Below are 56197 nucleotides of genomic sequence, written 5' to 3'. Positions count from 1 at the left end.
CCGGGATGAGCTGGGCGCGTGCCCGGATGGCCGAGTACGGGAAGCTGGCGCAGGAGCGCGAGGCCAAGGGCACGAACGGGTTGATCCGCGAACTGGTCCAGGACCGGGAAATGGAGCTCGGACGCGCCGCGCGGACCTTCGAGCTGAAGCTCATCGAGCTGCCGCTGTGCGAGCCGCGTGCCTGGTTTGTGGAGCCGGACCGGGTGCTGCTGTGCCAGACACTGCTGGACGACGAAAGCGCCTTCCGCAGTTACCTTCAGCCGATCGTCGAACTCATCGTCTAGCTGCGCCGGGCGGCTCAGGCGGCCGGGCCCCGCGCCACCGTGATCACGACGTAGCCGGTGTCGGTATCGGCGCCGACCCAGCCGCCGTCGTCACGCTGCCAGCTCAGGCCCGCGTGGGCCACCGACTCAAGGTCGAGCCGTTTGGCAGATGCCACCGCCCACTGTGCCACCGCCCAGCCCCGCTCGTCGGCTGCCGCCACCCGGACCTCGCGGCCGGCGACGGCCATGTCCAGGCCGGGATGCACGGCCTCCAATTGCGCCAGGACGGCAGCGGGGTCCCCGGCTGCCTCGGCATCCTTGAGCACACAGTTCAGGGCGGCGGGCGAGTGGCCGGTCAGCGCCGAAGCGAAGGCCTTGGCCTCGGCCTCATGGTCCGCGTAGGCCAGCGGATAGGCGCTGCGCTGGACGGTCTGGGCCGCGTCGGTCACCGGCATGGACTCGTAGCCCGGGACCTCTTCGAGCACCTCGTAGAACTTGTTGGCCGCATACACCGGGTCCTGCACTTGTTCCTCGGTGCCCCAGCCCTGCGACGGCCGCTGCTGGAACAGCCCCCGGGAGTCGGGACCGGCCGTGTCACCGTAATCGATGTTGCGCAGCTTCGACTCCTGGATGGCCGTCGCCAAGGCGATCGACGCGGCACGTGCGGGCAGCCCGCGCCCGACGGCGATCCCGGAGATGAGCGCGGCGTTCGCGGCCTGGTCCGGTGCCAATTCGAAGGTTTCCGAACCGACGACGGCGGTGCACCGCTCCCGGACCAGGGTTTGGGAACGGTCTATGAAGGTGGCGGCGAAGTAGGCGGCACCGCCGACCAGGGCCAGCAGGACGATCAGGCTGAGCAGGCTGCGTGTCCTGCGTGCACGGGCTTGCCGGGACATGGCGGTGCCGTCCGGGACTGCTAGTTGGCGTGCAGGACCGCGTTGAGCTCCACGCTCTGGCCCTTGCGCGGCAGGACTTCCACTGCACCGCTGGTGGAGTTGCGGCGGAAGAGGAGGTTGGGCAGGCCGGAGAGCTCCACGGCCTTGACCTGGCGGTGGTCCCCGGTGGCAACGTCGATCAGGCTGACCCGGGTTCCGGCGGTGACATACAGGCCGGCCTCGACCACGCAGTCGTCGCCGATGCTGATGCCGACGCCCGAGTTGGCGCCCAGCAGCACGCGCTTGCCAATGCTGATCCGTTCCTTCCCCCCGCCGGAGAGCGTCCCCATGATCGAGGCGCCGCCGCCGACGTCGGACCCGTCCGCCACGATGACGCCGGCGGAAATGCGGCCTTCCACCATGGAAGTGCCCAGCGTGCCGGCGTTGAAGTTGACGAAGCCTTCGTGCATCACCGTGGTGCCGGCGGCCAGGTGCGCGCCAAGGCGGACGCGGTCGGCCTCGGCAATCCGCACGCCGGTGGGAACCACGTAGTCCACCATGCGCGGAAACTTGTCCACGCCGAAGACCGTGACCTGGCCGCGGCGGCGCAGCCGGCGGCGGACCGCTTCGAAACCGTCCGCGGCGCACGGGCCGAAGTTGGTCCAGACCACGTTGGCGAGGTGCCCGAAAATGCCGTCCATGTTCAGCGAATTGGGGGTGACGAGGCGGTGGGAGAGCAGATGCAGCCGAAGGTAGGCGTCGGCGGTGTCGGCCGGCGCGGCGTCCAGGTCGATGCTGCGAGTGAGGACCTCAAGACGGGTGCCGCGGTCCGCGTCGGCGCTGTCCGCGGCGTCGGCCTTGAGGCCGTGCTCCGCGTCCCGGGCGGCGCCGGCAGGGCCCAGCGCCGGCGCGGGATACCAGACATCGAGGACGGTGCCGCTGTCGGTGACGGTGGCCAGCCCGGTGCCGTGGGCGGTGCGGGGAGTGGCGGTGGCGGTGGTGCTCGCGGTCATGGATGCAAGTCTACCGAGCGCGCCGGGGCCGGTGACGCCGGGAGGCCGCAGCCGCGTCTGGCTAAGCTGGGGGAGTGACTTCCGCCATCGCCCTGGACTTGACCGCCGACGTCGCCGAGCTGACCGCGGCGCTGATCGACGTTAACAGCGTGTCCGGCAACGAGACCGCCCTGGCCGACGCCGTGGAGGCCGCCCTGCGTGCCCTGCCGCACCTGAAGGTGCTGCGCGACGGCGACGCCATCGTGGCCCGCACGCAGCTGGGGCGGCCGGAGCGGGTTATCCTGGCCGGCCACCTGGACACCGTGCCGTTGCCCGCCGTGCCCGGCTCCCGCGGGACCGTGCCGTCGGTGTGGGACGGAGACGTGCTGTACGGGCGCGGGGCCACCGATATGAAGGGCGGGGTAGCGGTGCAGCTGGCGCTGGCCGCCGAACTGACGGCACCCAGCCGCGACGTCACCTACGTCTTCTACGACCATGAGGAAGTGGATGCTTCGATGAGCGGGCTGGGCCGGCTGGTGCGCAACCACCCGCAGTTGCTGCAGGGCGACTTCGCCATCCTGCTCGAACCGACCGACGGAACCGTGGAAGGCGGCTGCAACGGCACGGCCCGGTTCGAAGCGAGCACGGTCGGCCAGGCGGCGCATTCCGCGCGCGCGTGGCGGGGCGTCAACGCTATCCACGCCGCGGCTGACATCCTGGTCCGGCTCCGGGACCATGAACCCGCCACTGTCACGGTGGACGGACTGGAGTACCGCGAGAGCCTGAACGCGGTGAAGATCAAGGGCGGCACGGCGGGCAATATCATCCCCGACAGCACCACGGTGGAAATCAATTACCGGTTCGCTCCGGACAAGACGCCCGGGGACGCCGAACTGTACGTGCGGAACCTCCTGGAGGGCTTCACGGTGGTCTGCACCGATGCCGCGGCCGGCGCCCGGCCCGGCCTCGACCACCCGGCGGCCGCCGAATTCGTGGCCGCCGTCGGGGCGGAGCCAAAGCCCAAGTACGGCTGGACCGACGTGGCGCGGTTCAGCGAGCTGGGCATTCCGGCCGTCAACTTCGGCCCCGGTGATGCGTTGCTGGCCCACACCGACAACGAACACGTGCCGGCGGAGGCCGTCCGCGAGTGCCGGGCGGCGCTGCGCCGCTGGCTGCTGGCCTGACCGCCCGGCGGCGGCGGGGAGGCCGCGGCCGGGCAGCAGGGCCGCCGCAGACGGGGAAGGGGAGGACGCGCAGGCATCCTCCCCTTCCCCGTCGGCGGTCAGCGGCAGCCGGTCACACCTTGACGGCCATCGGCTGCGTGGTCAGCGGCGCGGTCTCGCCCGCGGTCCGGCTGCTCAGGAACTTGGAGAGCCAGTTGGCTACCCAGGACAAGGCGAAGTTGACGATGATGAAGAGGACGGCCGCAATCGTCAGCGACTGCAGGATCGGACCGGCGGAGCCGTAGATCTGCATCGACCGCAGCAACTCGGAGTACGTGATGATGTAGCCGAGGGCGGAGTCCTTCAAGATCACCACGAATTGGCTGACCAGGGCCGGCAGCATGGCCACCAGCGCCTGCGGCAGTTCGATGCTGCGCAACGACTGGCCACGGCTCATGCCGATCGCCATGCCGGCTTCACGCTGGCCCTTGGGCAGGCCGAACACGCCGGAGCGGACCAGTTCGGCGATCACCGATCCGTTGTACAGCGTCAGGGCTGTCACGACGGCGTAAAACGGGATGTCGGCAGGGGTGCCGATTCTCAGCTGCCCAAACAGGAGCCAGAAGAAGATCATCATCAGCAGCACCGGGACAGCCCGCAAGAGTTCGACGATTACCCCGCAGAGCCACCGCAGGGGGCCGTTCGAGGCGAGCCTGCCCACGCCAAAGAGCAAACCGAAGACCACGGACGTGAGGATCGAGACTGCCGCGGCCTTAAAGGTATTCATCAGGCCCGGCAGGATGGTGAACTGCCAGACCTCGCCGGTCAGGAAGGGCGTCCACAGCTCGGATGCCAGCTGGCCCTTGTCGTTCAATCCGACGATGACGAAGATCGCCGCGCCGAGGAAGAGCAGGATGCCGATGACGTTGGTGACCATGATCCGCGCACGGGCCTTCGGGCCGGGCGCATCGAAGAGGACGTTCTGCTGAATTTTCATCGTGACACCGCCAGTTTCTTGGAAAGCCAAGTGGTCATCAGGCCGATCGGCAGCACGATGATCACGAAGCCGATGGCGAAGGTCGCGAAAATGGCCATGATGACATCCGGCCGGAACTCGATCATGGTTTTCATCAGCCCGGCGGATTCGGCGACCGACGCCGCCGTTGCCACCGTGGTGTTCTTGGTCAGGGCGATCAGGGTGTTGCCCAGTGGCGCCACGGCGCCGCGGAAGGCCTGGGGCAGGATGACCATCCGCGCCGCCGGCAGGAAGCTCAGCCCGATGGCGCGGGCGGCCTCGGCCTGTCCCAGGGGCACGGTGTTGACGCCGCTGCGAATGGATTCGCAGACGAAGGCCGCGTGGTAGATGGACAGCCCGACGATGGCCCAGAGGAAGAAGTTGAAGTCGAAATCGCCGGAGAGGTTCAACTGGAGCTGGAAGACCGCCACCAGGATGCAGAACACCATGATGATGGTCAGCGGCGTGTTGCGGAAGACGTTGACGTACGCCGCGCCGGCCCAGCGGAAGCTGGGTACCGGTGAGATACGCATCAGGGCCAGGACGGTACCCAGCACCAACGAACCCAGGGCGGCCCAAAAAGCGAGCTGGATATTGACCCACAAGGCTCCGACGACGTCGTAGGTCTCCAGCGCCGTCAGGTAGCTCTGGAAATACTCGGACAAACTGTCCATCCCCTTTCGGTGGGAAGAGGCAGATCATGTTGTGGGGCGGGGGAGCCCCGCCCCACAACGGATGTTGCTAGGCGCAGGCTTCGCCCGGCTTCGGCGGGTTCAGGTCCTTGTTGTAGGAGTAGTCCACACCCTCGGTGTTCTTCTTAAGGGCTTCTTCCCAGGCGCCATCCTCGACCATCTTGTTGATGGCTGCGTTGATGTCCGCGCACAGCTCCGAGCCCTTCGGCAGGCCGACGCCGTAGTTCTCCTCGGAGAACGGGTTGCCGACCACCTTGTACTTGCCGGCGTTGTTCGGCTGCGCCGCGAGTCCGGCCAGGATGATGTCGTCGGTGGTCACCGCGTCGATCTGGCCGCCCTGCATGGCGGTCACGCACTCGGCGTAGCTGGGCCGCTCGACCAAGTTCACTTCGGCGGCGTGCTCGTCCTTGATGCGCTGGGCGGAGGTGGAGCCGGTCACCGAGCAGAGGTTCTTGCCGTTAAGGGCATCCGGGCCGGTGATTTCGGTGTCGTCGGTCCGGACCAGCAGGTCCTGGCCGGCCACGAAGTACGGTCCGGCGAAGTCGACGGTCTGCTTGCGCTCATCGGTGATGGAGTACGTCGCGAAGATCATGTCCACCTGGTTGTTGGCGAGCATGTTTTCGCGGTTGGCCGAGGGCGACTCGACGAATTCGATCTGGTCCTCCGAGTAGCCCAGCTCGTTGGCCACGTACTTGGCTACGTCCACGTCGAAGCCGGTGAACTTGCCGCCGGAGGAGAAGCCCAGGCCCGGCTGGTCGTACTTGATGCCGACGCGGATGCCTTCGCCGCCGCCTTCGCCGCCGCCGGCAGTCTCGCCGCCGCCGCCTTCGCCGCCTGTGCCGCCACCGCCGCCGCAGGCGGACAGCACGAGTGCGGCTCCGGCTGCCATGGCAGCCATTCCATAACGGGTCTTTCGCATGTTTTCTCCTTGCGTTGTCGGCCCTCCGTCAGTGGAAGGCCAGGTGTGGGGGTCAGTGTTCGAGGATCTTGCCCAGGAAGTCCTTGGCGCGGGTGCTCTTCGGGTTGGTGAAGAATTCTTCCGGGGTGGCCTGCTCCACGATCTGGCCGTCGGCCATGAAGAGCACCCGGTCTGCTGCCTTGCGGGCAAAGCCCATCTCGTGCGTAACCACGATCATGGTCATGCCTTCCCTGGCCAACTGCACCATGGTGTCGAGCACTTCGTTGATCATTTCCGGATCGAGTGCCGAGGTGGGCTCGTCGAAGAGCATCACCTTCGGCTTCATGGCCAGTGCCCGGGCAATCGCCACGCGCTGCTGCTGGCCGCCGGAGAGCTGGGCCGGCAGCTTTTGCGACTGGTTGGCCACGCCGACGCGCTCGAGCAGGCTCATGGCCAGCTCCTTGGCCTCGGACTGCTTCATCCCCTTGACCTTGATCGGTCCCAGGGTGACGTTCTCCAGGATCGATTTGTGGGCAAAGAGGTTGAAGGACTGGAACACCATGCCGACGTCGGCCCGCAGCTTGGCCAGGGCCTTGCCCTCGGCCGGCATCTTCTCGCCGTCGATCAGGATCTCGCCGTCGTCGATGGTCTCCAGGCGGTTGATCGCCCGGCAGAGGGTGGACTTGCCGGAGCCCGACGGCCCGATCACGACCACCACTTCGCCCTTGGTGACCTCCAGGTTGATGTCCTGCAGCACATGGAGGGATCCGAAGTGCTTGTTGACGTTCTTCAAGGACACCAGCGGCTGACCCGCCGGCGCGGCGGACGTGGCTCGGGTTGCCGCCGCCGGAGCGGCAGGCGGCGTTTTACTGTGCGATGCGTCACTGGTCATGGAATGAATCTAGCGAAAGATTCCCTTCAAGCAATGCATTCGCGACCGAACCGCCGGAATCGTGATTTAAGAGCAACCTGCGCCCAAAACCGCGTGAACGCCGAATTGCTACCGAAACAGGGGAAACCGCCACGGACGGCCGGCGAATCTGTAGCCTTGGGAAATGACAAACCAGCAAGACATCCCGCTCCCGTCGCAACTTCCGGGCGCACCGAAGACCCGTTTCAAGGGGCCGGTGGAGCTGCGTCGCCGCCAGGCGGACATCCCGCAGGCCGACCAGTACCTGCTGGACACCAAGGACCGGGCGGAGTTTACGCACACGGATCCTTGGCGCGTGCTGCGGATCCAGAGCGAATTCGTCGAAGGGTTCGGCACCCTGGCCGACCTCGGCCCTGCGATCAGCGTGTTCGGTTCGGCCCGCACCCGGCAGGGCAGCAAGCACTACGCCATCGCCGAGGAGATCGGTCAGCTGCTGGTCCGGCATAACTTCGCGGTCATCACCGGAGGCGGCCCCGGTTCCATGGAGGCGGCCAACAAGGGGGCCAGCGAGGCCGGCGGCGTGTCGGTCGGACTGGGCATCGAACTGCCGTTCGAGCAGGGGCTCAACAACTGGGTGGACCTGGGCATCAACTTCCGGTATTTCTTCGCCCGCAAGACCATGTTCGTCAAGTACGCGCAGGGGTTCATCGTGCTCCCCGGCGGGCTGGGCACGCTCGACGAGCTGTTCGAAGCCATGGTGCTGGTCCAAACGAAGAAGGTGACGTCCTTCCCGATCGTGTTGGTGGGCACGGCATTCTGGTCGCCGCTGATCGACTGGATCCGCAACACGCTCCTGGCCGAAGCGATGATCGCGGAGGCCGATCTGGACCTGGTCAGCGTGGTGGATACGGCCGAGGAGGCAGTCGAGCAGGTCATCTCCGGGTTGTCCGCCCGCTCCGGATTTTGACCCGGCGGGACGTCCTCTCTGGCACGATGGTGCTGTGAGCGCATTCCTGGTTTTCCTAGCCATCGCCGTTGCAGGTGCGGCCGCTGTCGCCGCGTCGGGGTGGCGGGGCCGGAGGAAGGCGGCCGCCGACGGCGCGGGCGGCGGGGGCGCCGGCACCGGATGGGAGCGAGGGCACGTGGCCGCGCTGCAGGGCCTGAGCGAGCATGAGGCGCGGCTGCCAGCGGTCTTGCTGCCCGAACACCCCCGTGCCGAAGACCTGGACAGTGTCCGGTTTTCCACCGCCCTGCGGGGCTACCGGATGGACCAGGTGGACGAAGTGCTGGACGTGCTGCGGGCCGAGCTGGGAGCCAAGGAGCGCCTGATCCGGCAACTGAGCCACGAACAGCCACAGCACGACGGCGGTGCCCACCCGGCGCGGGAAGGATGACGGGGGTGCAGGACCGCCTCGCGCGCACCCGCGTGCTTCGGGAGGCCGTGCACGCTGAGCTTTCCTTCTGGCGCCGGCGGATCTCCGGTTGGCCGTGGTGGGTCCAGGTCTGCGTGCTCTACGCCCTTTCCCGGGTGTATTCGCTGCTGGTCTTCCTCGCGGTGGCACGCCAGCAGGGGCCGAATCCGTGGACCGGCCCGCACCCCGACTATCTGTCCTTCATCGGAATCTGGGACAGCGCCTGGTACGAGCAGGTCTACCAGGAGGGGTATCCCGCCGATATTCCCCGCGGCCAGGACGGGCGGGTCGACGAAAACCAGTGGGCGTTCTACGCGCTTTTCCCCGGCATCGTCCGCATCCTGGCGGCGGGCACCGGGCTGGGGTGGCAGTTGCTGGCACCGCTGGTTGCGACCCTCGCAGGTTTTGCCGCCGTGCTGCTCATCTACAAACTTTTCCGTCGCTACGCCCCCCACGGCACCGCGCTGTGGGCCGTGCTCTTCGTGGCGGTCTTTCCGGTCTCGCCGATCCTCCAGGTGCCGTACGCCGAATCGCTGAATCTGGCGCTGCTGGCGGGAGCGCTGCTGCTGCTGGTGCGGCGGAAGTACCTGCTGGCGATTCCCGTCGTCGTGCTGATGTGCCTCTCCCGGCCGGTCGGCGTGCCGTTCGCGGCGCTCGCCGGCCTTCACCTGCTGTGGCGGATCAAGCAGCGCCGCATCGATCCGCTGCAGACGCCGGAATTCCTCCGCGCGGCAGCGCTGGCGCTGGTCAGCTGTGCCGCAGCCCTCGCCTGGCCGGTGCTGGCCTGGTCGGTCACGGGCGAGATGACGGCGTACACCGATACCGAGACCGCCTGGCGGGGCGAGGCCCTGATCCTGTTCAAGCCGTGGTTCGACATGGGCGTGAACCTTTTCGGGCTGTTGGGCGGAATGATCGCCCCGCTGCTGCTGGTGGCCGCGGCGGCCTGGGTCCTCTGCTCCCGGCCGGCCCGGGAGATGGGGGCCGACCTGAGGCTGTGGTGCGCCTGCTACCTGAGCTACCTGCTTGCCTTTCTTCATCCGCAGACCAGCACCTTCCGGTTGTTGCTTCCGCTCTTCCCGCTGGCCTTGGCGGCGGCCCTGGTATCACGCAGCCGGGCCTACCGTGCATGCCTGGCAGTGATGTTCCTGGCCGGGCAGATTGTCTGGGTCACCTGGCTCTGGTCCTGGGTCGAACTGCCCGGCGGCGGGGACTATCCGCCCTAGCGGCGGCCGGCGCCGGTGCGCCCCGTGTCGCGCAAATTAGCACCCGGTTGTGATGTACGCGATAATGGGTAGTGGTTGGACATGGCGGCCGGGCAACTGAAGGGCCGCCGATGTGAGGTTGGCGGGCAGGGCGATCACCGATCGGGCTGCCCCATGGCGGAAGGGAATTCCCAGATGGCTGCGATGAAACCGCGTACCGGTGACGGTCCGATGGAAGTGACCAAGGAGGGGCGAAGCCTCATCCTGCGGGTGCCCATCGACGGCGGCGGGCGTCTGGTGCTGGAACTGAATGCCGAAGAAGCCGGCAACCTCAAGGACTGCCTGCTCGGCGTCACCAGCGACGTGGCAGGCTAGGAACCGTTTGCTGTGAACCACGTTCCCTCCACCGCAGAGGAACAAACCGCCCGTCATCTGGAGCAGGCCCTGGTTGAACCGCAGATGGCGCGCGTCCAGGCCCTTCCGGCCCTCGGCCGCGGACAGTCCCCGGCCGAAGGCGCCGGGGATGTCACGGTGCTGGCGGTCCCCATCGCCGAAGGCGAGGCCAACGTTGAGCGGGCCACACCGCAGCCGCGCCAGGGTGCCGCCGAGGCGGCAGCCGACTTTGGCGCCGACGTGGCGGCCCTGGCGGAGGTCCACGGGATCTCCGGCAAGGCCGGTGAAGTGCTGGCGGTGCCGGCGCCGCCCGGCTCCGTCCGGCTGCCTGAGCGCCTCGTCTTGATTGGGCTGGGCAGTGGCAGCGCGGCGGAGCTGCGCAAGGCCGGAGCCGCCCTGGCCAAGGCGACGATGGGCACCGACCGAGTGCGCAGCAGCGCCGTCGAGGGCCTGCCGGAAGGGCTGCAACAGGCTTTCATCGAGGGGTTCCTGCTGGGCGGCTACCGGCCGCCGCGCGCCGGGACGTCCGCCGCGCCCAAGCCGATGGCCGCGGTGCTGGAACTGACCGGGATTGCGGCGGAGACGGCCGCAACGGCCGCCGCCGGCGCCCGGGCCACGTGGCTGGCACGGGACCTGGCGAACATGCCCTCCAACGTGAAGAACCCGGAGTGGATGGCTGGCCAGGCCGCGCGCCTCGCCGCGGCCCGCGGCCTGGGCATCCGCACGTGGGACGAGCATCAGCTGGCTGCCGGAGGGTTCGGCGGCCTGCTGGCGGTGGGATCGGCCTCGCCGACTCCGCCCCGGCTGGTCCAGCTGGACTACACGCCCGCACAGGCCGGCGAGAACACCAGGCACATCGTCATCGTCGGCAAGGGCATCACCTTCGACACCGGCGGGCTGTCGCTCAAGCCGCGGGAACCGATGGTGCCGATGAAGACCGACATGGCGGGCGCCGGCGTCGTGCTGGCGGTGCTGGCCGCTGCGGCGGAGCTGCGCGTCCCGCACCGTGTCACCGGCCTGCTCGCCCTGGCCGAGAACGCGATCGGCGCCGACGCCTACCGTCCCGGCGACGTGGTGACCGTCCATGACGGCACCACGGTGGAGATCGGCAACACGGATGCGGAGGGGCGCATGGTGCTGGCCGACGGCCTCTCCTACGCCGCCGCCCGGCTGCAGCCCGACGTCTTGGTGGATATCGCCACCCTCACCGGTGCGGCGTCGCTGGGGCTGGGCAGGCAGCATGCGGCGCTGTACGGCACCCGGCCGTCGCTGGTGCGCGCCTTCGAAGCCGCGGGGGAGGCAACCGGGGAGCGGGTCTGGCACATGCCCCTGGACGAGGTGGCGGCCGAATACGGCTTCGCGTTGGAATCGGGCATCGCCGACATCTTACACATCGCATCCCAGCGGTCGAAGGTGGGCGGGGGATCGATCACCGCAGCGCTGTTCCTGCGCGAATTCACCGGCACCCTTCCCTGGATCCATCTGGACATCGCCGGCCCCGCCCGGGCAGACTCCGACCGGGCGGAGGTCACGAAGGGCGCCACGGGGTACGGCGCCCGGCTGCTGCTGTCCTTTCTGCGCTCCTACCGCGGCTAGCACCGGGCCGGGCGGCGGCCCGACCCGGTGCGGGCAGGGCACGGGTGGTCAGCGTTTGACGGCCAGCAGCAGTCCCTCGCCGGTCGGCAGGATGGTGGACAGCAGCCGGTCGTTTTCCCGGATGGCCTTGCCGACCTTGCGCAGCGTGGTGGTGGATTCTTCGCGGATGGCCGGATCCGAGACCCGGTCGTGGTCCAGGGCGTCGTTGACAATCAGCATGCCGCCGCGCTTGAGCAGCCGGACCGCTTGCTCCACGTACAGCGGATACGAGGGCTTGTCCGCGTCGACGAAGACTAGGTCGTAGGCGTTGTCGGTCAGCCGGGGCAGCACGTCGGCCGCGCGGCCGGAGATGGTGCGGGTGCGGTTGCCCGGAATACCGGCATCGACGAAGGACTGGCGTGCCGCACGCAGATGGTCGACATCCGCATCGATGGTGGTCAGCACCGCGGCCGGCGGCAGTCCGCGCAGGAGGCAGACCCCGGAGACACCGGCGCCGGAACCGATTTCCACCACCGTCTGCGCCTTGGTACCCGCGGCGAGGACCGTCAGGGCGGCGCCGACCCCCGTGCCGACAGCGGCAACGCCCAGTTCATGGGAACGCTCACGGGCGCGAAGCAAGACGTCATCCTCGGCGGGGAGCCCCTCCGTGTAGGACCAACTCGTCTGCTTGTCGGCACTCATGAAATATCGCTTTCTCTTCAGCTTTTGCGGGGAAACGGCGCAGGGCCGCAGTGCCAAGCCTACTGCCACAGGTGGCGGGATCAGGCGCGTGCCCCGGCGTCGGGACACGCTGCCGCCGGCCGGGGCAGACGGGGAACAGAGCTTAGCGGTATTTGTGCAGCCGGTTTACAGAATTCTCCCAGTTTTTTGCGCCAAGATGGGTACCCGGGACGCCGAAAGCCAGACCGGCAGCACGCAGCCGCATTCCCGGACCCCCAGGAGGTGGGCGGCATGCGGGCGGTCCGACGAAGGGGCACGATGATGACGAAGCTACAGGACGCCGCGTCGGCCGCCGCGGCCGGCAACGATCAGTGGGTCGCTCCGACGTGGGAAGAAGTGGTGAGCAACCACTCCGCAAAGGTCTACCGCTTGGCCTTCAGGCTTACGGGCAACCGGTACGACGCCGAAGACCTCACCCAGGAGGTCTTTGTCCGTGTTTTCCGGTCGCTGGACAACTTCAAGCCCGGCACGCTGGACGGCTGGCTCCACCGGATCACCACCAACCTCTTCCTGGACCAGGCCCGGCGCAAGAGCCGGATTCGGTTCGATGGACTGAGCGACGAAGCCGAAGCCCGGCTGCCCGGCAAGGATCCCGGCCCCGAGCGCAGCTTCGAATTCAACAACCTGGATATCGATGTCCAGGCCGCCCTGGAAGAGCTGCCGCCGGACTTCCGCGCCGCAGTGGTGCTCTGCGATTTGGAGGGGCTGTCCTATGACGAGGTCTCCGCGGCCCTTGGCGTCAAGCTGGGCACCGTCCGCTCACGGATCCACCGTGGCCGGACGATGCTGCGGGAAAAGCTGGCGCACCGGGATCCTGCCGAGCGCCCGCGCCTGAAACTGCCGCGAATCGCCGGAGCCCACTGATCGCTGCCATGCTCCACCCGGGAAGAGAGCTGGCGGAGTACCTGGACGGCGAACTCTCCGATGATCGCCGCCCGGCCCTCGAACGCCATCTTCAACGCTGCCGGCGGTGCCGCAAGAGTGTCGACGAATTCCGCCGGATCCAGGACCGCCTGCGCTCGCTGGACGTGCCGCCCCCTGACGACAACCTGACCGCGCGGTTGCTGCGCTGCAGCCAGCCCGGGGCTGCCGGACCGGCCGGGCCCCCGCTCGGCGTCGAACCCTCCGGTGCCGCGGAAAACCGGCACGATGGCATACGCGCGGACGCGCGCACCCCCGCGCCGGGCGGTGCCGCCGCCGGCCATCCGCGCGCCCCCGGCGTGCCGCCCGCCCCCGGCGCCCTGCCGCCCGCCGCCGGCGCCCTCCCGCCCGCCTCCGGTGCCGCGGCGGAGGCGTTGCCTGCGCGAAGGCCGGTCAGGCGCGTGCTGGCCGTTGCCGGCGGGGTCCTGGCCGGCTGCGCCGTGCTGACGTTATCCGCGGCCTTCGTGCTGGGCGGCGAGACCGGGCAGGCGGACGCCGGCCGGGGCCTTGCCACCGGGACGGCCTGGGTGCCGGTGGCCGCCGATGCAGGCACCGCCCGTCCGATCGCACTGGACGGCGCGGCACTCGAGGAGCTGCGGCGCAGTGGCTGGACCTGCCCGCTGCTGCCCGGGCTCGGCTACCGCTTGCAGAGCGCGGAACAGACGGTCGTGGACGGGCAGCCTGCCGTCAGGCTCGAGCTCAGCGACGGCGGCCACCGGGTGGTGGTCACCGAGCAACGGCGCGGAGACGGCAGCGCCGGCGGAACGGCCTGGGTGGCGGACCCCGCGCCGCCGGTGAATGCGACCACTGGCCATCCGGTGACCATGGACGGATTCCGGGAAGTGGCCGGGCTGAACCGCGCAGTGTGGGTGCGCGGCGGCGAGGACTGGACCGTGGTGCTCCATTCCGACGAGGTGACGTACACGTTGTGGTCCGACCTTCCGCTGGCCGAGATGCCGGAGACGGTCAGCCACGTGGTGCTGTCGGAGAACTCCCGGCTGAAGCTGCCGATGCCGTCCCCGGCCGACGATCCGCTCAGCCGGATCGTCCGCGGACTGGGCATGATGGTCAAACCGCCGGCCGCCGGCTGATGCACCCCCGGCGAGGCCCGGACGGCCCGGGCCGGATGAGGGGCCGCCGCGGGGCTCCGGCAGCAGCGGCCGAGTGGCTGACCGGCCCGGCGAACGGGTAACCTTCAATCGTGTTTGGAATCAACGGCTCAGAACTGATCATCCTGGCAATTCTTGCCGTGGTGATCCTCGGACCTGAGCGGTTGCCCGAATACGCCGCGCAGCTGGCCAGGTTCGTCAAACAGCTGAAGACCATGGCCGCAGGTGCCAAGGAACAGCTGCGCGAAGAAGTCGGCGACGACATCGTCGACATGGACTGGCAAAAGCTTGATCCGCGGCAATACGACCCTCGGCGGATCATCAAAGAAGCCTTGTTGGACGACGACGAGGCGCCGCGTCCTGCGCCGGCGGCGCCGGCTGTCGCGGCAGCAGCCGCAACCGCGGCCGGAACGGCCGTGTCAACCGGTTCGCGGGCGCCGGCGCGTGCGGCGGCCAAGTCCCGCACGCAGCTGGCCCCGGGTGAGCCAGCGCCGTTCGACACCGAGGCGACCTGACCTCCGGAGCGCATTACCCACCGGCGCGCCCTGGCGCGCAGCGCGGTTCCCGCCGCGGCCCCTAGCGGGGGGTGACGCCCAGCGTGCGCCCGGCCAGGCCGCGCGGGCGCGCCGCCAATTCCGCCGCAATCCGCCGCAGCTCGGCCGCGGCGCTGCCGGCGCCGGAGGCGTCCGCCCCGTCCAGGACGATCGGGCGGCCGGCGTCGCCGCCGGCGCGCAGCCGTGGCTCCAGCGGGATGCTTCCCAGCAGCGGTACCGGCTTCTCCAGCACGGCGGAGAGCCGCTCGGCGACGGCGGTTCCGCCGCCGGAGCCGAAGACTTCCATCCTGGATCCGTCCGGCAGCGCCAGCCAGGACATGTTCTCGATGACTCCCGCCACCTGCTGCCCGGTCTGCGCGGCGATGGCGCCGGCGCGTTCCGCCACCTCGGCCGCGGCGGCCTGCGGGGTGGTCACCACCAGGATCTGCGAGGACGGCAGCAGCTGCGCCACCGAGATCGCCACGTCCCCGGTGCCCGGAGGCAGGTCCAGGAACAGCGCATCCAGGTCGCCGAAATAGACATCGGTGAGGAACTGCTCCAGGGCCCGGTGCAGCATGGGCCCCCGCCAGGCCACCGGCTGGTTGCCTGAGACGAACATGCCGATCGAGATGACCTTCACGCCGTAGGCCACCGGCGGCAGGATCATCTCGTCCACTCGGGTGGGGGCCTGCGTGATGCCCAGCAGCCCGGGAACCGAGAAACCGTAGACATCGGCGTCGATGATGCCCACGCGCAAACCCTGGGCGGCCATGGCGCACGCGAGGTTGACGGTGACGCTCGACTTGCCCACCCCGCCCTTGCCGCTCGCCACGGCATAGATACGGGTGAGCGAGGACGGATCGGCGAACGGATTGCCGCGGCCGGCGCCGCGCAGCTGCTCCTTGAGCGCGTCGCGCTGCTGCGGCGTCATTACGTCCAGCTGCACCGCCACCCCGGAGACGCCCGGGACGTCGGCGAGGGCGTGCTCGACATCGGCGGTGATGGTGCCCCGCAGCGGGCAGCCCGAGATGGTGAGCAGCACGCCGACGGTGACCCGTCCGGAGTCGTCAATCCGGACGTCCTTGAGCATGCCCAGCTCCGCGAGGGGCCGGCGAAGCTCGGGGTCGATCACGGTTCCCAGTGCGCGCCGTACGGCGGCGGGGTCCGGGTGTTGCGACGGGTGTGGATCAGTCATGCATCAGTTCTCCTGGCCGCCGTGTTGGGCCGGCGGCAGCTTGGGCAGCGAGGTGGTGGCATCGGAGGGCCGGCGCCTGCCGCGGCGGCGTTCGTCCGCGGACTCGTCGTCTAGCAGTTCTTCCAGCACCGAGCGCAGCTCGCTCCGGACGAAGTCACGCGTGGCCACTTCGCGGATGGCGATCCGCAGCGCGGCCAATTCGCGGGTCAGGTACTCGGTGTCCGCCAGATTGCGTTCGGCCCGCTGGCGGTCCTGCTGCAGCGAGACCTTGTCCCGGTCATCCTGGCGGTTCTGCGCCAACAGCAGCAACGGAGCGGCGTAGGAGGCCTGCAGCGAGAGCATCAGGGTCAACGCGGTGAAGCCCAGCGCGGCGCTGTCGAAACGCAGGTGTTCGGGTCCGAACGTGTTCCAGGCCAGCCAGAGCAGACAGAAAACCGACATCCACATCAGGAACTGCGGGGTGCCCATGAAACGGGCGAAGGACTCCGTGGCCTTGCCGAAATAATCCGGGTTCGGCCGCAACCGGACCAGCAGGCGCGTGCGGGTCTCGCGCGGGGTGTCCAGCCCCGCGACCTTGATTTTCCGATCTGCCTTCTCAGCCAAAGCGTCCACCTCCGCTTACGGGGGAGTCGTCCTGCGCCCGCCAGTCGTCGGGCAGCAGATGGTCCAGCACGTCGTCAACGGTCACGGCGCCGACCAGCCGGCCGGCGCTGTTGACCACTGCCAGGGCATTCAGGTTGTAGGTGGCCAGGGTGCGGGCCACGTCGCTGACATCGGCCTGGTCCAGCACCGGCTCCAGGTCTGTATCCACGATGTTGCCCAGCGCCTCCGGCGGCGGGTAGCGCAGCAGCTGCTGGATGTGGACCACGCCCAGGTATTTCCCGGTGGGGGTCTCCAGCGGCGGCCGGCAGACGAAGATGGCCGACGCCAAGGCCGGCGTGAGCTCTTCGCGGCGCACATGCGCCAGGGCCTCGGCGACCGTGGCTTCCGGGGGCAGGATCACCGGCACCGGGGTCATCATGGACCCGGCGGTGTTTTCCTCGTACTCCAGCAGGCGGCGGACGTCCTTCGCTTCTTCCGGCTCCATCAGCTGCAGCAGTTCTTCCTTCTGCTCCTCGGGCAGCTCGGCCAGCAGGTCGGCGGCGTCGTCGGGATCCATTTCCTCCAGCACGACGGCGGCGCGTTCGGCATCCAGCGACGTGAGGATCTGCACCTGGTCGTCGTCCGGCAGCTCCTGGAGCACATCCGCCAGGCGGTCGTCCTGCAGCTCGCTCGCGACTTCCAGCCGGCGCTTCTGCGTCATCTCATGCAGCGCCTCGGCGAAGTCGGCGGGCTTGAGGTCCTCGTGGCTGGCCACGAAGGTAGTGGCCGACTGCGGTTCGTGCCGGGCACCCTGGTAGGCCTCGTGCCAGTCCACGATCAGTGTTTCGTTGCGGCGCAGGCTGCGCAGCGGCGAGGTCGAATGGCCGCGCCGGACGAAGAGCTGGGACACATACCAGTCGCCGTCACGGGACTGTTCCATGCCGATGTCCAGGATGGTGGCATCGCCGCTGCCGTCCGCGAGCGTGACGCGGCGGTCGAACATCTCGGCGACCACCAAGGTCTCGGCGCCGCGCTGCTCGAACCGGCGCAGGTTGACCAGCCCGGTGCAGATGACCTGCCCGGCGGTGATCGAGGTGATCCGGGTCATCGGGACGAACACGCGTTTCTTGCCGGGAACCTCGACCACCAGGCCGACCACCAGGGGCGGCTTGGCGGGGCCGTAATCGAGGACGACGACGTCGCGCAGCCGGCCCAGGCGGTCTCCGAGCGGGTCGAAGACGTCCAGGCCGAGCAGCCGGGCTACGAAGACGCGGTTGGTTTTTGTGCTCACCCCTTTAGGCTACGTGCTGGCCCCCGGAATCCGGGATTCAGCGGGCCGGCCGTGCCCCGGGCCGGGCCGCTCTACGGGCCTGAGGCGGACGGCGGGCGAGGGGTCCCGCGTTCACCTGAAGCGATACCCAAACCACCGGTTGCGTATATCAGCGACAATGGGGGTATGTCGATGCTTGGCCGTACAGATTCCCGAGACCTTAGCCGTACGCTTCCGCAGGGCGAGCTGATCGGTAACTACCGCTCGTATCTGGATGCCCAGAAGGTGGTGGACTACCTCGCGGACGAGGAATTTCCCGTCCAGCACGTGACCATCGTCGGCAACGACCTGAAAATGGTCGAGCGGGTCACCGGCAAGCTCAGCTACCCCCGGGTTGCCCTCTCCGGTGCGGCCACCGGCGCGTGGTTCGGCCTGTTCGTCGGCTTGCTGCTGATGCTCTTCGGCGGCGGCGAAACCTTCGTGCTGCTGATCTCGTCGATGGCCATGGGCGCGGCCTTCTGGATGCTGTTCGGCATCATTTCCTACGCGCTGCAGCGCGGCAAGCGGGACTTCACCTCCACGAACCAGGTGATCGCCACCAGCTATGACGTCGTGGTCTCCACCGAGGTGGCACACGAGGCCCGGCGGTTGGCCGCGCAGCTGCCGATGGCCGGAACCGCGGTTCCCGGCCGGCCGGGAAACCACGGGCAGGCGCCCGTCGGGCCGCAGCCTCCTGCGGGCCAGCAGCCGCAGGCCCCGGAGCGGCCGGCCCAGTGGGGCGAGGACCCGTACCGCCAGGGCGGCAGCGTCCCGGGACAGCAGCCCCAGCCCGGCCCGGCGCGGCCCGACGCGGCCCAGCCCGGGGTGACGGGCCAGCCCGTGCGCGGACGCTTCCCGGACCTGCCCGACGGCCGCCCGCAGTACGGAATCCGCGTTACTCCCGAGCCCGCCCAGCCCCAGCAGTCCGGCGAGCCCCAGCCCGGCGCCGGCGCGCAAACCGGGGCCAGCCCGCAGACCGGCGAGCCCCAGACTGGCGCCAGCCCGCTGACCGGTGGTTCCGAGCCCGACGGCGGCACGCCCGCCGGCGAGAGCCAGCCGGGCCCCGGCCCTCGGGTCGGCGAGGGGAACCCGGGCTCCTTCAACGACGACGACCGCCCCGGCACGTAGCAGCCAGCAGTGCCCGCACGATAAACGGGCGCACCAGGCAAGGCCCGACCATGTACGGGCGCACCAGGCAAGGCCCGGCCGTGAACGGGCGCACATAACCGGAAGGGATCCGCCGTCGTAGACGGCGGATCCCTTCCTGTGTGGCGTTGCTCCGGCGGCGGACGCCGGGGGCGCTATTCCCCTGAGGTGCCGTAGATGCCGGCCATCCAGGACTCCACGTCCTCGGGCTTGCGCGGCAGGGCCGCCGACAGGTTCACGGGGCCGTCCGCGGTCATCAGGATGTCGTCCTCGATCCGCACCCCGATGCCGCGGTATTCGGCGGGGACAGCCAGGTCTTCGTCCTTGAAATAGAGGCCGGGCTCGATCGTGAACACCATGCCCGGGGTGAGCACGCCGTCCAGGTACAACTCGCGCTTCGCCTGCGCACAGTCATGGACGTCCAGGCCCAGGTGGTGGCTGGTGCCGTGCGGCATCCAGCGCCGGTGGTGCTGGCCCTCGGGGGAGAGCGCCTCGGCCAGGGGAACCGGCAACAGGCCCCACTCGTCCAGCCGCTCGGCGAGCACGGTCACGGCGGCGGTGTGGACGTCACGGAACTTCACGCCCGGCTGGGCGGCGGCGAAACCGGCGTCGGCGGCATCGAGTACCGCCTGGTAAATCCTGCGCTGGACCTCGGTGAACGTACCGTTAACCGGCAGGGTGCGGGTCACGTCCGCCGTGTACAGGGAGTCGGCTTCCACCCCCGCGTCCAGCAGCAGCAGGTCTCCGGCCTTCACCTGCCCGTTGTTGCGGATCCAGTGCAGGATGGTCGCGTTGTTGCCGCTGGCGGCGATGGTGTCGTAGCCCAGGTCGTTGCCTTCTTCGCGTGCCCGGGCAAAAAACGCGCCCTCCACCACACGTTCGCCCCGCTCGTGCGTCAGCGCGCGAGGCAGCACCTTGACCACCTCATGGAAGCCGTTCACCGTGGCCTCCACGGCCTTCTTCATCTCCTGGACTTCCCACTCGTCCTTGAGCAGGCGCAGTTCGGACAGCGCTTCGGAGAGCTTGCCGTCGAGCCGGTCTGATTCCTCCAGATCCACGCCGGTGTTGATCCGGGAGGTGTCCACGAGGGCGTCCACGTTCAAGTCGACCTCGCGCAGCAGCCGGATGCGCATGCCGCCCACGTGGACGACGCCGGCGTCCTTGGTGATGGCGACTTCGAGTTCGCCCAGGTCGGCGGTGGGCAGGCCCAGCCGGCGGCTCAGCTCCTCCAGCGTGGGCCGGGGACCGATCCAGAACTCGCCGTACCGGGCGTTGGCGTAGAACTCGGCGGAATCCCGGCCGGACATGGGGCGGAAGTACAGCGTGGCCCGGTGGTGGCCGCCGTCGTCGCCCGCTCCCGCCTCGGTCGGTTCCATGATCAGCACGGCGTCCGGCTCATGGTCCAGGCCCAAGCCCGTGAGGTGGGCGAAGCCCGAATGCGGACGGAAGCGGTAGTCGGTGTCGTTGGAGCGGACCTTCAGCGGGCCGGCCGGAATGACCAGACGCTCGCCGTGGAAATGCTCGGAAAGAGCCCGACGGCGGCGCGCGGCGTAGGGTGCGACGGCATCCTGCTCCGGTGTGGACGAGCCGGCCGGAGCCCAGTGGCTGCCCATGAACTCCTTGAAGGCATCCGATTCGGGGCGCTGGGAACGGTTGTTGACGCGGTCTTCCAGCGGCTGCTCCCCGGCAGGCTGCTGTGAGGCGTCCTCATTCTGGTAAGTACTCACCGTTCCATCGTCTCACCGGCCCAAGGCGCTGCCAACATCGGCGCCCGGCAGGGGGCTCCTGGCGTAAATTGGTTCTGTGAAGATCGACCTGCACGCGCATTCCACCGTTTCCGACGGCACCGAACCGCCCGCCGAGGTGGTGCGTGCCGCCGCAGCCGCCGGTCTTGACGTCGTGGCGCTGACCGACCATGACTCCACTGCCGGCTGGGAAGCGGCACGAACCGCCGCCGTCGAGGCAGGCCTGGGGTTTGTGCCCGGCATGGAGGTCACCTGCCGGACAGTGGAGGGCATCAGCGTGCATGTGCTCTCCTATCTGCACGATCCTGCCCACCCTGGCCTGCTGGCCGAAATCAAAAAGGCCCGCGACGCGCGGATGACCCGGGCCGAACGGATGGTGGAACTGCTCGCCGAGGACTTCCCCATCTCGTGGGCGGAGGTCACGGCCCGGGCCGGGCACGGGGCGACCATCGGCCGCCCGCACATCGCCGATGCCTTGGTGGCGGCGGGGATCGTGTCTGACCGCAGCGAGGCCTTCGCCCGCATCCTGACCGCCCACTCGCGCTACTACGTGTCGCACTACGCGCCCGACCCGGCCACCGCCGTCGCCCTGGTGCGCGAGGCGGGGGGAGTGCCGGTCTTTGCCCATCCTGTGGCCAGCAGCCGGGGCCGGGTGGTCGGCCATGCCGTCGTCCGCGAGATGCTCGACGCGGGGCTGGCCGGCGTGGAGATCGATCACCGGGACAACCCGGAAGAGGGCAGGGAACAGCTGCGCCGGCTGGCCGCCAAGCACGATCTGATCGTCACCGGTTCCAGCGATTACCACGGCGCGGGCAAGCCGAACCGGCTGGGCGAAAACACCACCGACCCGGCCATGCTGGACCGCATCCTCGCCGCCGGGACGGGCGCTGCGGCGCACCTTCCCGGCCGCATCGCCCGGTGATTGGTCACGCCTTTGTGAATGCCGCCTGACCCGGGTTCAGGTAACGGGCTGTGCGGCTGCCGCCTCGCCGGCGCCGACCGTGGCCTCGGTGGCCTCGGCGGCCTCAACCACTACCGCATGGCGGCCCAGCCGTTTGCGCATGACGTCGATGGCCTGCGGGTTCTGGTCCACGCAGACGAACCGCCGGTCCATGCCCGCGGCCACGGCGCCGAGGGTCCCGGAGCCGGCAAAGAAGTCGAGCACCCAGTCGCCCGGCCGGCTGCTCGCGGCGACCATCCGGCGCAGCAGCCCCTCGGGCTTCTGGGTGGGGTAGCCCGTCTTCTCCCGGCCGGTGGGGGAGACGATGGTGTGCCACCAGACGTCAGTCGGGAGCTTGCCGCGTGCGGCCTTCTCCGCGGTCACCAGGCCCGGAGCCATGTACGGCTCGCGGTCCACTTCCGCGTTGTCGAAGTGGTACGCCTTCGGGTTCTTGACGTAGACCAGGATGTTGTCGTGCTTGGCAGGCCAGCGGTTGCGCGCACGGGCGCCGTAATCGTAGGCCCAGATGATCTCGTTCAGGAAGCTCTCGCGGCCGAAGAGCATGTCCAGCAGCACCTTGGCATAGTGCACCTCGCGGTAGTCGAGGTGCAGGTACAGCGTGCCGTCGTCGGCCAGCAGCCGCCACGCCTCGGAGAGACGGGGCTCCAGGAAGGACCAGTAGTCGTCGAACGCGTCGTCGTAGCTGGCGAGCGTGCCCTTGACCGTCTGGTACGACTTGCCCTTGAACCCGATGCGGTCGCCTTCACCATCGGCGCTGCGCACCATGGAGGTCTGCTGCCGGACCTGGGCCCGGCCGGTGTTGAACGGCGGGTCCAGGTAGATCATGGTGAAAGCGCCGTCGGGCAGCGTGGGCAGGAAATCGGCGTTGTCCGCCCGGACCACCAGCGAGCTGCCGTCGGGCGTCCACCGGATACCGGCCACTATTCCCCGCTGGCGCCGTCGGTGACCTGCTGGGCGGTCCCGTTGACGACCTCGCCGTTGCGGCGGCGGGTGCGTGAACGCTTCCGGCGCGGCTTGTCGGCCGAGGCGACGGCCGTGTTCTCGGCGGCCGCCTCCTCGGTGCCGCGGCGCTGCCGCGGGTTGCCCGAGTCGGACCGGCCCTGCGGGCCGCCCTGGCGTGCGCCGCTGCGGCGGGCGCCGCCCCGGCCGCCGTCCTGCCGCTGGCCGCCGGAGCGCGCCGGGTGCTTTCCGGTCTCGCCCAGGTCTTCGAGCTTTTCGGCGTCGATGCCGGCGAGCTTGCGCTGGCTGCGCGGAAGCCTGCCCTTGGTGCCTTCGGGAATGTTCAGGTCGGTGAACAGGTGCGGGGAGGAGGAGTAGGTCTCCTGCGGTTCCGGTACATCCAGGCCGAGGGCCTTGTTAATCAGGCCCCAGCGCGGGACGTCGTCCCAGTCCACGAAGGTGACGGCGGTGCCCTTGTTGCCGGCGCGGCCGGTCCGGCCCACCCGGTGCAGGTAGGCCTTCTCGTCTTCGGGGCACTGGAAGTTGATGACGTGGGTGACGTCTTCGACGTCGATGCCGCGGGCAGCGACGTCGGTCGCGACCAGCACATCCACCTTGTTGTTGCGGAACGCGCGCAGCGCCTGTTCGCGGGCACCCTGGCCGAGGTCGCCGTGGATGGCGCCGGCGGCGAACCCGCGGTCGATCAGCTCCTCGGACAGCTTGGCGGCCGTGCGCTTGGTCTTGGTGAAGATGATGGTCCGGCCGCGGCCCTCGGCCTGCAGGATGCGGGCCACCACCTCGTCCTTGTCCAGGTTGTGTGCGCGGTAGACAACCTGGCGGATGTCCTTCTTGGTGATGCCTTCGTCGTCCGGGTCGGCGGCGCGGATGTGCGTCGGCTGCGTCATGTACCGCCGGGCCATGGCGATGACCGGTCCGGGCATGGTGGCGGAGAAGAGCATGGTCTGGCGCACGGTCGGGGTCGCGGCCAGCAGCGTCTCGACGTCCGGCAGGAAGCCCAGGTCCAGCATCTCGTCGGCTTCGTCAAGGACCACGATGCGGACGTTCTTCAGGCTCAGGTGCTTCTGCCGGTGCAGGTCGATCAGCCGGCCGGGGGTGCCGACCACGACCTCGACGCCCTTCTGCAGCAGCTCGATCTGGGGCTCGTAGGCGCGTCCGCCGTAGATGACGGCGACGCGGGCGTTGCGTTGCTTGGAGGCGGTCATCAGGTCGTTGCCCACCTGCACGGCCAGTTCGCGCGTGGGCACAACGATCAGGGCCTGCGGCGCACCGGGCACCGGAAGCTTGTCGAAGCCGTCGTCGTCAGGTCCCACCACCCGCTGCAGCGCGGGGATGCCGAAGCCCAGGGTCTTGCCCGTACCGGTCTTGGCCTGGCCGATGATGTCGTGGCCGCCGAGGGCCACCGGCAGTGTCATGGCCTGGATCGGGAAGGGGTGGGTGATGCCGGCATCGAAAAGCGACCGCACGATGTCCGCGCGGACGTTGAAGTCGGCGAAGGTCTGCTTGGGCAGTTCGTGGGGGCGCTCGTCGGAGGCCAGCACGGCCTCGACGACCAGTTCCTCGGCGCTGTTGTCAGCGTGGATGAGCTGTTCGCCAGCCACCTGGATATTTTCAGTGTTCAATTACATACCGTTCATTCAGGCGCCGACGCCGGCGGTGCTCAACGGTCCCGCAGGTGCTGCGGGAGCGGAACAAGGCGGAAGCGTGGCGCAACCAGTGGAAGCCGATCGCGGGCTAACAACTGCTTTCCCGGCCTGCCAACGAGGCAGCCAAGGAGGTTAAAGATCGCGTAGGGACGGATCTGTTGATGGATTCACTTCACTCAATCAACGACCGGGCATCCAGTACTACACGGTTAAGTCTACCGGTCGTTGGCAAACCGGGCCCTGCGGCGCACCGTGCGGGGCATTAACCGTCGGCGAGTTCGAAGTGCAGGCGCCGTTCCTCGATGTCCGCCACGGTCAAGCGAACGCGCACCGTGGCCCCCGCCGCCAGGATTCCCGAGCACCGTGCGGTGACCGGCGGGTCGCTGAGCTGGACCACGCCGTACGGCTCCTGGCCGCCGTTGCCTTTGCCCCTGCCGGCCACCAGGACCTTCCCGTTGCCGTTGCCGTTGCCGTTCCCGTTGCGGCCGCCGGCGGCGTTACCGTTGCCGTTTCCGTTGCCCGGGTACCGGGTGCCGGTGATGACGACGGCGTCGAACTCTTCCCCGACGCGGTGGCTCAGCAGCGCCGTTTCAACGGCGTCCAGGGCAGCGCGGTCCACCCGTCCCGCCAGCTGGTCGGAGGCCGCCATCAGCTTGGGCAATTCCTCCAGCGCGTCCTGGGCCCACTGCGGGACGGGTTCGCCGGCGCACAGGGCATGGCAGATCACCAGCACGAAACGGTCCACCAGCCGCCGCAGGGGAGCCGTGGCGTGCGCATAGGGGGCGGCAATGGCGGCCTGCTGCCGTTCGGGCGGGAGCTCGCCGACGAACGGCGTGTAGCCGGCACCGCGGAAGAGGGCGGTGGCCCCGTGCATCAGGGCCAGCTGCTTGGGATCGGTGGTGTCCAGGCTGCGCAGATAGTCGCCGTAGGCCATCTCGTGCGGCCACGGGAACCCCAGCGCCTCGGTCTGCCGGCGGTACTGGGCCTCGGCGTCCGCGTCCGGTCCCGGCATGGTGCGCAGGATCCCGATCCTGCCCTCCAGCATGATCTTGGCCGCGGCCATCCCGGTCATCAGCGATATCTGGGCGTTCCAATCCTCCACCGGCAACGGCGGCCTGGTGACAATGAAGTAGTGCCGGCCGTCATGGGCGATCTCCTGGTCGGGGACATTCAGGCTCGCCCCGCCGCGCTCGCGTTCGAGCTCCACCCGCTTGCTGCCCACTTCCTTCAGCAGCAGCAGGGTGGGCGCCGCGTCGCCCGAATCGATGTCCTGCTGCACCTGCTCGTAGTTCAGCTTGGCCCGGCTGCGCACCCTGGCGCGTTCCAGCGTTGCCGCGGTGACGCGCGCAGCGGCGTCGAGCTCGAATCGCCACACGTAGGCCGACCGCAGCTGGTCCGCCAGCAGCGACCCGGCCTGTTCCCCGATGACGTCGGGATGCAGCGGGATCCGTCCGTCCGGGGCATAGATCGTCTGGCCCCGCCGCCGGGTTTCGGCATCCAGTTCACCGCCGGCCTCCACGAAGGAGGGGACGTCGGCGATCGCGTACCAGACCGTGTAACCGCCGTCGGTGGACTCGATGTACAGGGCCTGGTCCAAGTCGGTGGACGCGGGCGGATCGATGGTCACGAATTCCAGTGCGGTCAGATCGGTCTCCGGCAGCCGATGGGCGGCCACAGCGGCCCGGGCCTCCGCGAGTGCGCCCGCGTCAAACTCCTGCGGCAGGTCGAACTCTGTCCGCAGGTCCTTCAGCACCCGTGCCAGCAGATGCTGGGACTCGTTGACCTTCGGGTCCAGATGCGGGTACGGCACACGGTTAGCCTAACGGCAGCCGCGTCGAAATGGGACGCTACCCTTGGATTTATGAGCACCGTGAGCACCGTTCCCGCAGCGCCCGGCGAGGATTCCGGCCGCCGCCGGCAATTCCTGATCGATCTGTACGGCGTGATGGCCTACGGCGAGCTGTCCGCCTTCGAGCGGTTTTCCTCCGACGCACGCTTTTCGCCCACCCTGCATGACCGGGCCGCCGTCGGCCGGCTCGCGGTGACCGAGTTTGAACATTTCGAGGCCGTGGCCGCGCAGCTGGAGCAGCTCGGCGTGGACGTGGAAACGGCCATGGCCCCGTTCCAGCCCTCCATCGATGCCTTCCACGACCGGACGCGCCCGGCCGACTGGTACGAGTCCCTGATGAAGGCCTACGTCACCGACGGCGTGCTGGGCGACTTCTACCTGCACATCGCCGGGGCCCTCGACAGCGAGACGCAGAAGCTGGTCGCCCGGATCAAGGAAAACACCGAGCAGATCTCCATGATCGCGGCCCGGCTGCAGCAGGTGCTGGCCGACGATCCGCGGCTGGCCTCGCGGCTGGCGCTGTGGGGGCGCAGGCTGGTGGGGGAGGCCTTGACCCAGGCCCAGCGGATCGGGATTGAGCGCGCCGTGCTCAGCGAGCTGATGCGGGGGCAGGATCCCGACCGGCAGGCGCAGGCCACCGGAGAGTTGTTTGCCCGGCTGACCCAGAACCATTCGCGCCGCATGAATGACCTGGGCCTGACGGCGTGAGCGCGGGCCTTCAACGCGGTTGGGTTCGCCGGTAGGCTGGCGGCACAGGCGGCCGCAAGCCGCGGCAGCCGCAGACCGCCGCGCAACCGGGAGGCATCGTGGGACGTGCGAAAGACGTACTCGGCAGTGAGGAAATCGACCGGCAGCTGCGCGGGTTGCCGCAGTGGCGCTACGCGGACGGAGCGCTGGTCAGCGCGTTCAAGCTGGACAATGGGCGCGAGGCCCTGAACTTCATTGCCGCCGTGGGCAACCTGGCCGAGGAGCAGCGGCATCACCCGGACCTGGACTGGCGGTACAACAAGGTCTTCCTGCGCTTCACGTCGCATGACGCCGATTCCGAAGTCACGACCCGCGACGTGTCCGCGGCGGCAGCGGTGAGCGTGCTGGCCCGGAAGCTCGGCGCGGACGCGGACCCGGACGGCTATCCCGGCTAGCTATCTGCCCCGGCTGGCTTCGTTCAGCCCAGCAGGGCGGTCAGCCGTTCGGTATCCCGCTGCGCGCGGCGGCGTCCGATCCACCACGCACCGGCCCACACGGCCGGAACGGAGACGGCCATCGGCAGCAGCCAGGACAGGAAGTGCACGCCCGGTTCGGAGCCCAGTCCGGCGGTCATGAGGACGAGCCAGAGCAGCACCGCCGCCGCCACCGCGATCCCGGGCAGCAGCAGCACCCCGTAGGCGTGGCGCCGCCGGTCCACCGCCCAGGCAGTGAAGCCGACGGCGGCGGCGACGAGCACCAGCAGGACCAGTGCGACCATGGCTGGTTACAGGGCGCCGAATCCGACGGGGCGCGGCCCCTCGGCGCCGATCTCGACGTAGGCCAGGACATTGGACGGGATGATGACCAGGCGTCCCTTGGCGTCGGTCAGGCGCAGTTCGGCGCCGCCGTTCATGGCGCGGCTCGCGATCTCGGCCACCTCGTCCGGCGACTGCGACGAATCGAGCACGATTTCACGGCCGACGTTCTGCATGCCGATCTTCACTTCCACGCTGATGCCTCCTGGTAATGCTGTAAGCCGGGTGGGTTCCCTACTGGCGAATCTATCCTAGGGTTCCTTCGGGAAGCGTGAAATTCCGCGCCAAGCTAAACGGTAGATCAGTTCGCTCGCGGCGTCCTGATCCAGTTCCCCTCCCGAGCGCAGCCAGTGCCGGGCACTGATCTGCGCCATGCCGGCCAGGGCCCGGCCCAGCAGCGTGGCCTCGACTGCCGACAGCTTGGTGTCCTCGGCGATGACTCCGGCGATGGCGCTGGCCAGCCGCGCATTGAAGTCCTCCAAGCGGCCGCTCACGTCGGGGTCGTTGTTCAGGTCGGATTCGAAGACCAGCCGGTGCGCCTGGCTGTCCTGGGCGATGAACTGGTAGTAGGCCCGGATGGTGGCGTGCACTCGGAGTTTGTTGTCCGTCGTCGAGTTCAGCGCGGCCATCAGCATCGCGTTCAGCGATTCCAGATGGTGATCCAGCAGGGCCAGGTAGAGCTCCCGCTTGCCGGGGAAGTGCTGGTAGAGCACCGGCTTGCTCACGTTCGCTGCGTCGGCGATCTCGTCCATCGCCGCCGCATGGTAGCCGTTGACCACGAAGACCTCGTGTGCCGCCTGCAGCAGCTGGCGCCGTCGTTCCTCCCGCGGCAGTCGGGTGGGCTTGGCGGCTGAGCGGGGTTCTGTCGTCACGGTATTATACGGCCTCTTCCGGCGCTGCGGTCAGGAAAACTTACAGCGCCACGGTGCAGTAAGTGTCAGTCCCGACCAGTCTACGCACCAGCAACCGGCTGGGGCGTAGATTGGAAGAATGAGCACCTTGGAGACCCGGCAGCTGCCGCCGCTGGTGGAACCGGCAGAGTCCCTCAGCAAGGCCGAGACCGAGCGGTATTCGCGGCACCTGATCATCCCCGAAGTCGGCATGGCCGGCCAGCTGAGGCTGAAGAACGCCAAGGTGCTGGTGATCGGCGCCGGCGGCCTCGGATCGCCGGCCATGCTGTACTTGGCCGCCGCGGGGGTGGGCCGGATCGGGATCGTGGACGACGACGAGGTGGAAGCGAGCAACCTGCAGCGCCAGGTCATCCATGGCGTGGCGGACCTGGGGCGCAGCAAGGCGGCCTCGGCACGGGACAGCATCCTGGCGCTGAACCCCGGCGTGGACGTGGTGTTGCACGAGGTCCGGCTGGACACCGGCAACGTCCTGGAGATTTTCGCCGGCTACGACGTCATCCTGGACGGCACGGACAACTTCGTTACCCGGTATCTGGTCAACGACGCCGCCGCGCTGCTGGGCAAGCCCTACGTGTGGGGATCCATACTGAGGTTCGACGGGCAGGTGAGTGTCTTCTGGGACGCCCACGGGCCGAACTATCGCGATCTCTATCCGGAGGCGCCGCCGCCCGGCTCGGTGCCGTCCTGCGCCGAGGGCGGCGTTCTCGGCGTCCTGTGCGCACAGATCGGCTCCGTGATGGTCAATGAGGCGATCAAGCTGATCACCGGCATCGGGCAGACGCTGTTGGGCCGCGTCCTGGTCTTCAATGCCCTCCAGATGAGCTGGCGGGAGCTGAAGGTGCGCAAGGATCCCGACGCCGAGCCGATCACCGGGCTGGCCGACTACGAGGCGTTCTGCGGGGTGGCGCCGGCGCGCCGGGTCGATGCCGACCACGCGGTGGACGCCCGCACCCTGTCCCGGATGCTGGCCGACCGCGATGCCGGCAGGGGCAGCTTCGAGCTGATCGACGTCCGCGAACCGGGCGAATACGAAGTGGTGAACATTCCGGGCGCCGTCCTGGTTCCGAAGGGACGCATCCTCTCCGGCGAGGCCCTCGAGGACCTGCCTCGGGACACGGACCTGGTTTTCCACTGCAAGTCGGGCGCGCGCTCGGCCGAAGTCCTGCAGAGCCTGTTAACGCGCGGCTACACCCGGGTATCCCATCTCGACGGCGGAATCCTGGCGTGGGTCAGGGACGTGGAGCCCTCGAAACCGGTGTACTGAAGCTCACGCCCGACGCCGGTCGGTCGGCTGCAAGCGCCGCGGCCGCCTCAGGCCGTGGCGGCCTCTTCGCCGTGCCCGGCGACCGGGCAGGACGCCGCATCCGCGGCCCGCGGCAGGGCGGGTTCTTCGACGGTGATGCCGTACAGCGCTTCCAGGGCGGCAATGTAACGCTCCTGCTCGCCGTTGGCGGCCAGCTCCCGCGCCCGCACGGTGGGGAGGTGCAGCAACTGCTTGACCATGCGGCGCATGGCGAACTCGACTTCCTGGGCCGGGCCGGTGCAGCCGTGCTGCGAGCGCACTTTCTCGAGCTCGTTCTCCAGTACCTGCATGGTGTGCTTGCGGAGCGCCACGATGGCGGAGTCCACGCTGCGCGCCTGCCGGCTGGCCTCGAAGCTGCGCGCCGCGTTGGCAACGATTTCGGCCGCCTGCTGCACGGATTCGGCCTGTTCCTCGGGCGCGGCCATCCGCACGGACTCCAGCGTGATCAGCTCCACGCCCTTGAGCGCCCCCACGGCGGGATCAAAGTCGTGGCTCAGCGCGAGGTCGATGATCGTCAGCGGCTTGTCGACGCCGGTGCGCACCCCGGCCACGCGCTCGGCACTGACCTGGTTGTCGCTGCCGCTGCAGCCGATGACGACGTCGGCGGAAGCCATCGCGTCGTCCAGCGCCGCGTGGGTCAACGGGACGCCGCCGCGGGTTTCGGTAAAAGCCGCGGCGCGGCCGGAAGCCGAGTAGACGCTGATCCGCGTGCAGCCGCGTTCGCGCAGCAGCGCCATGGTGGCCCCGGCATACGCGCCGGTGCCGAAGAGTACAACCTGCTTGCCCGACCAGTCCTTCTCGACGGCCAGATCCGTGGCGAGGTCGAGCGCGACCGACACGATCGAAAGCCCGCGGCCGCCGAGGGCCGTCTGCGTCCCGACGTCCTTGGCCGTCCGGGAAGCGGTCTGGAAGAGCCGGACCAGCCCCCCGCTCGCGGTGCCCTTTTCCTGCGCCTCGATCAGGGCCCGACGCACCTGTCCGGCCACCTCGCGTTCGCCGACCACGGCCGAATCCAGGCCGGCCCCGACCGCGAACAGGTGCCGCGCAACATCCTCGCCGGTGTTCACGTCGAAGGAGCGGGCGACCAGCGCGTCGTCCAGCCCCGAGCAGCGGCTGATCTGTTCGATGAGCGCGGCGCGGGCGGCCTCCAGGTCGGAATCGCTCTCGGTCTCGCAGTAAACTTCCACCCGGTTGCAGGTAGCCAGGACCACGGCGCCGGTGACCGGGGACCCGTCTGCGAGCACGTCGGTATCGATCCGGGAGGTGCCGGCACTCAGGCGGGCCACCGTTTCCAGATCGACCTTGGAATGGGTTGCAACAAGTGAAAGTAAGACCACAGCGCCTCTATCTTAGCGGGAAGCCAGCGTCGGCTCCTCCAAGCTTGGCCCATTAACCCGGCGTTAACCTGGTTTCGGGCGCCGCCGGCGCCGGTGATATTGGCCACTCGGGCCGGTGGCCGCCGCCATCCCGCGCTCCTCGGCGACGCCCGCGGTTGGCCAGAAGCATGGCCGCTGGACGAGAATCTATGTCATGACACTCAATGCTTCCCATCCCCTGGTGGATGGGCGTACCGCCGACTCGGACCTGATCACCGCCTACCGCGGAGGGAAGCCGGGCCGCCGTCCTGTCTGGTTCATGCGGCAGGCCGGGCGCTCATTGCCCGAATACAAGGAAGCGCGGCAGGGCATCGCGATGCTGGATGCCTGCCTGAAACCGGAACTGGCAGCGGAGATCACCCTGCAGCCGGTGCGCCGCCACGATGTGGATGCCGGCATCTTCTTCTCCGACATCGTTATCCCGTTGAAGCTGGCCGGGGTCGACGTGGACATCGTCCCCGGTGTCGGCCCGGTCCTGGGCGCACCCGTCCGCACCGCCGCCGACGTCGCCGCCCTGCCGGAACTCACCGACGATTCGCTGGAGCCCATCCGCGAGGCGGTCCGGCTGACGGTGGCCGAGCTCGGCGCCAAGCCGCTGATCGGCTTCGCCGGCGCCCCGTTCACGCTCGCCGCGTACATGGTGGAGGGCCGGCCGTCCCGCGACCACCTGGGGCCGCGCACCATGATGCATGCCGACCCGGAGACCTGGGATGCCTTGGCCGGCTGGGCCGCGGACGCTTCGGGCAGGTTTTTGCGGGCGCAGCTGGAAGCGGGCGCGAGTGCCGGACAGCTGTTCGATTCCTGGGCGGGTTCGCTGTCCCTGGCTGACTACCGCCGGCGCGTGGCGCCGGCGTCGTCGCGGGCGCTGGACCACGTCCGCCACCTGGGCGCGCCGCTGGTCCACTTCGGCACCGGCACGTCCGAACTGCTCGTGGCCATGCGCGACGTCGGGGCCGATGTGATCGGCGTCGACTACCGGCTGCCGCTGGACGAGGCGAACCGCCGGCTGGGCGGACGCACGCCGCTGCAGGGCAACATCGATCCGGCGCTGTTGTCGGCGCCGTGGGAGGTGCTGGAGGCCCATGTCCGCGAGGTGCTGGCCGCCGGCAGCAGCGCCCCGGGCCACGTAGTCAACCTGGGCCACGGCGTGCCGCCGGAGACGGACCCGGAGGTCCTGACCCGGGTGGTCGAGCTGATTCATTCCGTGGCCCCGTAGCCATGCAGCACCCGCATCCGCAGCCCGCCCGCCGTCCCGAACGGCAGGGCGGGCGCAAGCCCAGGCCGGGCACCGCCGTCGTCGTTGGCGGCGGGATCGGCGGCCTGGTCGCTGCGCGCGAGCTGGCGCTGGCCGGCGTCGAGGTGACGGTCCTGGAGCGCGGTCCCCGGTTCGGCGGCTGCGTCGTCCGGCACGAGGTGGGCGGGCTGATGCTCGACGCCGGCGCCGAATCGTTCGCGACCCGCTCCAGCGTGGTCCCGGACTTGATCGGCGAACTGGGCCTGGGCAACGACATTGTCCAGCCGAACCCGGCCGGCGCCTGGATCCAGCTGCCGGACGGTGCGCAACGGCTGCCGAAGACGGGCGTGCTCGGCATCCCGGCAGACCCTTCCGACCCGGACGTGGTGCGTGCCATCGGCCGCCGGGCGGCGTTGCGCGCCTCGGGCGACAAGGTCATGCCGCTGGGTTCGCTGCTGCGCCGCGAGCAACTCAGCCTGGGCCAGCTGGTGCGCGCCCGGATGGGTGATGCCGTGCTGCAGAAACTGGTCGCACCGGTGGCAGGCGGGGTGTACTCGGCGGATCCGGATGTGCTGGACGTGGACTCGGTGATGCCGGGGCTGCGCGCCTCGGTGGCCGCCCACGGGTCCCTGGCGGCCGCGGTGGGCGCCATCCGGAAGGCCGCCCCGGCCGGTTCCAACGTGGCCGGGATCGCCGGCGGCATGGGGCGGCTGACCGAGGCCCTGCTGGCCGATCTGAAAGCCCGTCACGTGGCAATGCACACCGGGGCGGAAGCCACCGCCGTCACCCGGCACGGCGGCGGGTGGCAGGTCGAGTCGGCGGCCGGGACGTTCCCCGCGGACGCCGTGATGCTGGCGGCCGATGGCGCTGCCGCCGTCCGGCTGCTCTCCGGCGCCGTCCCCGGGCTGGCCGGGCTGGAACCCGAAACCGGACCCGCCGTCTCGCTGGTGACCCTGGTGGTGGACCTGCCCGACCTCGACGCGATGCCGCGGGGCACCGGCATGCTGGTGGCCCCGTCGGTCCGCGGCGTCAGGGCCAAGGCACTCACCCATGCCACCGCCAAATGGCCATGGCTGGCGGACGAAGCCGGCCCGGGAAGCCACGTGCTGCGGCTGTCCTACGGGCGCGCGGTGGGGCAGCAGGGCGCCGAGGACTTCACCGGCTGGGCCGACGACAGGCTCTACCGCCAGGCGCTGGCCGATGCCAGCTTCCTGCTGGGGGTGGCTGTGGGCGACGACGACGTGGTGGGCTCGAAGGTGGTGCGCTGGATCAACGCGCTTCCCTCCGCCACCGTGGGGCACCGCGAGCGGGTGGCGGCGGTGCGCCGCGAACTGGTTGCGCACCCCGGGCTGGGCAGCACCGGGGCCTGGCTCGCGGGCACCGGGCTGGTGGCCGTGGTGGGGGACGCGCGGCGCCGTGCACGGGATCTCGCCGCACGGCTGCAGCCGGCGGCCCCCTGATCTTCTACAATATGTAGAAGTGGTTTTCGATTAATTACGATGCAGAAGGCAGACTGGTAAGCATGAGCGAATCGGCAAGGTCAGAGTCAGCAATCCCCGCCGCCGGCGGCACCGACGAGGAACTGTTCTACACCCTCTGGACGGTCTTCAAGCGCACCGGCGCACCGGTGGATCCGTCCGCCGCCGCGGCGTTCGATGAGACGGTTGCCGAACTCGCCGGCCGCAACGTCACCTTCCGCGGAGCGTACGACGTGTCCGCCATGCGCGAGGACGCCGACGTGATGATCTGGCTGCACGGACCGCAGCCGGACGAACTCCAGGCGGCGGTCCGCGACATCCGCCGGACCGGGCTGTTCGCCCCGACCGAAATGGTCTGGTCCGCAATGGGCGTCCACCGCGACGCCGAATTCAGCAAGAACCATGCCCCGGCCTTCTCCCTGGGCAAGGACCCGGAGGCCTGGCTCTGCGTCTACCCCTTCGTGCGCTCCTATGAGTGGTACCTGCTGCCGGCCGAGGAGCGCGGCAAGATGCTGCGCGACCACGGACTGCTCGGCCGCGACTTCCCGCAGGTGCTCTCCAACACGGTCGCCTCGTTCGCGCTGGGGGACTGGGAATGGATCCTGGCCCTGGAAGCCCCCGAACTGATCGATCTGGTGGACCTGATGCGCCACCTACGCTACACCGACGCCCGCAACCACGTGCGCGAAGAGATCCCGTTCTACACCGGCAAGCGCATCAGCACTGCCGAAATCGCCGAGGTGCTGCGGTGAACCAGTCCGCCGAACCGTCCTTCGACCCGCGTGCCGGCGTCGCCGCCGACGGAACCATGCAGCCGAAGAAGTACGACGCCCTGCTGCTGGCCTCCTTCGGCGGCCCCGAGGGCCAGGACGATGTCATCCCCTTCCTCCGCAACGTCACCAGCGGCCGCGGGATCCCCGATGAACGGCTGGAAGAAGTCGCCACGCACTACCGCGCCAACGGCGGCGTCAGCCCCATCAACGAGCAAAACCGGGCACTGAAGGCGGCGCTCGAGGCCGAGCTGGCCCGCCGCGGGATCGAACTGCCGGTGCTCTGGGGAAACCGCAACTGGGATCCCTACATCTCCGACGTTTTCAAGGAAGCGTACGACGCCGGCCACCGCCGCGTGCTGGCCGTGACCACCAGCGCCTACTCCGGCTACTCAAGCTGCCGCCAGTACCGCGAGGACTTCGGCATGGCCCTGGTCGAGACCGGGCTCGCCGGCAAGCTGGAAGTGGACAAGGTGCGCCAGTACTTCGACCACCCGGGCTTCGTGGAACCGTTCGCCGAAGGCGTGGCCGAGGGCCTGGACCGGGTACGCGCCGAGCTGGCCGCGCAGGGCGCCGCGGACGCGCCGGTCCACGTGATGTTCGCGACCCACTCCATCCCCCTCGGGGACGCCGAAAACGCCGGCCCCCGCGGGGTGGACTACGAGGGCGGCAGCGCCTACGTGGCGCAGCACCTGGCCACCGCCCGGGCCGTCCTGGACCGGGTGCCGGGAGCAGCCGGCGTCGACTGGTCCCTCGTCTACCAGTCCCGCTCCGGCGCGCCGCATGTGCCGTGGCTGGAGCCGGACATCAACGACGCGCTCGAAGAGCTGCCCGCCCAGGGGGTGAAGGGCGTGGTCATCGTGCCGCTGGGCTTTGTCAGCGACCACATGGAGGTGATGTGGGACCTGGACACGGAGGCACTGGAGACCTGCCGCGGCCTCGGGCTGGCCGCCGCCCGCGTGCCCACCCCGGGCGTGCACCGCAAGTTCGTCGAGGGCCTCGTGGACCTGGTCTGTGAGCGCACGGCGGAACAGCACCGCGCCGACCGTCCTGCGCTGACCGACCTGGGACCCTGGATGGACGTGTGCATGCCCGGCTGCTGCGCCAACCGCCGCGGCGAGAAGCCGACGGTGGCCGGCATGGATGCGACCGTGGGGGTGCCGCAGCCATGACCGTTAAAGTCCGCATCGGCACCCGCGGCAGCGCCCTGGCGGTCACCCAGACCACCACCGTGGCCGAGGCGCTGGCCGCCGGCGGGGCCCTGGAATATGAACTGGTCCGGATCAAGACCGAGGGCGACGTGCTGCGGGGGCCGCTGGCCCAGATCGGCGGAACCGGAGTCTTCACCGCCGCGCTGCGCGAGGCGCTGCTCGACGACCGCTGCGACGTGGCCGTGCATTCGCTCAAGGACCTGCCCACCGGCGTGGCCGACGGGCTGCAGATTGCCGCCATTCCCGCCCGCGTGGACGTCCGCGACGCCCTCTGTGCCCGGGACGGGCTGACCCTGGCCGGGCTGCCGGCCGGCGCCAAGGTCGGCACGGGCTCCCCGCGCCGGGCAGCCCAGCTGCGTGCCGCCCGCCCCGACCTGGACGTGGTGGATATCCGCGGCAACGTGGACACCCGGCTGGGACGGGTCAAGGGGCTCACGGGCGAAGAAAGGCACGAGGGAAAGCACGCAGATCTCGACGCCGTGGTGCTCGCCGCGGCCGGGCTGGCACGGCTGGGGCGCACCGAGCACGTCACGGAGCTGCTGGATCCGTCGGTCATGCTGCCGGCCCCCGGCCAGGGCGCGCTGGCGGTCGAATGCCGGGTTGCCGACGCAGCTTCCGGAACGGCGCTGGCCGGCGCGCTGGCCGACTACGACGACGCGGACACCCGCCTGGCGGTGACGGCCGAACGGTCGCTTCTGGCGCGGCTGGAAGCCGGCTGCAGCGCCCCGGTCGGGGCGCTGGCATCGGTCGACGCCGGCTCCCTGGTGCTGCGGGCGGTGGTCTGCAGCCCCGACGGCAGCCGGCTGCTGCACGGCGAGCGGACGGTGCAGGCAGCCGGTTCCGAAGATGCCGTGGCCCTGGGCTCCCGACTGGCTGAAGAGCTGCTCGGGCAGGGCGCCGGCGACCTGATGAGCCTGGCCGGGCGCTGACGATGGCGTTGCTGTGGCAGCGCGGCGCGCCGGACAACCAGCTACAGGGGCTGCGGGTGGTGCTGCCGCGCAGCCCTGACCGGGCGGCCGGCATGGCCGCCGAACTGGTCCGCCGCGGCGCGTCCGCCAGCGTCCTGCCGCTGATCGACTTCGAACGGACGGACAAGCCGGACGAACTGGACCAGGCACTGACCCTGCTGGCGCAGAACAAGGCCGTCTGGCTGGTCATCACCAGCATCACGACGGTGCGGGCGCTGAAGGCGTGCGCACTGGAGCGTGGCACCAGTCTCGCGGCGCTGGCAGGGGACACGAAGATTGCGGCCGTCGGAAGCCCCAGCGCCAGGGCGCTGGAGGCCGAGGGCCTCACCGTCGACCTGGTGCCGCCCGGCAGCATGGACGCCGTCGGCTTGGTGGATGCCTGGCCGCTGCCGCCGGAAACCGTCGGCGGCCCGGCGGAGCGGATGCTGGTCCTGCTGCCGCAGGCCGACATCGCCGCGCCCACGGTGTTCGAAGGCCTGATGGCGAAGGGCTGGCAGGTGCTGCCCGTGACCGCCTACCGCACGGTGGACTACCCCGCCCGTCCCGAGCTCCGCCTGACCGCGGAATTGGAGATCGCCGCCCGTGAGCCCGCCGACGACCTGGAACTCATCACGGCCGCGGATTTCCGCAGCCGCGCCGGCGACGGCGCCATCGACGCCGTCGTCCTGACCTCGCCCAGCGTCACCAGGCGGCTGGCGGGACTCCTTGACCCGTGGCCGGCCGGACTGCGGCTGATCGCGATCGGCACCAGTTCCGCGCGGCAGGCCGCCGAACTGGGCCTGGAGATCGCCGCCACCGCTGCCGAACCGACGCCGCCCGGCATCGCCGACGCCCTGGCACGGTCGCTTGAAAACCATCCCACCGAACCAGAAGGAACGCCATGAGCTTCCCCTCCCACCGGCCCCGCCGGCTGCGGGCCACCGAGGCGATCCGCCGGATGACGGCGGAGGTCCGGACCCACCCGAACCAGCTGATCCTGCCCGCCTTCATCCGCGAAGGCCTCAGCGAACCGGTGCCGCTGCAGTCCATGCCGGGCGTGGTCCAGCACACCACCGATACGCTCAAACGCGCGGCCGCCGAGGCCGTGGAGCTGGGCCTCGGCGGCATCATGCTCTTCGGCGTTCCCCTGGTGCGCGACGCCACGGGCAGCGCCGGGGTGGATCCCGACGGCGTGCTGAACCGCGCCATCGCCGACGTGAAAGCGGAGGTCGGGAACGACCTGGTGGTGATGGGCGACGTCTGCCTGGACGAATTCACCGACCACGGCCACTGCGGCGTGCTGGCCCCAGACGGCACCGTCGACAACGACGCCACGCTGTCGATCTACGCGGAAATGGCCGTCGCCCAGGCGGCGGCCGGCGCGGACGTGCTCGGTCCCTCCGGCATGATGGACGGGCAGGTCGCGGTGATCCGGCAGGCACTCGACGAGGCCGGCCACCAGGACGTCTCCATCCTGGCGTACGCCGCAAAGTATGCCTCGGCCTTCTACGGGCCGTTCCGCGAGGCAGTCGACTCACAGCTGACCGGGGACCGGCGGACCTACCAGATGGACGCCTCCAACCGGCGCGAAGCCCTCCGGGAAGTGGAACTGGACCTGGCAGAAGGCGCGGACATGGTCATGGTCAAACCCGCGATGAGCTACCTGGACATCCTCTCCGACGTGGCGGAGATGTCTCCGGTGCCGGTGGCCGCGTACCAGATCTCCGGCGAGTACGCGATGATCGAGGCAGCCGCCGCCAATGGCTGGATCGACCGGAAGGCGGCCATCCTGGAATCTGTCCTGGGCATCCGCCGCGCCGGCGCCGACATGGTGCTGACCTACTGGGCCCCGGAAATCGCCCGCTGGCTGAAGTAACCGTTCGCCGCCGGCCGGTTGCCGCGCCCCACCACCCTGTCCGCAGCGGATTCCGCTGTCCCGAAAGGACCCAAGACCATGATTGAAGCCATCCGCTCCGAGGAACTCTTCGAACGCGCCCGCCAGCTGATGCCCGGCGGGGTGAATTCACCGGTCCGGGCCTTCGGCTCCGTCGGCGGGACGCCCCGCATGATGGTCGGCGCCAAGGGTGCCTACCTCACCGACGCCGACGGGCGCGAGTACGTAGACCTCGTGTGTTCCTGGGGCCCGGCCCTGCTGGGCCACGCCCATCCGGCCGTCCTCGAGGCCGTGCACACGGCCGTGGACCGGGGCCTGTCCTTCGGCGCCTCCACGCCCGCCGAATCGGAACTGGCGGCCCTGGTCGTCGGCCGGGTCTCCGCCGTCGAGCGCCTGCGCATGGTCTCCACCGGCACCGAGGCGACGATGACCGCCGTGCGCCTGGCCCGCGGCTACACCGGCCGCAACCTGGTCGTGAAGTTCGCCGGCTGCTACCACGGGCACCTGGACGGGCTGCTGGCCGCCGCGGGCTCGGGCGTGGCCACCCTGGCGCTGCCGGGTTCGGCGGGCGTCACCGAGGCGACAGCCGCGGAGACCCTGGTGCTGCCGTACAACGACATCGCCGCCGTCGAGGAAGTGTTCGCCGCCCGCGGCAGCCAGATCGCCGCCGTCATCACCGAAGCGGCACCCGCGAACATGGGCGTGGTCACCCCCGCCGACGGCTTCAACGCGGCCCTGTCCCGCATCACCCGGGAGCACGGAGCACTGCTCATCCTGGACGAGGTGCTGACCGGCTTCCGCACCGGCTACGCCGGCTACTGGGGCCTGACCGGGGGAGCCGACGGGGCAGCCGATCCGTTCGTGCCCGACCTGTTGACCTTCGGCAAGGTCATCGGCGGCGGCATGCCGGTGGCGGCCCTGGGCGGCCGGGCCGACGTGATGGATTACCTGGCGCCGTCCGGTCCCGTCTACCAGGCCGGCACGCTCTCCGGCAACCCGATCGCCATGGCGGCCGGCGTCGCGACGCTGACCGCCGCGACGCCGGCTGTCTACGCGGCAATCGACGCCCGCTCGATCGAACTGCAGGCCGCGCTGACCGCCGCCCTGTCGAAGGCCGGCGTGGACCACAGCATCCAGACCGCGGGGAACCTGTTCAGCGTGGCCTTCGGCACCTCGGCCAACGGCGTCCACAATTACGCCGACGCCCAGGGCCAGGAAGCCTTCCGCTACGCCCCCTTCTTCCATGCCATGCTCGACGCCGGCGTCTACCTGCCGCCGTCGGTGTTCGAAGCGTGGTTCCTCTCGGCAGCGCACGACGACGCCGCGATGGAGAAAATCTTCGCCGCGTTGCCGGCGGCCGCGCGGGCTGCCGCGGCCGCCACGCCGCCGGCCTGACCGCAACTCCGGCGCGGGGACGGGGCTCGTCGTCCGGCTGCGGCCCGGTCCCGGGGACGGAGGCATGGCAGACTGATGCTGACGGCGGTACACGGGACCGCCGCGCGAACCCAGGAGAGTGCAGATGGGCCTGTTCTCCAGGCGCAGGCAAACACCGGAAGACTACGACGCCGAGACGCTCCGCCCGGAGGCCGCGGACGACGCCGAGACGCTCCGCCCGGAGGCCGGGCCGCCGCCGGTGCGGCCCGGGACGGAGCCCGCTCCCGTACCGGTGCAGTCACGGTTGGATCCGGCCCCGGCGCCCATGCCGCCGCGCGCGATCTGGTCCGACGGACTGGGACGGACGGCCACCCGCTCCGCGCAACTGCTGCTGACGCTGCTGCTGGCCGTCGTGGTGATCTACGGGCTGCTGCAGCTACGGCTCCTCGTCATTCCCGTCCTGATCGCCCTGATCCTGGCGGCGGCCGTGGGCCCGGTGGTGCGGCTGCTGCGCAGCTGGGGTTGGTCCGCGGCGCTGGCTACGGCCACTGCGTTCCTCGGGATCCTCGTGGTGCTCGGCGGCGTGATCACCGGGATTGTCTTCGCGGTCCGCAGCGAAGCGGACGAACTGGTCAGCTCCGCCCGCGAGGGCTGGATGCAGCTGCAGGAGTTCCTGGCCAACTTCCCGCTGCCGGTCAGCCAGCAGCAGATCGACGAGGCGCTCGCCGGGGTGGTCGACTTCCTGACCAGCGCCACGGTGGGACGCAGCGCGCTGAGCGGATTGTCGACGGCTGCCGAAGTCGTCACAGGAGCCGTCCTGATGGCTGTGATCCTCTTCTTTTTCCTCAAGGACGGACCGCGCATCTGGCGTTTCCTGCTCAGCTGGTTCCCGGCGGCCAAGCGGCCGCAGCTCGAACTGGCCGGGTCGCGGGCCATGGATGTGCTGGGCAGCTACGTGCGGGGCACCGCCACCGTCGCGGCCGTCGACGCCTTCTTCATCGGACTCGCCCTGTTCATCCTGCAGGTACCGCTGGCGCTGCCGCTCTCGGTGCTGATTTTCATCGGCGGCTTCATTCCGATCGTCGGAGCCACCATCGCCGGCGTGCTGGCGACCCTGGTGGCGCTGGTGGCCAACGGGCCGGTAGCCGCGCTGGTAGTGGTCGCCGTCGTGATCATCGTGCAGCAGCTGGAAGGCAACTTCCTGCAGCCGGTGGTGATGGGCCGCTCGGTGGACCTGCACTCGCTGGTGATCCTGTTGGCCCTGACCGCGGGAACCATCCTGGGCGGCATTATCGGCGCCGTCCTGGCCGTTCCGGTCACGGCCGTCGGCTGGGTGGTGATCCAGGTGATGTCGGGAAGGACCTCCGCCGAGGAACCCGCGCCGGACCGGCGAGGCCGCTGACGAGCGGGCCCGACGGCCCGAAACCGGCGGGCCGGACACAGAAGGTCCCCGGAAGCCGAAGCTTCCGGGGACCTTCCCGGCGTCAGCCGTTGCCGCTCACGCGAGCGGTTCCGGGACTGACTAGAAAGCGGGGAAGACGTCGCCGTTGGGCCACGTTTCCTCGATGAACTTCTTCACGTCCGGCGAGTGGAGCAGCTCTTCGAGCTTGGCCACGGCGGGATTTTCGTCACCGGCGTTCCAGGCCAGGAAGTTGGCATACGGGTTGTTCTCGGAGGACTCGACGACCACTGCATCGTCGGTGTTCAGCCCCGCATCCAGGATGAAGTTGCCATTGATGATGGCCAGGTCGATCTTCGGATCCTCGATCAGCTGGACCAGGATTTCAGGCTGATTCTCCTCGAATTTCAGGCCCTTGGGGTTCTGCTCCGCGGTCAGCGTCAGCGCCGCCGAATCGTCCTCGATCCCGGTCAGCAGGCCGGCCGTTTCGAGCATCTTGAGTGCCCGCGGCTGGTTGCCCGGATCGTTGGTGATCGCAACGGTTGCGCCCTCGCCAAGGTCCTCGACGCTCTGGTGCTTCGACGAGAACCCGGCGTACGGCTCAATGTGGATGCCTTCGCCATGTTCGAGGTCGTAGCCCTTGTCGGCCACCTGCTGCTCAAAGAAGGCCAGATGCTGGAAGTAGTTGGCATCCAGCGAGCCGTCGCTCAGGGCGATGTTGGGGGTCTGGTAATCGGTGAATTCCTTGATCTCCAGATCGATCCCGGCCTCCTGGGCCAGGTTCTCATCCACGAACTCCAGGATCCGGCCCTGCGGCACGGGAGTGGCACCGACGGTAACGGTGACGGGATTGGCCGGATCCAGCGTGGTCTCGGCGCTGGGGGTGGATTCGGAGCCACCGCAAGCCGTCAGCGCCAAGGCCGCAGCCAGGCCGGTACCAATGAGCGTTAGTGCTTTACGCATCTGCGTGCGTTCCTTTCGAATGACCGGGCCGGCCGAAGTCGGCTCGTCCCGGATGTGGTGCAGCTAGCGGCTACTGGCTGCATTCTTCCGCTGCCGGTGAGGCGGGCGGGAAGCGTGGGGGAGCGGGACGGCGCTGTCCCGACACGTCGCGGACGCCGCGTTTCAGACGGCGGTTACCGGCTCATGGCGCCGGCGCTTCGAGCCTGCGGTGGAAGCGCTGCGGTGGTCCACCCGCCGGGCCACCGCGTCGCCGATCCACTGGATCAGCTGGACAAGGACCACCATGATCACGATGGTCACCACCATGACGGTCGTGTCGAACCGCTGGAAGCCGTAGTTGTAGGCGAGCTGGCCGAGGCCGCCGCCGCCGGTGAGGCCCGCCATGGCGGAGTAGCCCACGAGCGTGACCAACGTCGTCGTCAAGGCAGCGACCAGCCCGGGCAAAGCCTCGGGAACGAGGACCTTGGCCACGACCTGCAGGCGGGTGGAACCCATGACGAGGGCCGCGTCGATTTTGCCGGAGCTCACATCCCGCAGCGCGGTTTCCACCAGGCGGGCGAAGAACGGCACCGTGCCGATGGTCAGCGAGACGCAGGCGGCCAGGGCGCCGATCGAGGTGCCGGTGATGACCCGGGCCAGCGGGATCAGCGAGATCATCAAAATGGCGAACGGAATGGACCGGGTGATGTTCACGATGATGTCCGACACGATCCGGTTCGTCACCGGCATCGGCCGCAGCCCGGCGGGCGCACTGGTGTAGAGGAAGATGCCCAGCGGCAGGCCGATCAGCAGGGTAAAGGCCCCCGAGACCCCGACCATCAGCAACGTTTCGCCGATCGCTTCCGGCAGGGCATTGGTGATGCCCGGGTTGGTCGTCAGTTCGTCGATGAAGTTCATGCCGCTTCCTCCTGCAGGACGCGGACGGCCACGCCCTGGCCGACCAGGTGCTCGGTGAGGGCAGCCGTGTCCGCCCCGGCCGGCAGTTCGATGCGCAAGTGGCCGAACTGCGTGCCGGCCAGCGACTCCACGCTGCCGGCCAGGACGTTCAGGTCCAGGCCGAAGGCCCGGGCAGCCCCGGTCAGCACAGGCTCCGACGCGCGTTCGCCGGAATAGAGGATTTCCAGCATCGTGCCCCCGCCGGTCGCCTCGGCCGAGGGCAGCGGCAGCAGCGTGCTCGAGAGGCGGCCGCCCAGGTCGGCGGCGACCTCGCGCAACGGGCCGTGTTCGACGATCCGGCCGGCCTCCAGCAGCGACACCGAATCACAGATGCGCTTGATGACCTGCATTTCGTGCGTAATCACCAGCACGGTCAGTTGGAGCCGCTCGGTCAGGTCACGGATCAGGGTCAGGATTTCGTCGGTGGTCTTCGGGTCCAGGGCCGACGTGGGCTCGTCGCAGAGCAGCACGTCCGGGTCCGAAGCCAAGGCGCGGGCGATGCCGACCCGCTGCCGCTGGCCGCCGGAGAGCTGGGACGGGTAGGCGTCCTCAAACCCCTCCAGGCCGACGAGCTTGATCAGTTCCGAAACCTTGGCGCGGATGGACGCCTTGGGCGTCTTGACGATCTCCAAGGGATGCGACACGTTCTGGGCGGCGGTGCGGGAGTCCATCAGGTTGGCGTGCTGGAAGATCATCCCGATGCGGCGCCGGGCCGACCTGAGGTCGGCGTCGCGGGCGGCACTGAGCTCGGCCCCGTTGATCGATACCGATCCGGACGTCGGGGTGTCCAGGAGGGTCAGGCAGCGCACCAAGGTGGACTTGCCGGCACCCGAATGGCCGACGATGCCGTGGACGGTGCCCTTGGGGACGGACAGGCTGACCCCGTCCAGGGCTACCACTTCGCGGCCGCCTTGGCGGTAGACCTTGCGCAGGTCGGTAACGGTGATCATGGAACCTCGGGAAATCGATGTCTGGAGCGTCGACAGCCGCCATAGCATGTGCCGCCATCAAGGTTTAATTATGACAGCCGTGACAACGCGCCAGAATTCGACGGGACGTTGCGTCATACGGCGACGCGAAGTTGACAGTGCCGCGAGAAGCCAGGGGGCGGGCGGGTGTGCGCGCCGGTGGGGGCAGGGTCAGACGGCGGCGGGCATCAGGCGCACCGGCCAGACCCCGTCCACGACGGCTTCCGGATCCTTGCGCCGCAGCCAGGCCTCGAAATTTGCCGCCTGCTGTGCGCACCAGTCGATCTGCAGGGCATGCAGCTCGGCCGCGCCGATGCACAATCCTGCGTAGCGGCGGGCGAGGGCGTCCGCGACGCCGATGGTGGCCAGGGCGTCGGCCGCCGACGTGTGCGCGGCGTCGAGCCGGACGCCGTAAAGTTCGCACAGCGCCCCCAAGGTGCGCTTCCCCCGCCGGTAGCGGTCCACCTGCTTGTCCAGGACATACGGGTCGATCACCGGAGACGCCGCCGGGGCCGGCAGGCCGTACCGCGAGCATTCGCGTGCCAGCACGGTGAAATCGTAGGCGGCGTTGAAGGCCATGACCGGAATGCCCGCGTCGAAGTAGCCGGTCAGTGCCTCGGCGATACCGGCGGTGGCAATTGCCGCGGGCAGGCCCTCGCTGCGGGCCCGTTCGGTGCTGATCCCGTGGATGGCGGCGGCTTCCTCAGGGATCTCCACTCCGGGGTCCACCAGCCACTCCCGCTCCTGCAGCGGCTGTCCCGCTGCGTCGACCAGGACGATGGACGCCGTCACGATCCGCGCGGTGTGGGGATCACGGCCCGTGGTCTCGAGATCGAAGGCCGCGCGGGGACCGGTATGCCAGCTGTTCATGTCCGCAACGCTATCCGGCGGATCGGACAATCCCGGGGAGGCGCCGCGGGGTGTGTGGCAGCCGCTCCCGCCGCCCGCCGGTGCAGGCCGCACGGGGCCGCTAAATTACACTGGTGTAATGCGCGAGGCGATAGTAGAGGCGGTCCTCGACCTTGCCGCAATCATTCCGCCGGGCCGGGTGCTGTCGTACGGCGATGTCGCCGAACTGCTCGACGCCGGGGGCGCCCGGCTGGTCGGCAGGATCCTGTCCCTGCACGGCGCGGCGGTTCCGTGGTGGCGCATCATTCGTGCCAACGGTTCCCTGCCCGATGAGCTGATGGAACAGGCTGTGGCGCACTACCGCCGGGAAGGCACACCCCTGGCGGAGCCGGCGGCGTGGCCGCCCAGGGTGCGCATGGCGGAAGCCCGTTGGGTGCCCGGGCCTGAAGAATACGCAGCGATCGAGGAGCTCCGGCGCAAAGTGTCCGAACCGATTGATGGGATGGGGCCATGATCGAGACCAAGCCGTCGGCCGGGCTGCAGCTGGTCCGGCCCGAAACCAGGTCAGCCGGTGCCCCGCTTCCGAGTCCGGACCAGGCGCAGGTCATCGACCTGCCCGCCGGCTGCGGTCCGGTGCTGGTCCTCGGCGGCCCGGGTACGGGAAAGTCGACCGCTTTGGTGGAACACGCGGTGCGCCGGGTGGAGGAAACCGGACTTGACCCGGCGAACCTGCTGTTCCTGGCTCCGAACCGGCTGGCGGCCGCGCGCCTGCGCGACACGCTGACCGGGCGCCTCAACCGCAGCCTGGGCACCTCCCCGACCAGGACCTGGTCGGCCTACGCCTTCGACCTGATCCGACGGGCACGGGTGGAAGGACTGCTGCCGCTGGTGGAGCGCGCGCCGCGGCTGCTGTCCGGGGCCGAGCAGGACCAGATCATTGCCGAACTGCTGGCCGGCCATCGTGCCGGCTACGGCCCGGGGGCCGGCTGGCCGGAAGACCTGCAGCAGGCTCTGGCGACCCGCGGCTTCCGGCAGGAGGTCCGCCAGCTCTTCGACCGGCTGACCGAGTACGGCAGCACCGCAGGGCAGCTGGAGCAGTTGGGCGCAGAGTATGGCCGGGCGGACTGGATGGCGGCGGCCCGGCTGTATCGCGAGTACCGTGACGTGATCGACCTCCGGATGCCCGAAGCCTTCGACCCTGCCGGCATCATCACCTCGGCACGCCAGCTGCTGCTGGAGCATCCCGGCTTGCTGGAGCGGGAACGCAGCCGCCTCCGGCTGATCCTGGCGGACGACCTCCAGGAAGCCAATCCCGCGGTCTTCGAACTCCTGGCCTTGCTTGCGGAGGGACAGGATGCCGTGTTCGCCGCCTCGCCGGACACCGTCGTCCAGGGGTTCCGCGGCGCCCGTCCGGATGTCCTCGGCAAGTTGCCCGGGCTGGTCGGCACACCGGACAGGCCGCTGCACACGCTGGTCCTGACCACTTCGCACCGGATGGCGCCCGGAGTCGCAACCGCCTGGCAGTCAGCTGCCGCCCGGATCTCGCAGGTCGCCGGGGCGCACCGCGCCCGCGACCTCGTCCATCCCGGTGCGGAAGCAGAAACTGGGAGCGGAACCGTGCCCGCCCACGGCGGCGCGGACCGGAACGACGCGCCCGCCGCCAGTTCGCACGTGGTCGCGTCGCCGGTCCACGAGCACCGCTATGTGGCGCAGCGGATCCTGGAAGCCAGGCTGTTCGAGGGCTACCGGCTCAGCGAGATGGCCGTGATCGTCCGCACCGGCGGCCAGCTCTCGGCCCTCGCCCGCTACCTCACCGGCCAGGACATCGCGGTCAAGGTCCCGGTTGCCGAAAGCGCGGTGCGCGACGAGGCCGCGGTCCGGCCGCTGCTGGACGCGTTGGCCGTGGCCCTGGAACCGGAACTACTCACCCCCGACGCTGCCGTCGCCCTCCTGACCTCCAGGATCGGCGGCGCGACGGCGATCGACCTGCGCCGCCTGCGCCAGGCACTGCGGCGCGAAGAGCTGCTCGGCGGCGGGGGCCGGTCCAGCGATTCCCTGCTCGTGGAAGCGATCGGCGACCCCGTGTTCCTCGGCACGCTCGGAAGGGAAGCCGGATCCGCCAGGAGGATCGCGCGGATGCTCAAGGCCGGTCGGGACGCGGCGGCCGAGCCCGGGGCCAACGCCGAGACGGTGCTGTGGGCACTATGGTCCGCCACCGGGCTCTCCGATCGCTGGGCGGCACAGGCACTGCAAGGCGGACCGGTCGGCGTGCGGGCCGACCGGGACCTCGACGCCATGATGGCGCTGTTCCAGACCGCCGAGCGGTATGTGGACCAACTCCCCGGCTCCAGTCCCCGGCAGTTCCTGGAATACCTGTTGAACCAGGAACTGCCGATGGACAACCTCGCGCCGCGCGCCCAGATGCGCGAAGCTGTGGAACTGCTCACGCCCGCCTCGGCGGCGGGCCGGGGCTGGCCGCTGGTCATCGTGGCCGGCGTCCAGGAAGGGGTGTGGCCGAACACCAGGCTGCGTGGCGAACTGCTGGGCAGCACGGAGTTCGTCGAGGTTTTGGAGCGCGGCGTCGAGGACGCCCGGAGGATCGACGCGGTGAGCAGGCTGCGGGAAATCCGGTACGACGAATTGCGGAGTTTTTCCACGGCGATCTCGCGTGCCGAACGCCGGCTGATCTGCACGGCGGTGCAGTCCGAAGACGCCCAGCCGTCGCAGTTCCTCGATCTGGTTGAGCCCTGGCTGGACCCGGAAACCCCCCGGCCGGCGACGGAAGTCCTCCGCCCGCGAACCGTGCGTGCCTTGGCAGCGGAACTCCGGCAGGCCGCCCAGCAGGCCTCGACCCGTCCGGAAGAGGCGGCGGATGCTGCCGCCGTGCTCGCCATGCTGGCGGCCAGCCCGGTGCCGGTGCCCGGCGCGCACCCGCGCGACTGGTGGGGATTGCTGCCGCTGAGCAGCACGGCACCGGTCGTTCCGGAGGGGGAACCCGTCCCGGTTTCCCCCTCGAAGGTGGAGGCCGTCCAGAAATCCCCGCTCGACTGGTTCATCCAAGCGGCAGGGGGCGAAGCGGCCACCGACTTCGCCCGCAGCCTGGGCACCCTGGTCCACGGAATTGCGCAGGACTTCCCCGCGGGCACGGGAACGGAATACGTGGCCGAACTGGTCCGACGCTGGCCGCAGTTGGGGATGAAGGAGAACTGGGAGGGGCGGCTTGACTTCAACCGTGCCGAAGGAATGGTCCGGAGACTGGCCCAGTACGTGATCCAGATGCGTGCGGAGGGCCGGAGCCTGGTCGGCGTGGAACAGGACTTCTCGGTTGACCTGCCGGGTCCGGAACGCGTGGCCAGGCTGCGGGGACAGGTGGACCGGTTGGAACTGGACGCCGACGGGCGGCTGCACATCGTGGACCTGAAAACGGGACGCGCTGCCCCGACCAAGGCAGAACTGGAGCGGCACCCGCAGCTGGGCAGCTACCAGGCGGCGGTCCAGGCCGGAGGATTCCCCGAACATGCGTCAGCCCCGGGCGGCGCTTCCCTGGTCCAACTGGGACAGGACCTGAAATCGGTCAAAGTCCAGCAGCAGGAGAGCCTGGCCGACGGCGAAGACTGGGCCACAGCGATGATCCACGAGGCCGCGGCGCTCATGGCCGCTTCCGAATTCGAGGCCCGGCACGATCCGCAGCGGTCCGGCAACGGCGGTCACGGCTGCCGTGCACCGGAAATTTGTCCCCTGTGCGCAGAAGGAAGGCAGGTCACCGAATGAGCATAGGAGCGGTCACCACAACCTACAGCCCGGAAGAACTTGCCGGACTGCTGGGCCAGCACCTGCCGACAGCCGAACAGTCGGCCATCATCAGCTCCCCGCTGCAGCCGATGCTGGTCATCGCCGGCGCCGGCTCCGGCAAGACGGCGACGATGGCCGACCGCGTGGTCTGGCTCGTGGCCAATGGGTTCGTTCGCCCCGATGAAATCCTCGGCGTCACTTTCACGCGCAAGGCCGCAGGCGAGCTGGCCGCCCGGATCCGCGCCCAGCTGGCCAAGCTGGACCGCAAGGGCCTGCTGCCGCAGGAGGCCGACGATGCCGCCGGCCTGGTCGAACCGAAGGTCTCGACCTACCACTCCTACGCCAACGGTTTGGTCAGCGACTACGGGCTGCGCCTGGGAATTGAACGCGACGTGGTGCTGCTGGGCACCGCGCAGTCCTGGCAGCTGGCCAGCCACTGCGTGGAGGCATACGACGGCCCCATCGAGCACCTGGTGGCCAGCAAATCGACCCTGGTCAACGCCGTGATGCAGTTCGCCGGGGAATGCTCGGAGCATCTGGTCACCCCGGACCAGGCTGCCGGCTACCTCGCGGAGGAGGTGGAGCGGATCGCCGCCCTTCCCTACATCGACGGCAGCACCAAGCCGGCCAAGCAGGAGGTGCGGAAATTGCTCGACCGGCTGCGGACCCGGATCACCGTGGCCAACCTGGCCGCCGGCTACAACCGGGCCAAGCGGGAACGCGGGGTGCTGGATTTCGGCGACCTGGTCTCCCTCGCGGCCCGCATCGCCCGCGAGGTGCCGCAGGCCCGCCAGCTGGAACGCAGCCGCTACAAAGTCGTGTTGCTGGACGAATTCCAGGACACCTCCCACGCCCAAATGGTGCTGTTCTCCGAACTGTTCGGGGACGGGCATGCCGTCACCGCAGTGGGCGACCCGAACCAGTCGATCTACGGCTTCCGCGGTGCCTCCGCCGGCCAGCTCTTCGCTTTCCAGGAGCACTTTCCCCTGGTGGGCGACGACGGCCGGCGGGCCCCAACTCCGGCCGGTTTCCTCACGGTGGCCTGGCGCAACAGCATCAACATCCTGCGGATGGCCAACCGGATCTCGGCGCCGCTGAACCGGGAAGACCCGAACCGTCCGCGCCCCGGCCGGATCAGCGTTCCGCCGCTGCGCCCACGGCCGGGAGCCACGGAAGGAACGGTGGCACTGGGACGCTACGCGACCGAGGCGGAGGAGACCCTCGCCCTCGCCGACGCGATCGAGCGGGCGCGGAAGACGGTTTTCGCCCGCGACCCTGAAACCGGCCGTGCCGAACCCGTCAGCACCGCCGTGCTGTGCCGGCGGCGGGCACAGATCCCGGGCATCGCCAAGGTACTCGAAGAGCGGGGCATTCCCTACGAAATCATCGGGCTGGCCGGGCTGCTGGCGCAGCCGGAGATCGTGGACCTCGTGGCGACCCTGCGCGTCCTGGCTGATCCGGGACGGTCCGACGCGCTGATGCGGCTGTTGGCAGGGGCACGCTGGCGGATCGGACCGGCGGACCTGATGGCCCTGGCCGATTGGTCCCGGTTCCTGGAGAGCCGGCGCCGCGCGGCGGCGGCAGGCGAGGCCGCCGAGCTGGACCGGGATGAGGCCGCGGGCGAGGCCGTCGTCGAACAGGACCTGGCCGAGGCCGCGTCCCTGATCGAGGCGCTGGACCGGCTTCCCAAGCCGGGCTGGACCTCGCGCCACGGGCGGTCGCTGACGCCCGTCGCGCTTGAGCGTTTGGGGCGCTTGGCGGAAGAGGTCCGCTACCTGCGCAGCTTCGTCGGCGACGACCTGACGCTGTTGCTGGGCGAAGTGGAACGCACCATGCTGCTGGACATCGAGGTTGCCTCCAAGCCCGGCCAGAGCATCCACCAGGCGCGGCGCAACCTTGATGCTTTCCACGATGCAGCGGCAGCGTTCATGCAGACATCGCAGCGCGTGGATCTGCTGGCCTTTTTGGCGTGGCTGGAAGCGGCCGCCGCCGAAGAGGGAGGCCTGGACATGGCGCAGGTGGACGTGCGGCACGATGCCGTGCAGCTGCTGACGGTCCACGCTTCCAAGGGGCTGGAATGGGACGCAGTCTTCGTCCCCGGACTCAACGACGGCGCCTTCCCTTCCTCCTCGGACAACCGGTGGAGCAGCGGCCACGCTGCCCTGCCCTGGCCGTTGCGCGGCGACCGGTCCGACCTTCCACAGTGGGATACCGACCAGCCGGACCAGTTGTCCTGGCTGAACGCGGAAGCGGACTACAAATCGGGCGTCCAAGCACACGGCGAAGACGAAGAGCGCCGGCTGGCCTACGTCGCCTACACCCGGGCCAAGCACCTGCTGGTCTGCAGCTCCGCCGGCTGGACCGGCAGCAAGGTCAAGCCCACGGCCGTGTCGGCCTTCCTGGCCGAACTGCACGAAATGTCACAGGACGAACCCACGGCAGTGCAGGTGCGGCATTGGGTAGCGGACGAGGAACTCGGGCCGGAGAATCCGTTTCGGGCCGAAGTGGAAACAGCCATGTGGCCCTTCGATCCGTTGGAAGGACCGCGGGTCTACCGCAGCGGCATCCCGCAGCGGCAACGTCCGGGCCGCCGGGCGGCCATGGAACAGGCCGCGCAGGCAGTGCTCGAGTCGCTGGCACAGGACCGGCAGCCGGCCGCCGACTCGGCGTGGGCCCATGAGGCCAGGCTGCTTCTGGAACGCCACAACGCCGCCCCCACCGCCGGCGAAGTGGAGCTGCCGGCGCACATCTCCGCGTCGCTGCTGGTGGACTTGGCCGACGACCCGGACGAAGTCACGCGGCGCCTGCGGCGTCCGGTGCCCCGGAAGCCCGGCATGGCCGCCAGAAAGGGCACCACCTTCCACAGCTGGATCGAGGAATACTTCGGCACCACGGGGATGTTCGATCTCGAGGCCTACCCGGACGCGGCCGACGCCCACGTCGACGAGGCCTATGATCTGGCCGGCCTGGTCGAGACTTTCAAAGCGTCCGAATGGGCCGACCGGGTCCCGGCAGCCATCGAAGTGCTCGTCGAGACCCGCGTCGGCGGCGTCGTGGTGCGCGGGCGCATCGATGCCGTGTTCCGCGACGCGGACGGCAGCTGGGACCTGATCGACTGGAAGACCGGAACCGCGCCGACGGGCACGCAACTGTCGGTGAAGTCGGTGCAGCTGGCCGTCTATCGGCTGGCGTGGGCACGCCTGCACGGAATCGACGTGGACCGCGTCAAGGCCGCCTTTTACTACGTCGGGCAGGACAAACTCGTGCGCCCGCACGGCCTGGCCGGCGAAGCGGAGCTGGAAGCGGCGGTGTTGCGGGCCTACGCGTAGTAGAGCCCCGCGCAGCAGCGATCGGCGCCCCGCGCAGCAGGGGTTAGCGCCGTTGGTTGATGACCGGAAGCGCCGTGGTGTCCGCGGACGCAGGCTCGGCTTCCTTGACCGGCCGGGCCTCCTTGCCGGCGGCCGCTGCGCCGTCGGCGCTGCCGTTCTCCGGCGGCGCAGGCTCCGCGGCGTCCTGATCCGCAGCGTCCTGTTCCGGCGCGGGCGGTGCCGGAGAAGCTGGATCGACGGCAGGACCCTCAACCGGGAGCAGCGTGACCTTGGAACTCCCGGAGCGGCCGGCGAGCTGGACGCGTGCGGGCCCGTCGTTCCGGTGCGCCTGCTCGGCCGAACCGTTCCCGCCCGCCGAAGCCGCCCTGCCGGCGCCGTCCTGATCGCCGTCCGCCGGTTCGTCCCCCGTCGGCCGATCGGCAGGAGCCGGCTCCGCGGCACGGTTCCGGCCCTCGGAACCGGCGGCCGGTTCCCGGGCCGGAGCCGCCGGAACAGCGGCGACCGTGGGCGGAACGGCAGGCGGCGGGGGAGCGGTGACGCTGATGGGCTGGCCGCCGTGTTCGGCCACATCGGCCTCGAGCTCGTTCAGCATGTCGACCGCCTCGTCAACCATGGTCTGGTCGCCCGCGGCCAGTCCGCGGACCAGCCATTGGGCCAGCGCGAATTCGGCGGACAGCGCTGCCCGGCGCATCAGGTGGGGATCGACCGGGTCCTTGCGGTACTTGCGGTAGGACTCCAGCACCACGTCGGCGAACGACTGTTCGTGTACGGCCACCAGCCACGCGAAGTCATCGGCGGGGTCGCCAATGCGCAGGTCGGTCCAGCCGGTCACGGAGCTGACGCTGCCGTCTTGGACCAGGAGGTTGTCTTCGTGCAGGTCGCCGTGCACCACGCACGGATTGAACTTCCAGAGGGCGACGTCCTCCAGAGCGTGCTCCCACCGGCGCAGCAGGGCCGGCGGGATCTTGCCGGTGGTGGCAGCCTGGTCGAGTTCGTTGAGCTTGCGCTGGCGGAACTGGTCGGCGGTGTAGCTGGGCAAATCCGCGGCGTCGACCATGCGCTGGGGCAGGTCGTGGATGCCGGCTGTCGCCCGTCCGATCGATACCGGGACGGCGGCGCCGGCGGCGACCAGGGCTTCCAGCGCCAACATGTTCCCGGGCACGTGGTTGTAAACGAAGGTGCGCAGCTCGGACTGCTGGACGGTCCCGGCGACCGTGGGCACCTGGAAAGGCAACTCCGCGCGGATCGCAGGCGAGAAGGCCCGGAGCACCAACAGTTCCGTTTCGAGCCGCATGCTGGCCTCGGCGTGCTTCGGAGAACGCACGCGCCAGCGCTTGCCGGACGCATCGGTGAGTACGGCGGACTGGAAATCCGCCGCATCGTCTGGCAACCCGGCAACGCCCGTGGGCGTCAACCCGGGTACGGCCGCGCTGGCTATTGCCGCCAGCTCCAGAGGTGTCTTTCTCACGTAGTCCACCGTACGTGCAACCGGTACCGGCAGCCCGGCCACGGCCGCGGCGAGTCGCCGGATGGGTGACGCAGGCCGCACCGGCGGGGCACCGCCGCGCGCAGTCCCACAGCACCGCCGCGCGCAGTCCACAGCGGCGGCGGCGCGAATAACAGTCCGGGCGCCGGGGTGAGTACGGTAGAGAGCATGAGTCTTAGCACCGCCGCTGCAGGGTTCCCGCCGCTGGGCCAGCTGATGCTGGCGCGCACCACCATGGACCGCGGGTGCGAGCGGCGCAGCCACCCCGGCCTGGTGGACGGCATCTGGGGCAGCGACACCACGCATGTGATGCTGATCGCCGACGGCAAGACGCTGGTACGGGGCGGAAGGATCGTGCTGCTTCCCAGCAGGGAACGGACCGCAACCGACCTGTCCGTCTACCTCGGCCGGGCCGTGGAAGGCGCGGATGTGCCCGTCGGGACCGACATTGTGCTCTCGGTGTTGGCGGACCGCGCGGAAGCTGCCGAGTACGACGGCGAGTGGCTGGGCCTGCGCGACGTGGCGGGGGAGCTCTCGGCGCAGGACGCCGGGCTGTTTGTGGAGGCCGCGGCGATTTCCAACTGGCACCTGACCCACACCCATTGCCCGCGTTGCGGCCACCGCACGGAGATCGAGCAGGGCGGCTGGGTGCGCCGCTGTCCCGCCGACGGAAGCCAGCATTTCCCGCGCACCGATCCCGCCGTCATCGTGTCGGTCATCGACGAGGACGACCGCCTGCTGCTCGGCCGCAACAGCGCATGGCCGGCCAGCCGGTATTCGACCCTGGCCGGCTTCGTCGAGCCGGGGGAGTCGCTCGAGGCCGCGGTGGTGCGGGAAATCGAGGAGGAGTCCGGCGTCGTGGTGCACTCGCCGCGCTACCTTGGATCCCAGCCGTGGCCGTTCCCGGCATCGCTGATGATCGGTTTCACGGCGGTCGCGACGGACGCGGCGTCGGTCCCCGACGGCGTGGAGATCCTGGACACGCGGTGGTTCAGCCGGGAGGAACTGGCCGCGGCACTGAAGGCTGACGAAGTCCAGGTGGCCAGCGGCATTTCGATTGCGCGGGCGCTGATCGAGCACTGGTACGGCGGCGAGCTGCCGCAGGCCGGACGATGAGCGCAGCGGCAGCCGGGCCCCTCCCGGACAGCAGCCTCGAAGACCGGATCCTGGCCGGACTGGACGACGAGCAGCGGCAGGTGGCCACCAACCTGGCCGGACCGCTGTGCGTCCTCGCCGGAGCGGGCACCGGCAAGACCCGTGCGATCACCCATCGGATCGCCTATGGCGTGCACACCGGGGTGTATACGCCGCAGCGGGTGCTGGCGGTGACGTTCACCGCGCGCGCGGCCGCCGAGATGCGGACGCGGCTGCGCGACCTCGGTGTTGGCGGGGTGCAGGCACGAACGTTCCACGCCGCGGCGCTGCGCCAGCTGCAGTTCTTCTGGCCGCAGTCGGTCGGCGGTCCGTTGCCCGGCCTGCTGGACCACAAGGCCAGCGTCATCGCCGAATCTGCCCGCCGCCTGCGGCTCACCACCGACCGTGCCGCCATCCGCGACCTGGCGGCCGAGATCGAGTGGGCCAAGGTTTCCATGCTCACGCCCGAGAGCTATGTCCGCCGGGCGGCAGGGCGTGCCGCACCGGCAGGCTACGACCTGACGACGGTGGCGCGGCTGTACCAGGCCTACGAGGACGTGAAGACGGACCGGAACATCATCGACTTCGAGGACGTCCTGCTCATCACCGTGGGGATCCTCGAGGAAGACCCGAAGGTGGCGGCCGCCGTCCGGGACCAGTACCGGCACTTCGTGGTGGACGAATACCAGGACGTCTCGCCGCTCCAGCAGCGGCTCCTGGACCTCTGGCTGGGGGACCGTGAAGAACTCTGTGTTGTCGGCGACGCCAGCCAGACCATCTACTCCTTCACGGGAGCGACCTCCCGGCATCTGCTCGAGTTCACCAAACGCTTCCCCGGAGCCGACGTTGTCAAACTAGTCCGGGACTACCGCTCCTCCCCGCAGGTGGTGCAGCTGGCCAACTCGCTGCTGGCCGCCCGCACCCGGCAGCCGGCGCGGGACAACGACACCTGGCCGACCCCGCTTGAGCTCATCGCCCAGCGTCCGGCCGGGCCCGAGCCCTCGTTCACGGAATGCGCCGACGACGAGGCGGAGGCCGCCCAGGTGGCCACCCGTATCCGCGGACTGATCGACGACGGCGTGGGCGCCGCCCAGATAGCGGTGCTGTTCCGCACCAACGGGCAGTCCCAAGCGTACGAACAGGCGCTGGCCAATGCCGGCATCGGCTATCAGCTGCGCGGCGGGGAGCGGTTCTTCCAGCGGCGGGAGGTCCGCGACGCGATCCTCCAGCTGCGCGCCTCGTCCCGGGCCGCCGGAACCGAACCCGTGCCGCAACTGGTCCGGGACGTGCTGGCGA

General features: G+C 69.6%; 52 protein-coding genes (2 of these 52 only partly in view). 29 read left to right on the top strand and 23 right to left on the bottom strand.

All coding sequences use genetic code 11. From position 1 onward, the window contains the following. On the top strand, positions 1-284 hold the final stretch of the coding sequence (locus AC5RVZ_RS19335; protein ID WP_494067343.1) for a hypothetical protein. 328 nt of this gene lie to the left of the window's left edge; 284 of the gene's 612 nt are visible here — the last part of the coding sequence; the start codon falls outside the window, past its left edge; it ends in the stop codon at positions 282-284. 14 nt (positions 285-298) lie between these two features. Here AC5RVZ_RS19335 and AC5RVZ_RS19330 read toward each other — a convergent pair whose 3' ends face one another. Together AC5RVZ_RS19330 and dapD are read right to left on the bottom strand one after the other, a co-directional pair. After that, positions 299-1159, bottom strand: a complete 861-nt coding sequence (locus AC5RVZ_RS19330) for a hypothetical protein (protein WP_494067342.1) — start codon at positions 1157-1159, stop codon at positions 299-301. Between the two features lie 20 nt (positions 1160-1179). Continuing rightward, the gene (gene dapD / locus AC5RVZ_RS19325; RefSeq protein ID WP_494067341.1) at positions 1180-2151 is read right to left on the bottom strand and encodes a 2,3,4,5-tetrahydropyridine-2,6-dicarboxylate N-succinyltransferase; all 972 of its coding nucleotides are present in this window, start codon (positions 2149-2151) and stop codon (positions 1180-1182) included. Positions 2152-2225: 74 nt separating this feature from the next. Here dapD and dapE point away from each other — a divergent pair, with 74 nt between their 5' ends. After that, entirely contained in the window at positions 2226-3314 is a 1089-nt protein-coding gene (dapE, locus tag AC5RVZ_RS19320) for a succinyl-diaminopimelate desuccinylase (protein WP_494067340.1), read from the top strand. 112 nt (positions 3315-3426) lie between these two features. Here the strand turns inward: dapE and AC5RVZ_RS19315 are convergent, their stop codons facing one another. The 4 genes from AC5RVZ_RS19315 to AC5RVZ_RS19300 form a co-directional block, all read right to left on the bottom strand. Beyond that, a complete protein-coding gene (locus AC5RVZ_RS19315) occupies positions 3427-4290 on the bottom strand; it encodes an amino acid ABC transporter permease (protein ID WP_494067339.1) in 864 nt (287 codons plus the stop codon). Then, positions 4287-4982, bottom strand: a complete 696-nt coding sequence (locus AC5RVZ_RS19310) for an amino acid ABC transporter permease (RefSeq protein WP_494067338.1) — start codon at positions 4980-4982, stop codon at positions 4287-4289. The genes AC5RVZ_RS19315 and AC5RVZ_RS19310 overlap by 4 nt, the downstream gene beginning before the upstream one ends. A gap of 67 nt (positions 4983-5049) precedes the next feature. Beyond that, positions 5050-5919: a glutamate ABC transporter substrate-binding protein gene (locus AC5RVZ_RS19305; RefSeq protein ID WP_494067337.1), complete on the bottom strand. Its 870-nt coding sequence runs from the start codon at positions 5917-5919 to the stop codon at positions 5050-5052. Between the two features lie 52 nt (positions 5920-5971). Continuing rightward, the gene (locus AC5RVZ_RS19300) at positions 5972-6790 is read right to left on the bottom strand and encodes an amino acid ABC transporter ATP-binding protein (protein ID WP_494067336.1); all 819 of its coding nucleotides are present in this window, start codon (positions 6788-6790) and stop codon (positions 5972-5974) included. A gap of 163 nt (positions 6791-6953) precedes the next feature. On the opposite strand from AC5RVZ_RS19300, the gene AC5RVZ_RS19295 reads away from it, so the two are divergent. The 5 genes from AC5RVZ_RS19295 (at position 6954) to AC5RVZ_RS19275 (ending at position 11372) form a co-directional block, all read left to right on the top strand. Next, entirely contained in the window at positions 6954-7736 is a 783-nt protein-coding gene (locus tag AC5RVZ_RS19295; RefSeq protein ID WP_494067335.1) for an LOG family protein, read from the top strand. A gap of 34 nt (positions 7737-7770) precedes the next feature. After that, positions 7771-8163 (top strand): DivIVA domain-containing protein, encoded by a 393-nt coding sequence (locus AC5RVZ_RS19290; protein ID WP_494067334.1) that lies wholly within the window; start codon positions 7771-7773, stop codon positions 8161-8163. Continuing rightward, the gene (locus AC5RVZ_RS19285; protein WP_494067333.1) at positions 8160-9404 is read left to right on the top strand and encodes a hypothetical protein; all 1245 of its coding nucleotides are present in this window, start codon (positions 8160-8162) and stop codon (positions 9402-9404) included. The genes AC5RVZ_RS19290 and AC5RVZ_RS19285 overlap by 4 nt, the downstream gene beginning before the upstream one ends. A gap of 174 nt (positions 9405-9578) precedes the next feature. Then, complete coding sequence (locus AC5RVZ_RS19280; protein WP_493979326.1) at positions 9579-9758, top strand: DUF3117 domain-containing protein; 180 nt, start codon at positions 9579-9581, stop codon at positions 9756-9758. A 12-nt stretch (positions 9759-9770) separates the two neighbouring features. Then, a complete protein-coding gene (locus tag AC5RVZ_RS19275) occupies positions 9771-11372 on the top strand; it encodes a leucyl aminopeptidase family protein (RefSeq protein ID WP_494067332.1) in 1602 nt (533 codons plus the stop codon). 48 nt (positions 11373-11420) lie between these two features. Here AC5RVZ_RS19275 and AC5RVZ_RS19270 read toward each other — a convergent pair whose 3' ends face one another. Beyond that, entirely contained in the window at positions 11421-12053 is a 633-nt protein-coding gene (locus AC5RVZ_RS19270) for an O-methyltransferase (RefSeq protein ID WP_494067331.1), read from the bottom strand. A gap of 300 nt (positions 12054-12353) precedes the next feature. Here AC5RVZ_RS19270 and sigE point away from each other — a divergent pair, with 300 nt between their 5' ends. The 3 genes from sigE to AC5RVZ_RS19255 all read left to right on the top strand — a co-directional run bounded on the left by sigE (position 12354) and on the right by AC5RVZ_RS19255 (position 14637). Then, complete coding sequence (sigE, locus tag AC5RVZ_RS19265; RefSeq protein ID WP_494067330.1) at positions 12354-12956, top strand: RNA polymerase sigma factor SigE; 603 nt, start codon at positions 12354-12356, stop codon at positions 12954-12956. A gap of 8 nt (positions 12957-12964) precedes the next feature. Beyond that, complete coding sequence (locus AC5RVZ_RS19260; protein WP_494067329.1) at positions 12965-14104, top strand: anti-sigma factor family protein; 1140 nt, start codon at positions 12965-12967, stop codon at positions 14102-14104. Positions 14105-14214: 110 nt separating this feature from the next. Next, positions 14215-14637, top strand: coding sequence for a twin-arginine translocase TatA/TatE family subunit (locus AC5RVZ_RS19255; RefSeq protein WP_494067328.1), 423 nt, complete (start codon positions 14215-14217; stop codon positions 14635-14637). A 61-nt stretch (positions 14638-14698) separates the two neighbouring features. On the opposite strand, the gene AC5RVZ_RS19250 is transcribed toward AC5RVZ_RS19255, so the two are convergent. From AC5RVZ_RS19250 to AC5RVZ_RS19240, 3 genes are read right to left on the bottom strand one after another with little or no spacing between them, the layout of a single operon-like run. After that, positions 14699-15850, bottom strand: coding sequence for an Mrp/NBP35 family ATP-binding protein (locus AC5RVZ_RS19250; protein ID WP_494067327.1), 1152 nt, complete (start codon positions 15848-15850; stop codon positions 14699-14701). Between the two features lie 3 nt (positions 15851-15853). Beyond that, the gene (locus tag AC5RVZ_RS19245; RefSeq protein WP_494067326.1) at positions 15854-16453 is read right to left on the bottom strand and encodes a DUF1003 domain-containing protein; all 600 of its coding nucleotides are present in this window, start codon (positions 16451-16453) and stop codon (positions 15854-15856) included. Next, positions 16446-17723: a magnesium transporter MgtE N-terminal domain-containing protein gene (locus tag AC5RVZ_RS19240; RefSeq protein ID WP_494067325.1), complete on the bottom strand. Its 1278-nt coding sequence runs from the start codon at positions 17721-17723 to the stop codon at positions 16446-16448. The genes AC5RVZ_RS19245 and AC5RVZ_RS19240 overlap by 8 nt, the downstream gene beginning before the upstream one ends. Before the next feature lie 165 nt (positions 17724-17888). On the opposite strand from AC5RVZ_RS19240, the gene AC5RVZ_RS19235 reads away from it, so the two are divergent. After that, a complete protein-coding gene (locus AC5RVZ_RS19235; protein ID WP_494067324.1) occupies positions 17889-18869 on the top strand; it encodes a YflT domain-containing protein in 981 nt (326 codons plus the stop codon). A gap of 173 nt (positions 18870-19042) precedes the next feature. On the opposite strand, the gene AC5RVZ_RS19230 is transcribed toward AC5RVZ_RS19235, so the two are convergent. Next, on the bottom strand, positions 19043-20500 hold the full coding sequence (locus AC5RVZ_RS19230; protein ID WP_494067567.1) for an aminopeptidase P family protein: 1458 nt from the start codon (positions 20498-20500) through the stop codon (positions 19043-19045). Between the two features lie 190 nt (positions 20501-20690). Here AC5RVZ_RS19230 and AC5RVZ_RS19225 point away from each other — a divergent pair, with 190 nt between their 5' ends. Further along, complete coding sequence (locus AC5RVZ_RS19225) at positions 20691-21554, top strand: PHP domain-containing protein (RefSeq protein ID WP_494067323.1); 864 nt, start codon at positions 20691-20693, stop codon at positions 21552-21554. 36 nt (positions 21555-21590) lie between these two features. Here AC5RVZ_RS19225 and AC5RVZ_RS19220 read toward each other — a convergent pair whose 3' ends face one another. The 3 genes from AC5RVZ_RS19220 to AC5RVZ_RS19210 all read right to left on the bottom strand — a co-directional run bounded on the left by AC5RVZ_RS19220 (position 21591) and on the right by AC5RVZ_RS19210 (position 26006). Further along, on the bottom strand, positions 21591-22514 hold the full coding sequence (locus AC5RVZ_RS19220) for a DNA-methyltransferase (protein WP_494067322.1): 924 nt from the start codon (positions 22512-22514) through the stop codon (positions 21591-21593). Further along, complete coding sequence (locus AC5RVZ_RS19215; protein WP_494067566.1) at positions 22514-24133, bottom strand: DEAD/DEAH box helicase; 1620 nt, start codon at positions 24131-24133, stop codon at positions 22514-22516. The genes AC5RVZ_RS19220 and AC5RVZ_RS19215 overlap by 1 nt, the downstream gene beginning before the upstream one ends. A gap of 325 nt (positions 24134-24458) precedes the next feature. Beyond that, positions 24459-26006, bottom strand: a complete 1548-nt coding sequence (locus AC5RVZ_RS19210; RefSeq protein ID WP_494067321.1) for an RNB domain-containing ribonuclease — start codon at positions 26004-26006, stop codon at positions 24459-24461. Between the two features lie 51 nt (positions 26007-26057). On the opposite strand from AC5RVZ_RS19210, the gene AC5RVZ_RS19205 reads away from it, so the two are divergent. Together AC5RVZ_RS19205 and AC5RVZ_RS19200 are read left to right on the top strand one after the other, a co-directional pair. After that, positions 26058-26753, top strand: a complete 696-nt coding sequence (locus AC5RVZ_RS19205) for a ferritin-like fold-containing protein (protein WP_494012558.1) — start codon at positions 26058-26060, stop codon at positions 26751-26753. Positions 26754-26851: 98 nt separating this feature from the next. Beyond that, the gene (locus tag AC5RVZ_RS19200; protein WP_494067320.1) at positions 26852-27187 is read left to right on the top strand and encodes a 4a-hydroxytetrahydrobiopterin dehydratase; all 336 of its coding nucleotides are present in this window, start codon (positions 26852-26854) and stop codon (positions 27185-27187) included. A 23-nt stretch (positions 27188-27210) separates the two neighbouring features. Here AC5RVZ_RS19200 and AC5RVZ_RS19195 read toward each other — a convergent pair whose 3' ends face one another. Genes AC5RVZ_RS19195 through AC5RVZ_RS19185 form a run of 3 tightly spaced genes read right to left on the bottom strand, consistent with a single transcriptional unit; the run spans position 27211 to position 28419 of the window. Further along, positions 27211-27510, bottom strand: a complete 300-nt coding sequence (locus AC5RVZ_RS19195; RefSeq protein WP_494067319.1) for a hypothetical protein — start codon at positions 27508-27510, stop codon at positions 27211-27213. Between the two features lie 6 nt (positions 27511-27516). After that, a complete protein-coding gene (locus AC5RVZ_RS19190) occupies positions 27517-27741 on the bottom strand; it encodes a DUF3107 domain-containing protein (protein ID WP_136784705.1) in 225 nt (74 codons plus the stop codon). Positions 27742-27798: 57 nt separating this feature from the next. Further along, on the bottom strand, positions 27799-28419 hold the full coding sequence (locus AC5RVZ_RS19185; protein WP_494000274.1) for a TetR/AcrR family transcriptional regulator: 621 nt from the start codon (positions 28417-28419) through the stop codon (positions 27799-27801). A gap of 118 nt (positions 28420-28537) precedes the next feature. Between AC5RVZ_RS19185 and moeB the strand changes: the two genes are divergently transcribed. Continuing rightward, the gene (gene moeB, locus AC5RVZ_RS19180) at positions 28538-29722 is read left to right on the top strand and encodes a molybdopterin-synthase adenylyltransferase MoeB (protein WP_494067318.1); all 1185 of its coding nucleotides are present in this window, start codon (positions 28538-28540) and stop codon (positions 29720-29722) included. Between the two features lie 47 nt (positions 29723-29769). Here the strand turns inward: moeB and AC5RVZ_RS19175 are convergent, their stop codons facing one another. Continuing rightward, a complete protein-coding gene (locus AC5RVZ_RS19175; protein ID WP_494067317.1) occupies positions 29770-31098 on the bottom strand; it encodes a glutamyl-tRNA reductase in 1329 nt (442 codons plus the stop codon). 193 nt (positions 31099-31291) lie between these two features. Here AC5RVZ_RS19175 and hemE point away from each other — a divergent pair, with 193 nt between their 5' ends. The 9 genes from hemE (at position 31292) to AC5RVZ_RS19130 (ending at position 41447) form a co-directional block, all read left to right on the top strand. Continuing rightward, the gene (gene hemE / locus AC5RVZ_RS19170) at positions 31292-32353 is read left to right on the top strand and encodes a uroporphyrinogen decarboxylase (RefSeq protein ID WP_494067316.1); all 1062 of its coding nucleotides are present in this window, start codon (positions 31292-31294) and stop codon (positions 32351-32353) included. 2 nt (positions 32354-32355) lie between these two features. Further along, positions 32356-33831 (top strand): protoporphyrinogen oxidase, encoded by a 1476-nt coding sequence (gene hemG / locus AC5RVZ_RS19165; protein WP_494067315.1) that lies wholly within the window; start codon positions 32356-32358, stop codon positions 33829-33831. Positions 33832-33893: 62 nt separating this feature from the next. Further along, positions 33894-34601 carry a hydrogen peroxide-dependent heme synthase gene (gene hemQ, locus AC5RVZ_RS19160; RefSeq protein WP_494067314.1) on the top strand — a complete coding sequence of 236 codons (708 nt, stop codon included), beginning with the start codon at positions 33894-33896 and terminating at the stop codon, positions 34599-34601. A gap of 56 nt (positions 34602-34657) precedes the next feature. Next, a complete protein-coding gene (locus tag AC5RVZ_RS19155) occupies positions 34658-35791 on the top strand; it encodes a ferrochelatase (protein WP_494067565.1) in 1134 nt (377 codons plus the stop codon). Next, on the top strand, positions 35788-36759 hold the full coding sequence (hemC, locus tag AC5RVZ_RS19150; RefSeq protein ID WP_494067313.1) for a hydroxymethylbilane synthase: 972 nt from the start codon (positions 35788-35790) through the stop codon (positions 36757-36759). Before AC5RVZ_RS19155 ends, hemC begins: the two co-directional genes overlap by 4 nt. Positions 36760-36761: 2 nt before the next feature. After that, positions 36762-37682, top strand: a complete 921-nt coding sequence (locus AC5RVZ_RS19145) for a uroporphyrinogen-III synthase (protein ID WP_494067312.1) — start codon at positions 36762-36764, stop codon at positions 37680-37682. Beyond that, on the top strand, positions 37679-38653 hold the full coding sequence (gene hemB, locus AC5RVZ_RS19140) for a porphobilinogen synthase (protein ID WP_494067311.1): 975 nt from the start codon (positions 37679-37681) through the stop codon (positions 38651-38653). The genes AC5RVZ_RS19145 and hemB overlap by 4 nt, the downstream gene beginning before the upstream one ends. Positions 38654-38731: 78 nt before the next feature. Next, positions 38732-40066 carry a glutamate-1-semialdehyde 2,1-aminomutase gene (gene hemL / locus AC5RVZ_RS19135; protein WP_494067310.1) on the top strand — a complete coding sequence of 445 codons (1335 nt, stop codon included), beginning with the start codon at positions 38732-38734 and terminating at the stop codon, positions 40064-40066. A gap of 124 nt (positions 40067-40190) precedes the next feature. Further along, positions 40191-41447, top strand: coding sequence for an AI-2E family transporter (locus AC5RVZ_RS19130; protein ID WP_494067309.1), 1257 nt, complete (start codon positions 40191-40193; stop codon positions 41445-41447). Between the two features lie 120 nt (positions 41448-41567). Here AC5RVZ_RS19130 and AC5RVZ_RS19125 read toward each other — a convergent pair whose 3' ends face one another. The 4 genes from AC5RVZ_RS19125 to AC5RVZ_RS19110 all read right to left on the bottom strand — a co-directional run bounded on the left by AC5RVZ_RS19125 (position 41568) and on the right by AC5RVZ_RS19110 (position 45181). After that, positions 41568-42407 (bottom strand): MetQ/NlpA family ABC transporter substrate-binding protein, encoded by an 840-nt coding sequence (locus tag AC5RVZ_RS19125; protein ID WP_494067308.1) that lies wholly within the window; start codon positions 42405-42407, stop codon positions 41568-41570. A gap of 162 nt (positions 42408-42569) precedes the next feature. Beyond that, positions 42570-43304 carry a methionine ABC transporter permease gene (locus tag AC5RVZ_RS19120; protein ID WP_494012550.1) on the bottom strand — a complete coding sequence of 245 codons (735 nt, stop codon included), beginning with the start codon at positions 43302-43304 and terminating at the stop codon, positions 42570-42572. Next, entirely contained in the window at positions 43301-44293 is a 993-nt protein-coding gene (locus tag AC5RVZ_RS19115; RefSeq protein ID WP_494067307.1) for a methionine ABC transporter ATP-binding protein, read from the bottom strand. Before AC5RVZ_RS19115 ends, AC5RVZ_RS19120 begins: the two co-directional genes overlap by 4 nt. A gap of 189 nt (positions 44294-44482) precedes the next feature. Next, entirely contained in the window at positions 44483-45181 is a 699-nt protein-coding gene (locus AC5RVZ_RS19110) for a 3'-5' exonuclease (protein WP_494067306.1), read from the bottom strand. A 118-nt stretch (positions 45182-45299) separates the two neighbouring features. Between AC5RVZ_RS19110 and AC5RVZ_RS19105 the strand changes: the two genes are divergently transcribed. The 3 genes from AC5RVZ_RS19105 to AC5RVZ_RS19095 are packed head-to-tail and all read left to right on the top strand — an operon-like array spanning position 45300 to position 52281. Next, entirely contained in the window at positions 45300-45674 is a 375-nt protein-coding gene (locus AC5RVZ_RS19105) for an MGMT family protein (protein WP_494067305.1), read from the top strand. Further along, a complete protein-coding gene (locus tag AC5RVZ_RS19100; protein WP_494067304.1) occupies positions 45671-48931 on the top strand; it encodes an ATP-dependent helicase in 3261 nt (1086 codons plus the stop codon). Before AC5RVZ_RS19105 ends, AC5RVZ_RS19100 begins: the two co-directional genes overlap by 4 nt. Continuing rightward, positions 48928-52281 carry an ATP-dependent helicase gene (locus AC5RVZ_RS19095; protein ID WP_494067303.1) on the top strand — a complete coding sequence of 1118 codons (3354 nt, stop codon included), beginning with the start codon at positions 48928-48930 and terminating at the stop codon, positions 52279-52281. Before AC5RVZ_RS19100 ends, AC5RVZ_RS19095 begins: the two co-directional genes overlap by 4 nt. A gap of 43 nt (positions 52282-52324) precedes the next feature. Here AC5RVZ_RS19095 and AC5RVZ_RS19090 read toward each other — a convergent pair whose 3' ends face one another. Next, positions 52325-53749 (bottom strand): macrolide 2'-phosphotransferase, encoded by a 1425-nt coding sequence (locus AC5RVZ_RS19090; RefSeq protein ID WP_494067302.1) that lies wholly within the window; start codon positions 53747-53749, stop codon positions 52325-52327. A 186-nt stretch (positions 53750-53935) separates the two neighbouring features. Here AC5RVZ_RS19090 and nudC point away from each other — a divergent pair, with 186 nt between their 5' ends. Next, on the top strand, positions 53936-54883 hold the full coding sequence (gene nudC, locus AC5RVZ_RS19085) for an NAD(+) diphosphatase (protein ID WP_494067301.1): 948 nt from the start codon (positions 53936-53938) through the stop codon (positions 54881-54883). Next, positions 54880-56197, top strand: partial view of an ATP-dependent DNA helicase UvrD2 gene (locus AC5RVZ_RS19080; RefSeq protein ID WP_494067300.1) — the 5' portion only. It continues 815 nt past the right edge of the window; the window shows 1318 of its 2133 coding nt (coding positions 1-1318); it begins with the start codon at positions 54880-54882; the stop codon falls past the right edge of the window. Before nudC ends, AC5RVZ_RS19080 begins: the two co-directional genes overlap by 4 nt.

Source organism: Arthrobacter sp. Cza30, assembly GCF_059090765.1.
This window is presented reverse-complemented; position numbering and strand designations above follow the sequence as displayed.

Bases quoted from the DNA above. Each gene is read 5' to 3' on its own strand.
- AC5RVZ_RS19330 (WP_494067342.1), bottom strand. From the start codon at position 1,159: ATGTCCCGGCAAGCCCGTGCACGCAGGACACGCAGCCTGCTCAGCCTG.
- dapD (WP_494067341.1), bottom strand. From the start codon at position 2,151: ATGACCGCGAGCACCACCGCCACCGCCACTCCCCGCACCGCCCACGGC.
- AC5RVZ_RS19315 (WP_494067339.1), bottom strand. From the start codon at position 4,290: ATGAAAATTCAGCAGAACGTCCTCTTCGATGCGCCCGGCCCGAAGGCC.
- AC5RVZ_RS19310 (WP_494067338.1), bottom strand. From the start codon at position 4,982: ATGGACAGTTTGTCCGAGTATTTCCAGAGCTACCTGACGGCGCTGGAG.
- AC5RVZ_RS19305 (WP_494067337.1), bottom strand. From the start codon at position 5,919: ATGCGAAAGACCCGTTATGGAATGGCTGCCATGGCAGCCGGAGCCGCA.
- AC5RVZ_RS19300 (WP_494067336.1), bottom strand. From the start codon at position 6,790: ATGACCAGTGACGCATCGCACAGTAAAACGCCGCCTGCCGCTCCGGCG.
- AC5RVZ_RS19295 (WP_494067335.1), top strand. From the start codon at position 6,954: ATGACAAACCAGCAAGACATCCCGCTCCCGTCGCAACTTCCGGGCGCA.
- AC5RVZ_RS19285 (WP_494067333.1), top strand. From the start codon at position 8,160: ATGACGGGGGTGCAGGACCGCCTCGCGCGCACCCGCGTGCTTCGGGAG.
- AC5RVZ_RS19280 (WP_493979326.1), top strand. From the start codon at position 9,579: ATGGCTGCGATGAAACCGCGTACCGGTGACGGTCCGATGGAAGTGACC.
- AC5RVZ_RS19270 (WP_494067331.1), bottom strand. From the start codon at position 12,053: ATGAGTGCCGACAAGCAGACGAGTTGGTCCTACACGGAGGGGCTCCCC.
- sigE (WP_494067330.1), top strand. From the start codon at position 12,354: ATGACGAAGCTACAGGACGCCGCGTCGGCCGCCGCGGCCGGCAACGAT.
- AC5RVZ_RS19260 (WP_494067329.1), top strand. From the start codon at position 12,965: ATGCTCCACCCGGGAAGAGAGCTGGCGGAGTACCTGGACGGCGAACTC.
- AC5RVZ_RS19250 (WP_494067327.1), bottom strand. From the start codon at position 15,850: ATGACTGATCCACACCCGTCGCAACACCCGGACCCCGCCGCCGTACGG.
- AC5RVZ_RS19235 (WP_494067324.1), top strand. From the start codon at position 17,889: ATGTCGATGCTTGGCCGTACAGATTCCCGAGACCTTAGCCGTACGCTT.
- AC5RVZ_RS19230 (WP_494067567.1), bottom strand. From the start codon at position 20,500: ATGGGCAGCCACTGGGCTCCGGCCGGCTCGTCCACACCGGAGCAGGAT.
- AC5RVZ_RS19205 (WP_494012558.1), top strand. From the start codon at position 26,058: ATGAGCACCGTGAGCACCGTTCCCGCAGCGCCCGGCGAGGATTCCGGC.
- AC5RVZ_RS19195 (WP_494067319.1), bottom strand. From the start codon at position 27,510: ATGGTCGCACTGGTCCTGCTGGTGCTCGTCGCCGCCGCCGTCGGCTTC.
- moeB (WP_494067318.1), top strand. From the start codon at position 28,538: ATGAGCACCTTGGAGACCCGGCAGCTGCCGCCGCTGGTGGAACCGGCA.
- hemE (WP_494067316.1), top strand. From the start codon at position 31,292: ATGACACTCAATGCTTCCCATCCCCTGGTGGATGGGCGTACCGCCGAC.
- hemG (WP_494067315.1), top strand. From the start codon at position 32,356: ATGCAGCACCCGCATCCGCAGCCCGCCCGCCGTCCCGAACGGCAGGGC.
- hemQ (WP_494067314.1), top strand. From the start codon at position 33,894: ATGAGCGAATCGGCAAGGTCAGAGTCAGCAATCCCCGCCGCCGGCGGC.
- AC5RVZ_RS19155 (WP_494067565.1), top strand. From the start codon at position 34,658: ATGCAGCCGAAGAAGTACGACGCCCTGCTGCTGGCCTCCTTCGGCGGC.
- hemC (WP_494067313.1), top strand. From the start codon at position 35,788: ATGACCGTTAAAGTCCGCATCGGCACCCGCGGCAGCGCCCTGGCGGTC.
- AC5RVZ_RS19145 (WP_494067312.1), top strand. From the start codon at position 36,762: ATGGCGTTGCTGTGGCAGCGCGGCGCGCCGGACAACCAGCTACAGGGG.
- hemB (WP_494067311.1), top strand. From the start codon at position 37,679: ATGAGCTTCCCCTCCCACCGGCCCCGCCGGCTGCGGGCCACCGAGGCG.
- hemL (WP_494067310.1), top strand. From the start codon at position 38,732: ATGATTGAAGCCATCCGCTCCGAGGAACTCTTCGAACGCGCCCGCCAG.
- AC5RVZ_RS19130 (WP_494067309.1), top strand. From the start codon at position 40,191: ATGGGCCTGTTCTCCAGGCGCAGGCAAACACCGGAAGACTACGACGCC.
- AC5RVZ_RS19125 (WP_494067308.1), bottom strand. From the start codon at position 42,407: ATGCGTAAAGCACTAACGCTCATTGGTACCGGCCTGGCTGCGGCCTTG.
- AC5RVZ_RS19120 (WP_494012550.1), bottom strand. From the start codon at position 43,304: ATGAACTTCATCGACGAACTGACGACCAACCCGGGCATCACCAATGCC.
- AC5RVZ_RS19115 (WP_494067307.1), bottom strand. From the start codon at position 44,293: ATGATCACCGTTACCGACCTGCGCAAGGTCTACCGCCAAGGCGGCCGC.
- AC5RVZ_RS19110 (WP_494067306.1), bottom strand. From the start codon at position 45,181: ATGAACAGCTGGCATACCGGTCCCCGCGCGGCCTTCGATCTCGAGACC.
- AC5RVZ_RS19105 (WP_494067305.1), top strand. From the start codon at position 45,300: ATGCGCGAGGCGATAGTAGAGGCGGTCCTCGACCTTGCCGCAATCATT.
- AC5RVZ_RS19100 (WP_494067304.1), top strand. From the start codon at position 45,671: ATGATCGAGACCAAGCCGTCGGCCGGGCTGCAGCTGGTCCGGCCCGAA.
- AC5RVZ_RS19095 (WP_494067303.1), top strand. From the start codon at position 48,928: ATGAGCATAGGAGCGGTCACCACAACCTACAGCCCGGAAGAACTTGCC.
- nudC (WP_494067301.1), top strand. From the start codon at position 53,936: ATGAGTCTTAGCACCGCCGCTGCAGGGTTCCCGCCGCTGGGCCAGCTG.